This is a genomic window from Roseitalea sp. MMSF_3546 (assembly GCF_030732865.1).
GTDB lineage: Bacteria > Pseudomonadota > Alphaproteobacteria > Rhizobiales > Rhizobiaceae > Roseitalea.
On the sequence record NZ_JASHKB010000006.1, the window covers coordinates 113183 to 168161 of the forward strand.

56 protein-coding genes, 1 tRNA gene and 1 pseudogene (1 of these 58 only partly in view) are annotated in these 54979 nt (G+C 66.2%); 30 read left to right on the forward strand and 28 right to left on the reverse strand.

The genetic code is table 11. The features are described from left to right. On the reverse strand, positions 1-487 hold the 5' end (the start) of the coding sequence (locus tag RBB34_RS07090; protein WP_306118494.1) for a Gfo/Idh/MocA family oxidoreductase. The gene continues 488 nt to the left of window position 1, outside the view; the window shows 487 of its 975 coding nt (coding positions 1-487); its start codon is at positions 485-487; its stop codon lies off the left edge, out of view. A gap of 372 nt (positions 488-859) precedes the next feature. On the opposite strand from RBB34_RS07090, the gene RBB34_RS07095 reads away from it, so the two are divergent. From RBB34_RS07095 to RBB34_RS07115, 5 genes are all read left to right on the forward strand, one after another. Then, a tRNA-Met gene (locus tag RBB34_RS07095) sits at positions 860-936 on the forward strand. Positions 937-1148: 212 nt separating this feature from the next. Next, positions 1149-1472, forward strand: a complete 324-nt coding sequence (locus tag RBB34_RS07100; protein WP_306118495.1) for a hypothetical protein — start codon at positions 1149-1151, stop codon at positions 1470-1472. Between the two features lie 173 nt (positions 1473-1645). Then, entirely contained in the window at positions 1646-3046 is a 1401-nt protein-coding gene (locus tag RBB34_RS07105; RefSeq protein ID WP_306118496.1) for a multicopper oxidase family protein, read from the forward strand. A gap of 148 nt (positions 3047-3194) precedes the next feature. Beyond that, the gene (locus tag RBB34_RS07110; RefSeq protein WP_306118497.1) at positions 3195-3905 is read left to right on the forward strand and encodes a calcium-binding protein; all 711 of its coding nucleotides are present in this window, start codon (positions 3195-3197) and stop codon (positions 3903-3905) included. A gap of 103 nt (positions 3906-4008) precedes the next feature. Continuing rightward, on the forward strand, positions 4009-4395 hold the full coding sequence (locus RBB34_RS07115) for a DUF302 domain-containing protein (RefSeq protein ID WP_306118498.1): 387 nt from the start codon (positions 4009-4011) through the stop codon (positions 4393-4395). Between the two features lie 109 nt (positions 4396-4504). Here RBB34_RS07115 and RBB34_RS07120 read toward each other — a convergent pair whose 3' ends face one another. From RBB34_RS07120 to RBB34_RS07140, 5 genes are all read right to left on the reverse strand, one after another. Continuing rightward, positions 4505-4762, reverse strand: coding sequence for a DUF2933 domain-containing protein (locus tag RBB34_RS07120; protein ID WP_306118499.1), 258 nt, complete (start codon positions 4760-4762; stop codon positions 4505-4507). Between the two features lie 14 nt (positions 4763-4776). Further along, positions 4777-6741, reverse strand: coding sequence for a copper-translocating P-type ATPase (locus RBB34_RS07125; RefSeq protein WP_306118500.1), 1965 nt, complete (start codon positions 6739-6741; stop codon positions 4777-4779). Positions 6742-6870: 129 nt separating this feature from the next. After that, positions 6871-7068, reverse strand: coding sequence for a YHS domain-containing protein (locus RBB34_RS07130; protein ID WP_306118501.1), 198 nt, complete (start codon positions 7066-7068; stop codon positions 6871-6873). Next, entirely contained in the window at positions 7065-7277 is a 213-nt protein-coding gene (locus RBB34_RS07135) for a hypothetical protein (RefSeq protein ID WP_306118502.1), read from the reverse strand. Before RBB34_RS07135 ends, RBB34_RS07130 begins: the two co-directional genes overlap by 4 nt. A gap of 92 nt (positions 7278-7369) precedes the next feature. Further along, positions 7370-8089 carry a ferric reductase-like transmembrane domain-containing protein gene (locus RBB34_RS07140; protein WP_306118503.1) on the reverse strand — a complete coding sequence of 240 codons (720 nt, stop codon included), beginning with the start codon at positions 8087-8089 and terminating at the stop codon, positions 7370-7372. Between the two features lie 188 nt (positions 8090-8277). Here RBB34_RS07140 and RBB34_RS07145 point away from each other — a divergent pair, with 188 nt between their 5' ends. The 5 genes from RBB34_RS07145 (at position 8278) to RBB34_RS07165 (ending at position 11104) form a co-directional block, all read left to right on the forward strand. After that, positions 8278-8598: a DUF5676 family membrane protein gene (locus RBB34_RS07145; RefSeq protein WP_306118504.1), complete on the forward strand. Its 321-nt coding sequence runs from the start codon at positions 8278-8280 to the stop codon at positions 8596-8598. Continuing rightward, on the forward strand, positions 8595-9146 hold the full coding sequence (petA, locus tag RBB34_RS07150; RefSeq protein WP_306118505.1) for a ubiquinol-cytochrome c reductase iron-sulfur subunit: 552 nt from the start codon (positions 8595-8597) through the stop codon (positions 9144-9146). The genes RBB34_RS07145 and petA overlap by 4 nt, the downstream gene beginning before the upstream one ends. Before the next feature lie 210 nt (positions 9147-9356). Then, positions 9357-9704: a hypothetical protein gene (locus tag RBB34_RS07155; protein ID WP_306118506.1), complete on the forward strand. Its 348-nt coding sequence runs from the start codon at positions 9357-9359 to the stop codon at positions 9702-9704. Between the two features lie 65 nt (positions 9705-9769). Then, complete coding sequence (locus tag RBB34_RS07160; RefSeq protein WP_306118507.1) at positions 9770-10351, forward strand: RNA polymerase sigma factor; 582 nt, start codon at positions 9770-9772, stop codon at positions 10349-10351. Positions 10352-10414: 63 nt separating this feature from the next. Then, a complete protein-coding gene (locus RBB34_RS07165) occupies positions 10415-11104 on the forward strand; it encodes a sigma-70 family RNA polymerase sigma factor (protein ID WP_306118508.1) in 690 nt (229 codons plus the stop codon). A 101-nt stretch (positions 11105-11205) separates the two neighbouring features. On the opposite strand, the gene RBB34_RS07170 is transcribed toward RBB34_RS07165, so the two are convergent. The 8 genes from RBB34_RS07170 to RBB34_RS07205 all read right to left on the reverse strand — a co-directional run bounded on the left by RBB34_RS07170 (position 11206) and on the right by RBB34_RS07205 (position 21366). Next, positions 11206-11988 (reverse strand): SDR family NAD(P)-dependent oxidoreductase, encoded by a 783-nt coding sequence (locus RBB34_RS07170; RefSeq protein WP_306118509.1) that lies wholly within the window; start codon positions 11986-11988, stop codon positions 11206-11208. Continuing rightward, positions 11978-13009 (reverse strand): ABC transporter ATP-binding protein, encoded by a 1032-nt coding sequence (locus RBB34_RS07175; RefSeq protein ID WP_306118510.1) that lies wholly within the window; start codon positions 13007-13009, stop codon positions 11978-11980. Before RBB34_RS07175 ends, RBB34_RS07170 begins: the two co-directional genes overlap by 11 nt. Continuing rightward, positions 13006-14016 (reverse strand): ABC transporter ATP-binding protein, encoded by a 1011-nt coding sequence (locus tag RBB34_RS07180; RefSeq protein ID WP_306118556.1) that lies wholly within the window; start codon positions 14014-14016, stop codon positions 13006-13008. The genes RBB34_RS07175 and RBB34_RS07180 overlap by 4 nt, the downstream gene beginning before the upstream one ends. Continuing rightward, positions 14016-15017 carry an ABC transporter permease gene (locus tag RBB34_RS07185; RefSeq protein ID WP_306118511.1) on the reverse strand — a complete coding sequence of 334 codons (1002 nt, stop codon included), beginning with the start codon at positions 15015-15017 and terminating at the stop codon, positions 14016-14018. Before RBB34_RS07185 ends, RBB34_RS07180 begins: the two co-directional genes overlap by 1 nt. A 2-nt stretch (positions 15018-15019) precedes the next feature. Further along, entirely contained in the window at positions 15020-15862 is an 843-nt protein-coding gene (locus RBB34_RS07190; RefSeq protein ID WP_306118512.1) for an ABC transporter permease, read from the reverse strand. A 51-nt stretch (positions 15863-15913) separates the two neighbouring features. Then, positions 15914-17635: a hydantoinase B/oxoprolinase family protein gene (locus RBB34_RS07195; RefSeq protein ID WP_306118513.1), complete on the reverse strand. Its 1722-nt coding sequence runs from the start codon at positions 17633-17635 to the stop codon at positions 15914-15916. A gap of 4 nt (positions 17636-17639) precedes the next feature. Beyond that, complete coding sequence (locus RBB34_RS07200; RefSeq protein WP_306118514.1) at positions 17640-19658, reverse strand: hydantoinase/oxoprolinase family protein; 2019 nt, start codon at positions 19656-19658, stop codon at positions 17640-17642. Positions 19659-19770: 112 nt separating this feature from the next. After that, positions 19771-21366, reverse strand: coding sequence for an ABC transporter substrate-binding protein (locus RBB34_RS07205; RefSeq protein WP_306118515.1), 1596 nt, complete (start codon positions 21364-21366; stop codon positions 19771-19773). Positions 21367-21593: 227 nt separating this feature from the next. Between RBB34_RS07205 and RBB34_RS07210 the strand changes: the two genes are divergently transcribed. The 3 genes from RBB34_RS07210 (at position 21594) to RBB34_RS07220 (ending at position 23858) form a co-directional block, all read left to right on the forward strand. Continuing rightward, positions 21594-22772, forward strand: coding sequence for an Ldh family oxidoreductase (locus RBB34_RS07210; RefSeq protein ID WP_306118516.1), 1179 nt, complete (start codon positions 21594-21596; stop codon positions 22770-22772). A gap of 144 nt (positions 22773-22916) precedes the next feature. Next, positions 22917-23504 carry an XRE family transcriptional regulator gene (locus RBB34_RS07215; RefSeq protein ID WP_306118517.1) on the forward strand — a complete coding sequence of 196 codons (588 nt, stop codon included), beginning with the start codon at positions 22917-22919 and terminating at the stop codon, positions 23502-23504. Between the two features lie 48 nt (positions 23505-23552). Next, the gene (locus RBB34_RS07220; protein ID WP_306118518.1) at positions 23553-23858 is read left to right on the forward strand and encodes a hypothetical protein; all 306 of its coding nucleotides are present in this window, start codon (positions 23553-23555) and stop codon (positions 23856-23858) included. 40 nt (positions 23859-23898) lie between these two features. Here the strand turns inward: RBB34_RS07220 and RBB34_RS07225 are convergent, their stop codons facing one another. From RBB34_RS07225 to RBB34_RS07250, 6 genes are all read right to left on the reverse strand, one after another. Next, complete coding sequence (locus tag RBB34_RS07225) at positions 23899-25083, reverse strand: FAD-dependent oxidoreductase (protein WP_306118519.1); 1185 nt, start codon at positions 25081-25083, stop codon at positions 23899-23901. 62 nt (positions 25084-25145) lie between these two features. After that, complete coding sequence (locus RBB34_RS07230) at positions 25146-25853, reverse strand: SDR family oxidoreductase (protein ID WP_306118520.1); 708 nt, start codon at positions 25851-25853, stop codon at positions 25146-25148. 1 nt (position 25854) lies between these two features. Next, the gene (locus RBB34_RS07235; RefSeq protein WP_306118521.1) at positions 25855-26583 is read right to left on the reverse strand and encodes an SDR family oxidoreductase; all 729 of its coding nucleotides are present in this window, start codon (positions 26581-26583) and stop codon (positions 25855-25857) included. Beyond that, positions 26583-27638 (reverse strand): ABC transporter permease, encoded by a 1056-nt coding sequence (locus RBB34_RS07240; protein ID WP_306118522.1) that lies wholly within the window; start codon positions 27636-27638, stop codon positions 26583-26585. The genes RBB34_RS07235 and RBB34_RS07240 overlap by 1 nt, the downstream gene beginning before the upstream one ends. An 11-nt stretch (positions 27639-27649) precedes the next feature. Further along, positions 27650-28441, reverse strand: a complete 792-nt coding sequence (locus tag RBB34_RS07245; RefSeq protein ID WP_306118523.1) for an ATP-binding cassette domain-containing protein — start codon at positions 28439-28441, stop codon at positions 27650-27652. Between the two features lie 68 nt (positions 28442-28509). Continuing rightward, entirely contained in the window at positions 28510-29517 is a 1008-nt protein-coding gene (locus tag RBB34_RS07250) for a substrate-binding domain-containing protein (protein ID WP_306118524.1), read from the reverse strand. Between the two features lie 213 nt (positions 29518-29730). Between RBB34_RS07250 and RBB34_RS07255 the strand changes: the two genes are divergently transcribed. From RBB34_RS07255 to RBB34_RS07280, 6 genes are read left to right on the forward strand one after another with little or no spacing between them, the layout of a single operon-like run. After that, complete coding sequence (locus tag RBB34_RS07255) at positions 29731-31290, forward strand: alpha-amylase family glycosyl hydrolase (RefSeq protein WP_306118557.1); 1560 nt, start codon at positions 29731-29733, stop codon at positions 31288-31290. Further along, entirely contained in the window at positions 31287-32333 is a 1047-nt protein-coding gene (locus RBB34_RS07260; RefSeq protein ID WP_306118525.1) for a substrate-binding domain-containing protein, read from the forward strand. The genes RBB34_RS07255 and RBB34_RS07260 overlap by 4 nt, the downstream gene beginning before the upstream one ends. Then, complete coding sequence (locus RBB34_RS07265; protein ID WP_306118526.1) at positions 32330-33121, forward strand: 3-methyl-2-oxobutanoate hydroxymethyltransferase; 792 nt, start codon at positions 32330-32332, stop codon at positions 33119-33121. The genes RBB34_RS07260 and RBB34_RS07265 overlap by 4 nt, the downstream gene beginning before the upstream one ends. A 7-nt stretch (positions 33122-33128) precedes the next feature. Continuing rightward, positions 33129-34220, forward strand: coding sequence for a fatty acid desaturase family protein (locus RBB34_RS07270; protein ID WP_306118527.1), 1092 nt, complete (start codon positions 33129-33131; stop codon positions 34218-34220). 27 nt (positions 34221-34247) lie between these two features. Next, positions 34248-34562, forward strand: coding sequence for a MocE family 2Fe-2S type ferredoxin (locus RBB34_RS07275; RefSeq protein ID WP_306118528.1), 315 nt, complete (start codon positions 34248-34250; stop codon positions 34560-34562). Beyond that, a complete protein-coding gene (locus tag RBB34_RS07280; protein WP_306118529.1) occupies positions 34559-36673 on the forward strand; it encodes a TIM-barrel domain-containing protein in 2115 nt (704 codons plus the stop codon). Before RBB34_RS07275 ends, RBB34_RS07280 begins: the two co-directional genes overlap by 4 nt. 44 nt (positions 36674-36717) lie before the next feature. On the opposite strand, the gene lhgO is transcribed toward RBB34_RS07280, so the two are convergent. The 5 genes from lhgO to RBB34_RS07305 all read right to left on the reverse strand — a co-directional run bounded on the left by lhgO (position 36718) and on the right by RBB34_RS07305 (position 41931). Continuing rightward, a complete protein-coding gene (gene lhgO / locus RBB34_RS07285; RefSeq protein ID WP_306118530.1) occupies positions 36718-37923 on the reverse strand; it encodes an L-2-hydroxyglutarate oxidase in 1206 nt (401 codons plus the stop codon). Positions 37924-37948: 25 nt separating this feature from the next. After that, positions 37949-39208: a TRAP transporter large permease gene (locus RBB34_RS07290; RefSeq protein ID WP_306118531.1), complete on the reverse strand. Its 1260-nt coding sequence runs from the start codon at positions 39206-39208 to the stop codon at positions 37949-37951. Beyond that, on the reverse strand, positions 39208-39702 hold the full coding sequence (locus tag RBB34_RS07295; protein ID WP_306118532.1) for a TRAP transporter small permease: 495 nt from the start codon (positions 39700-39702) through the stop codon (positions 39208-39210). Before RBB34_RS07295 ends, RBB34_RS07290 begins: the two co-directional genes overlap by 1 nt. 63 nt (positions 39703-39765) lie before the next feature. Further along, positions 39766-40770 (reverse strand): TRAP transporter substrate-binding protein DctP, encoded by a 1005-nt coding sequence (gene dctP / locus RBB34_RS07300; RefSeq protein WP_306118533.1) that lies wholly within the window; start codon positions 40768-40770, stop codon positions 39766-39768. Between the two features lie 3 nt (positions 40771-40773). After that, entirely contained in the window at positions 40774-41931 is a 1158-nt protein-coding gene (locus RBB34_RS07305) for an amidohydrolase (protein WP_306118534.1), read from the reverse strand. 207 nt (positions 41932-42138) lie between these two features. Between RBB34_RS07305 and RBB34_RS07310 the strand changes: the two genes are divergently transcribed. Both RBB34_RS07310 and RBB34_RS07315 read left to right on the forward strand, forming a co-directional pair. Continuing rightward, a complete protein-coding gene (locus RBB34_RS07310) occupies positions 42139-42732 on the forward strand; it encodes a cupin domain-containing protein (RefSeq protein WP_306118535.1) in 594 nt (197 codons plus the stop codon). A gap of 36 nt (positions 42733-42768) precedes the next feature. Further along, on the forward strand, positions 42769-43683 hold the full coding sequence (locus tag RBB34_RS07315; RefSeq protein WP_306118536.1) for a LysR family transcriptional regulator: 915 nt from the start codon (positions 42769-42771) through the stop codon (positions 43681-43683). A gap of 44 nt (positions 43684-43727) precedes the next feature. On the opposite strand, the gene RBB34_RS07320 is transcribed toward RBB34_RS07315, so the two are convergent. After that, positions 43728-44519 carry an alpha/beta fold hydrolase gene (locus RBB34_RS07320; RefSeq protein ID WP_306118537.1) on the reverse strand — a complete coding sequence of 264 codons (792 nt, stop codon included), beginning with the start codon at positions 44517-44519 and terminating at the stop codon, positions 43728-43730. 1 nt (position 44520) lies between these two features. Next, positions 44521-45876, reverse strand: a complete 1356-nt coding sequence (locus RBB34_RS07325) for an aspartate aminotransferase family protein (protein WP_306118538.1) — start codon at positions 45874-45876, stop codon at positions 44521-44523. A 110-nt stretch (positions 45877-45986) separates the two neighbouring features. Between RBB34_RS07325 and RBB34_RS07330 the strand changes: the two genes are divergently transcribed. The 6 genes from RBB34_RS07330 to RBB34_RS07355 all read left to right on the forward strand — a co-directional run bounded on the left by RBB34_RS07330 (position 45987) and on the right by RBB34_RS07355 (position 51476). Beyond that, positions 45987-46553 (forward strand): cupin domain-containing protein, encoded by a 567-nt coding sequence (locus tag RBB34_RS07330; RefSeq protein WP_306118539.1) that lies wholly within the window; start codon positions 45987-45989, stop codon positions 46551-46553. A 123-nt stretch (positions 46554-46676) separates the two neighbouring features. After that, positions 46677-47687, forward strand: coding sequence for a TRAP transporter substrate-binding protein (locus RBB34_RS07335; RefSeq protein WP_306118540.1), 1011 nt, complete (start codon positions 46677-46679; stop codon positions 47685-47687). Positions 47688-47708: 21 nt separating this feature from the next. Next, positions 47709-48269, forward strand: coding sequence for a TRAP transporter small permease (locus tag RBB34_RS07340; RefSeq protein ID WP_306118541.1), 561 nt, complete (start codon positions 47709-47711; stop codon positions 48267-48269). Further along, the gene (locus RBB34_RS07345; protein ID WP_306118542.1) at positions 48266-49558 is read left to right on the forward strand and encodes a TRAP transporter large permease; all 1293 of its coding nucleotides are present in this window, start codon (positions 48266-48268) and stop codon (positions 49556-49558) included. The genes RBB34_RS07340 and RBB34_RS07345 overlap by 4 nt, the downstream gene beginning before the upstream one ends. Beyond that, the gene (locus tag RBB34_RS07350) at positions 49555-50280 is read left to right on the forward strand and encodes an RraA family protein (protein WP_306118543.1); all 726 of its coding nucleotides are present in this window, start codon (positions 49555-49557) and stop codon (positions 50278-50280) included. Before RBB34_RS07345 ends, RBB34_RS07350 begins: the two co-directional genes overlap by 4 nt. Then, positions 50277-51476: an amidohydrolase gene (locus RBB34_RS07355; RefSeq protein WP_306118544.1), complete on the forward strand. Its 1200-nt coding sequence runs from the start codon at positions 50277-50279 to the stop codon at positions 51474-51476. The genes RBB34_RS07350 and RBB34_RS07355 overlap by 4 nt, the downstream gene beginning before the upstream one ends. Here the strand turns inward: RBB34_RS07355 and RBB34_RS07360 are convergent, their stop codons facing one another. Further along, a complete protein-coding gene (locus RBB34_RS07360; RefSeq protein WP_306118545.1) occupies positions 51477-51902 on the reverse strand; it encodes an Lrp/AsnC family transcriptional regulator in 426 nt (141 codons plus the stop codon). It abuts the gene before it with no gap. 313 nt (positions 51903-52215) lie between these two features. Here RBB34_RS07360 and RBB34_RS07365 point away from each other — a divergent pair, with 313 nt between their 5' ends. The 3 genes and pseudogenes from RBB34_RS07365 to RBB34_RS07375 form a co-directional block, all read left to right on the forward strand. Continuing rightward, positions 52216-52920, forward strand: coding sequence for an alpha/beta hydrolase (locus RBB34_RS07365; protein WP_306118546.1), 705 nt, complete (start codon positions 52216-52218; stop codon positions 52918-52920). Further along, a complete protein-coding gene (locus tag RBB34_RS07370; RefSeq protein WP_306118547.1) occupies positions 52917-53624 on the forward strand; it encodes a proline dehydrogenase family protein in 708 nt (235 codons plus the stop codon). The genes RBB34_RS07365 and RBB34_RS07370 overlap by 4 nt, the downstream gene beginning before the upstream one ends. A gap of 71 nt (positions 53625-53695) precedes the next feature. Next, positions 53696-54830: pseudogene (locus RBB34_RS07375) on the forward strand (pyruvate ferredoxin oxidoreductase); the annotation flags it as partial. Positions 54831-54979 lie beyond the last annotated feature (149 nt).

Consider the following 54979-nt stretch of genomic DNA (forward strand, 5'->3'; position numbering starts at 1 on the left):
GCGCGTCGAACCGGTCGTAGAACTTGCCGAAACACAGCCGGTGGCTCTGGATGTGTCGCAATTCGCCGATCTCTCCGGCCGCAACGCAGTCGAGAAGCGCCCGGAACGCGTTGTGATAGCAAAGAATGTGGCCCGTCATCAGCACGCGGTCCGCCGCGCGCGCGGCATCGACCATCCGCGCCGCGTCCGCCGAGGTCAGCGCGATCGGCTTTTCGACGAAGACATGCTTGCCGGCGGCAAGCGCCGAAAGCGCCAGCGCGCAATTGTGCTCGGCCGGCAAGGCCAGTACGAGGGCATCGATCCTTGCATCGGCCAGCATGGCCTCGACGCCCATCACCTTCACGCCATGGGCCTGGCCGACCGCCCGCGCCGCCTGGGCATCGGCATCGCCGACGGCGGCCAGCGCACCCAGTTCGGCCAGGGTGCGCGCGTGATTGCGCCCCCACTGGCCGCATCCGATCAGGGCCGTGCCGGGACGGTGAGACAACAAGGGCTCCTTTGGCGTCGTCGGGTGCTGGAGGGGGCTTGCGGCGAGGCGCCGGCCCGACATGTGCAGCGCCCCGCAATGGCGCTCTGGTAGCGGCGCGGTGCCGCGATGACAAGGCTTGCGCGCAAGCGCGCGCCGTCAAATCGAGCAACCGCGCAAGCGGCCTTGTGTGTCGGGCGATGCCGGCAGACAACGCCCTCGGGCGGTGCCGGGCCGACGCGTACGGCCGTTGCGCGCGAGCCTGGCGCCTTGGCCGCCGGTCCGGGCCCGCCGCGGCACGTCACTCAGCTTGACAGGGCAAACGGGCGCCCCTTATATCCGCCGCGCTTGCGGCGGCATGTCCGCGGCAGTTGCGGCGGCCGTTTTTGCCTTGGCGGAGTAGCTCAGTCGGTTAGAGCAGTGGAATCATAATCCATGTGTCGGGGGTTCGAGTCCCTCCTCCGCTACCAAGATTTCCTCTAGATTGCAGGTGGTTAGATCGTTCGCGACAATGCAAAGTCTTTGTCATTGCCGTACGGATCTGGTGTCACGGGCGTTGCGGCCGAATCTCGCCACAATTGGCTGCTTCCTCTTGCGCGCCGCCAACGGGAAAGCCGCCGATTCCATGCGATATCCGATCCACCATGGGCGACCGGCCAGCCTTTTCCTGGCGGCACTGGCCGTGGCGATGCTGATCGTGGCCGGCGGCCCGTTCGCCCATGCCGGAGCTCTCCGGACCGGCGCGGCGGACTGTCACGGGACGCCCGTTCTGGGCGCAATCGGCGAAAGCGGGCATGCAGGCGATGCCGCTCCGCTCGATTGTGACACCGCATCCAAGTACGGCCAGTTGCACTGCGGTGCCGGCATCGTGCTGGCATCGTCCGCCAAGCCCGCAACGTTCGTGTCGATACCCATCGCACGACAGCCCCGGCCCGGCGCCTTGCCGGCCGGACGCATCGGAGCGGTCGAACCGCCGCCCCCCCGCCCTTTCTTCCAGACCGTCTGAGCCTGCGTGCGGCGCGGTGGTGTCCGCGTCGCGGGCAATCGATCACAAGCATCACGCTCAACGCCTTCGCGCAGTGCCGCAGCGCCGGACCGGCCGCCGCCCATCGCAGACGCCGGCACGCGCGACAACGAAGCGTTCCCGACAATCTCCTTCACCGTCCCCGAGGCCTCCCGATGACCATCACACGACGCAAACTCATGACCGCTGCCGGCGCCGGCGCGCTGGCCGCTATCCTTCCGTCGACCGCATACGCCCGCAACGACGGCGTGATCGAACTCGATGCCGGACCGTCCGGACAGCGCCTTTACGGCGCAGACGGCCCGCTTTCGGACCTGTGGACCTACAATGGCCGGGCCCCCGGCCCGCAAATCCGTGTCAGGCGCGGCGAGCGGGTGCGCGTGCGATTGACGAACAATCTCCAGGAGCCGACCTCGGTGCACTGGCATGGTATGCGCATCGACAACGCCATGGACGGCGTCGCCGGCCTGACCCAGAACGCGGTCCTGCCGGGCGAAACCTTCGACTACGACTTCGTCGCGCCCGATGCTGGCACATACTGGTATCACGCTCACAACAGGAGCTGGAACCAGGTAGCCCGCGGGCTCTACGGGCCGCTGATCGTCGACGAGGCGAACGGGCCGGTCTTCGATCCCGCGCGCGATCTGACGCTGGTGATCGACGACTGGCGACTGACGCGCGCGGGCGCATTCGACGTCGCGAGCCTTGGCGCGATGATGGACTGGAGCCATGCCGGCCGCCTCGGCAACTGGCTGACCGTCAATGGCGAGGCGACGCCGCAAATGACGCTGCGCGCGGGCGAAGCCCATCGGCTGCGTCTGATCAATGCGTCCAACGCCCGCATCCTGGAGATCGACCCGAACCGCTTCGGCGGCACGGTTCTGGCCTATGACGGCCAGGCGCTGCCCGAGCCGGTCACTGTGAACTATGCGCCATTGATGATCGGGCCGGCGCAGCGCGTCGATCTGCTGGTGATGCCCGAACCGGGCGGCGACTTCGCGCTCGAGGAACTGTCCGGCGATGCGCCCTTTGCCTTTGCGCGGTTCGCGGTCGACAGGGACGGTTCATCCAGCGCCTCGGTCCCGGCCCTGCCCGCGGCCGGCCTGCCCGAACCCGATCTGTCCGGCGCCCGCACGATCCGGGTCGAGATGACCGGCGGGGCGATGGGGCGGATGGGACGGGTGACCTACAATGGCGAGCTGCTCGGCCGCGGCGATGTTCGGCGCACCGGCCAGGTCTGGGCATTCAACGGCGTCGCAAACCTGCCCGAGCAACCGCTCGCAGCGATCCGGCGCGGCGAGACGGTCATCATCGAGACCGTCAACGATACCGCCTTTGTCCACGCCATGCATGTGCACGGACACCATTTCCGGGTGATCGAGCGTTCCGGCACCGATCTCGACGAGGGCCGGCCCTGGCGCGACACGTTCCTGATCGGCCCGCAACAGACGGTCAGGATTGCCTTCGTCGCCGACAATCCGGGCAAGTGGCTCTACCACTGCCACATGCTCGAACACGCCGCCGCCGGCATGAACACATGGTTCGAGGTGGCGTGAGCATAGGGCCGGCGCGCCTCGGGACCGCGCCAGGGGGCCGGCCGGCGATCGCTGTAAGGGGCGGCGCGCGCCTGCGTCTTGGTCCGTGGCGGCCGGCCGACACGCGGCCCGGCCCGATGACAACCAGGAACGAGGCGAGGAAGTAGCCATGAAACGCATATCGATGACGACGCTCGCACTGACCGTTGCGCTTGGCGCGGCGACCGCGTCGCAGGCATTGGCGCATGGCCCGGGTGCGGGCGGCCCGTGGGGCGGCCAGGCCATGGGCCCAAACATGATGGGTTCGGCCATGATGGGGCAAGGGCAGATGGGGCAAGGGCAGATGGGCCAGGGCCAAATGGCGCCCGGCGCGATGGGCGCTGGCCAGATGGGTCCCGGCATGATGGGTGCGATGATGCCGATGATGATGCGCATGCACAGTCCGATGATGGGCGGCGGCATGGGCATGATGGGCGGCCAAGCCATGATGGGTGGTATGGACATGATGGGGTCGATGGGCGCCATGATGGACGGTCTCGATGCCGACGCGGACGGAACCCTGACCGCCGAAGAGTTGCGCGCCGGCCTTGCCGCACGGCTCGAAGACCATGACGAAGATGGCGACGGCACGCTGTCGCTGTCCGAGTTCGAGGCGCTTCACGCGGCGATGGTCCGGCCGGCCATGGTCGACCGCTTCCAGGCGCTCGACGAGGATGGCGATGGGCGGGTGACGGGCGAGGAGATGACCGCGCCGGCAGATCGCTTCGCGCGCATGCAGAAGATGCGCGAGGCGATGCAGGCGCAAATGCCCGCCGGGGACCGTCCCGGCCAGCCCGGAACAATGATGGATGGTGACGGTTCCATGATGGACGACAACTGACCATCTTGTCTCCATCGAGCCGAGGCCGCGGCCGGTTGTCCGCCGCGGCCCGGCATCGTTCCGCCCGGCCGTGCTGCGCCGGGCTTTCTGCAAGGAGGTTTCCATGAACTACACCATCACCCGCACCATCGAGGGCGACGATTTCGACGCCGTCGATGCCAAGCTCCGCGCCGTTCTGGCCGGACGCGGCTTCGGCGTGCTGACCGAGATCGACGTCAAGGCGACGATGAAGAACAAGCTCGACCGGGACATGGCACCCTATCGGATCCTCGGCGCCTGCAATCCGGCAATGGCATGGGAGGCGATCGGCATCGAGCCGCGCGTCGGCGCCATGCTGCCCTGCAACGTCATATTGCGCCAGACCGATGCGGGCGTCGAAGTCAGCGCCGTCGATCCGGTCGCCTCGATGCAGGCCATCGACAACGAGAAGCTCGGGCAGGTCGCCGGCCAGGTGCGCGAGGAACTGTCCCGGGCGATCGACGCGCTTTGAGGCGTCGGGCCGCTTCCGCCGGTCGCGCGGCGTCCTGTCAGAACTTCAGCCCAGGGCCGCGCCTCCGATCGGGCCGGCCTTGCGCAGTGCCGCGCACCGGCGATTGCGATCAGCCATCCTCGTCGCGATCATGCCCGCCGTGATCATGCCCGCCGTGCCCCATCGTGCGGTGCATGAAGACATGCATGCCGCCGCACAGGGCCAGAAACAGAAGGAACGAGCCGACGCCGGCGGGGATGGCGCTGAGATAGGGATAGGCCAGCAGGGCGATCAGGCCGACAAGGATCGAGACCAGCGTCCACTGGCCGCTGCTCCATGTGCTGGCGGCGGCTTCGGGCTCGTCGCCTTGCGTTTTGCGTTGCTGCATCTTTGGGCTTCCTTTCATGGTGCGGCCGCCCCGTCGCCGTCGCGCTGGCGGTCGAGCTTGAGAAGCTGGGCGTTGACGGCGCAAATCACGGTGCTCGCCGACATGAAGATCGCGCCGACGGCCGGGCTCAGGATCAGTCCCCAGGGGAAGAAAACGCCTGCGGCGGCGGGAATGGCGAAGGCGTTGTAGCCGGTCGCCCAGGCGAGATTCTGGATCATCTTGCCGTAGGTCGCCCGCGCCAGGCCCAAAATGGCGGCGACGTCGCCCGGATCGGATCGTACCAGCACGATGTCGGCGGTCTCGATGGCAACGTCGGTGCCCGCGCCCACGGCAATGCCGACATTGGCCTGGGCGAGCGCCGGCGCGTCGTTGACCCCGTCGCCGGTCATGGCGACGATCAGCCCGCGATCCTGCACCTGTTTGACCGTCTCCGCCTTCTGCTGCGGCAGCACCTCGGCGATCACCTCGTCGAGGCCGATCTGCCGGCCGACCCAATCGGCCACCTGCCGGTTGTCGCCGGTCAGCATGATGCAGCGGATGCCGAGCTTCTGAAGGTCGGCGATGGCCTTCTTCGATTCCGGCCGGATGATGTCGGCGAGCGCGATCGCGCCGGCCAGTTCGTCGTCGACGAGCACGAAGACCACCGTCTTGCCCTCGCCGCTGAGGCTCTGATAGCGCGGATCGTCCAGCGCGAAGCCGTTCGCACGGAGATAGCCGGGACTGACCACCTTGACGGCGCGGCGCTTGACCATGCCCTCGGCGCCCTTGCCGGGGATGGCCCGGAAATCCTCGACCTCCCAGAGGTCGGCCGCAGCTCCGGCGATGCCCTTGGCGATGGGGTGCTCGGACCGGCTTTCGACCGCCGCGGCATAAGCGACGATCTCGGCTTCGGTGAAAGCCTCGCCATAGACGAGCGTATCGGTGATGCCGAATTCGCCCCTGGTCAGCGTGCCGGTCTTGTCGAAGATGATCGCCTGCGTGTTGCGCGCCTCCTCGAAGGCCGTGCGGTCGCGGATCAACAGCCCGTTGCCGGCGGCGATCGCCGTCGAACGGGCCACCACGAGCGGCACGGCAAGCCCGAGCGCATGCGGGCAGGCGATGACCATCACCGTCACGGCCCGCTCCATGGCGAAGGCGAAGCCCTGACCGGTCAGGAGCGTCCAGAACAGGACGGTGACGAGGCCGCCGCCGAGCGCGATGAAGGTCAGCCAGCGCGCGGCACTGTTGGCCAGGTCCTGGGTCTTCGACTTGCTCGCCTGGGCGTCCTCGACCAGCTTGATGACGTTTGACAGGAAGCTGTCCTCGCCGGTGTGCATGACGGTGACGGTGAGCGCGCCCTCGCCATTGATCGACCCGCCGATCACCTGCGCGTCGGGGCCCTTGCTGACCGGTTTGGATTCGCCCGTCAGCATGGCCTCGTTGAGCGCCGACTCGCCCTTGACGATCACCGCGTCGGCGGGAACCTTCTCGCCGGGCCGGACCAGCAGCGTCTCGCCGCCGGTGAGCTCGGAGACCGAGACATCGCGGATGCTGCCGTCGGCCTCGACCAGATGGGCGGTGTCGGGCATCAGCGCGGCGAGCTTTTCGAGCGCCTTGCCCGCGCCCATGACCGATTTCATCTCGATCCAGTGGCCGAGCAGCATGATGGCGATCAGCGTCGCCAGCTCCCAGAAGAAGGTCTCTTCCGAACCGATGACCACCATCGCCATCGAATAGGCATAGGCCGCCGTGATGGCGACGGCGATCAGCGTCATCATGCCGGCGCGGTTGGTGCGCAGTTCCGACCAGAAGCCGGTCAGGAACGGCCAGCCGCCATAGAAATAGACGGCGGTCGACAGCGCGGCGAGAAGATAGGCGTCACCGGCAAAGTCGAGCGCCTGCTCGAGCCCCAGCCAGCCCTGGATCATCGGCGCGAGCAGAAGGATCGGCACCGTCAGCACGGCCGTGACCCAGAAGCGCCTGCGATAGTCGGCGATCATGGCGCCATGGTCGTGGCCTCCATGACCTGCATGACCTGCATGACCTGCATGGCCGCCGTGGTCAGAACGGGCGGGCGTCTCGCCGGGCGCTGCGTGATCGTGGGGATGGTGGCCGGTCCTCTGGTCCATTCAGGCGTCCTGTCTCGGCTCGGATTGGCGGGCGTCGGCGCTGGCGGGCGCCGCATCGGCAAACGCTGCCGGCGCGCGAAGAAACCGGCCGTGGCAGTCCGCCGAGCAGAAGAAATACGCCCAGCCGCGATGGTCGGCGCTGGCCACCACCTGATCGATCGTCAGATCCCGGCCGCAGACGGGGTCGCGCACGGTCATGGCCCGCGCCCCTGCAATTCGCGCGTCGCGTCCGGCCGGGCGTTGCCGCCGCAGCACCCGGTTTCGCGGCCATCGGCAAGCGGCGTCCTGTCGGCCTGCTCCTCCGCATCGGTCGTGCTGCAGCAACAGCCGGCCTTGCCGCCGGCCTGCTCGATGGCGGCCTTCAGGCCTTGCGGCCGCCGCGCGCCCATACCTTGTCTGCTGTCCATGGCTGTGCCTCCTTGCGTGGCCATCGGGCCAATGGGTGCCCTTTGATGAAAAAGGACGCCATGGCTGCCGCGCCATTACAGCCGGGCGCGCCTCAGGCCGGGCGGCGCAGGTCGCGCGGGCGGGCGCTGGCCGCAACGAAGGCGGCGAGCCGCAGGATCACGACCGCGAGCACGAGCCCGACGAACGGCCATTGCAGCGCATTGGGCTCGGGCGTTGCGCGGTGAAAGCTCAGGAAATGGGCGAACAGGAAATAGCCGACATGGGCGACGCTGAGCCACCACAGCGGCACTGCGCCCATTTGCAGCACCTTCCATGTCTGCGCGCCCAGCCGCCGCACGGACGCATCGTTGGAGGTCAGCGCGAGCGGGACGGCGAGCATCAGCGCGACAAGGCCGATCGCATTGGCCAGTCCGAAACCGTGCTGCACCATCACATAGCGGCCGAGCTGGGGATGGAATTCGAAGCCGAACAGGCGCCACAGATCCCATGTCACCCAGCCGGCCAGGATGATGGCGAGGTGCACGATGGCAAGCAGCGTGGCATGGACGCCCAGTTCGCGCCGAAAGGCGATCAGCCGGCCCGCCGGGCGCCACAGTCTGGCCGTTGCGCCCATGGCCATGGCGAGCGCCAGCAACACGAAGGACGCATCGCCGAACGCCCGGTTCCAGCGATGCATCGGGCTCCACTGGGCATGGACGGCGGCAAAGCCGGCGACCAGCGCCGCCCCCAGCACGATCACGCCGAGGTTGCGTCCGAGCGGGCCTCTCCAGCGCCTTGCGAGACGCCCGCGGCCAGATGTGTCATCGCTCATCGAGGATACCCGATCATCCAGGGTTCAAGCTGCGTCAGGTCTCGCCCTTCCAGTTGCGGCAAGGTCAAGACCGTCCGGCGGGCTTGTGTAATGGCGCGCGCGTCACGGCGTCCTTGCGGGCACGATCGGCCACCTCCGGTCCGGCCGGCCGGACGCTGGCCGGAACGGATCCGAAGAGGAGCTTTGCCATGAACACTGTCCGCACCGTCACCGGGCAAGCCCGGCCCGCCACCGCGCCCGGCACGACAACCGGCCGCATTCCCGTGTTCGCCTTCGCCATGAGCCTGGGTCTGTTCCTGGCGATCACCTTCATCGTGTGCGTTGGCTTCGACCTCGTCGTGCCCGGTCAGGCTATGTATCGCACCTGGCTGGGCCTGATTCCCTGGTTCGACTGGCTGAGCTGGCCCGACTTTTTCTGGGGGCTTGCCGTCTCGTTCGGCTATGGCTGGTACATCGCACTGATCTTCGCGCCGCTCTACAACTGGTTCGCCGGGCGGGCGGCGCGATGAGCGACGCATCGCAGGACGAGCCCTGGCCGCCGCCGGTCGAGCGGCGCGACTTTCTCCATGTCGCCACAGCCATGATGGGCGCAGTCGGCGCCGCCGCCGCCCTTTGGCCGTTCATCGACGCGATGAGCCCGTCCGCCGACGTGCAGGCGCTGGCGCAGATCGAGGTCGACCTCGCGCCGATCGAGCCCGGCCAGCGCATCACCGTAATCTGGCGCAGCCAGCCGATCTTCATCGACCGCCGCACGCCCGAACGGATCGCCCAGGCCCGGGCCGATGACGGAGCCTTCGACCTCAAGGATCCGGCCACCGACGCCTCCCGCGTCCAGCGCGAGCCATGGCTGATCGTGGTGGGCGTGTGCACCCATCTGGGCTGCGTGCCGGACGGACAGAAACCCGGCGGCCTGCGCGGCGACTGGAATGGCTGGTTCTGCCCCTGCCACGGCTCGCACTACGACACCTCCGGCCGCATCCGCAAAGGCCCGGCGCCGCGCAATCTCGTCATTCCGCCCTATGCGTTCGTGGATGAGACGACCGTCAGGATCGGCTGACCGAACCGCTTGGATCGCCCGCCGCGACACCGGTGACGCGAGCCCTTCACGATCGGTCACAAGCGCGCAAGAAGCCGCAAAACGTCATGCAATTGACGAAGGTCAAGGCGACACATAGGACAATCGTCGAATCTGCCGCGAGCACTTCGGGAAGCGAGATCCATGCGCTTGTCGCGCAAACAGGCAGGAGCGGTGAGGGCGCCGGCGCGGTTGCGCGCCGCAGCAATGGTGCTGCTTGCCGCCGCCATCTTCGCCATGGCGCTCGACTATCCAAGGCCTGCCCTTGCCGTCGACACTGTCGTCGCCCACGCACAGGCCACGGCCGCCGATGGGCAAGCATTGTCGTGCCGGACCGACGCGGGCGAGATCGACAGTTCGGTTGCCGGCGACCCGTGCTGCCGCCTGGCGGGGACCTGCGCCGTCAACCTGCCGCCCGTGCCCGTCCATGTCGGCCTTGTTCTGGCTGCGAGCCGCCTGTCGATCATCCTTGGCGAGCGTGATCCGCCCGGTCCCGCCTACCGGCCATTCAAGCCGCCCCGTCTTCAGAGCCGAGCCTGAGAAAGCCGCCAGCGCCGCCCTTGCGCGCGCTGGCCGTCTTGCAAGCTTGTGTCTGGAGATTTCCCATGTCTGTCCATCATGCCGCCGAAACGGGATCGGGCGCGGTCCGCCCCGAGCCGGCCACGGCCGTTCATCACTGTCTCATCGAACATCGCAGGGATTATCTGCGCTATTTCCGAGGGCGTCTCAGCCGCCCGGAGGAGGCCGAAGACGCGTTCCAGGATTTCTGCGTGAAGGCGATCCGCGGCGCCGGCGCGCCCGACGACCTGCCCGGCGCTAGAGCCTGGCTGCGCTGCGTTCTGCGCTCGACGATCGTCGACCACTATCGTCGGCGCGCGGCCCAGAGGCGCGGCGAGGACGCCTATCGCCTCGAACCGCGCCAGATGCAGGTCGAGCCTGGTATTGACGACACGCCGGCCTGCCGGTGCGTCGCCGCCGCGCTCGCCGGCCTGCGCACGGACCAGGCGGACCTGATCCGGCGCCTGGACCTTGACGAGGAGCCCCGCACCGCCGTTGCCGAAGACCATGGCGTGACGGCCAATGCGCTGGGCGTGCGCCTTCACAGGGCGCGCCAGGCGCTCCGAGACGCCATCGCCGATGTCTGCACGACCTGCGGCGACGGCCGCTTCGCCGACTGCGATTGCTGAACCGCTTGTCGCCCGCCTGTAAGGCGTGCGCGCTGCCCGCGTCTGTTGGCGTGGAGGTGACCCATGACAGGCACTGTGCGCGTGTCCGAACTGGCGGACGACAGGGAAGACGCGGCCGAGAAACCGCCATGCACGGCGGTGCGGCGGGCGCTGGAGGAAAGCCATGGCCAGATTTCGAGCTTCCTGCAGCGCCGGCTTGGCAGCGCCGAGGATGCCGAGGAGGTGCTGCAGGCGTTCGTGCTGCGCGCGGTCGAGCGCGCCCATCAGCTCGAAGACGTCGCCTCCGTGCGCGGCTGGCTCAGCCGGATCCTGGCGACGAGCATCGCCGACCACCACCGGCGCGTCATGCGCCGGCGCCGGCGCGAGACGAGCGTCGATCCGCATGACCTTGCCGAAGTCTCCGTGGAGCCGGACGCCGAGATCGACGAGGCGATCTGCAATTGCCTCTACAAGCTCTTGCCGACGCTGAAGGGCGAATATGCCGAAGTGATCTGGCGGATCGACCTTCTGGAAGAGCCGCGCGAGCGCGTCGCCGCCGCGCTCGGCCTGACCCTCAACAATCTGTCGGTCCGTCTGCACCGCGGCCGGCAGGCGCTCAAGCGGCGCTTGCAGGAGATGTGCCTGACCTGTCCGGTCCACGGCTTCCTCGACTGCGATTGCGAAGCCGCCGAGCGCGCCCGCCGCCGGCAGCCGTCGGACGCTGCCGCCAGCCGCGGTCGGAATCCGGACGATCCAGAAGACGAGGCACGATGATTGCAATCAACCAGGCAATCGGCGTGGCCATTGGTTGCCACCTTCGCGGGATCCCGCCGGTTCGGCCCGATCGCGGACTTGCTCCTCGGGCGTGACGCCGATCACTGAAGATTGACGTACATGCCGCCATCGACGATGACGCTGGCGCCGGTGACGTAGCGGGCCATGTCGGAAGCAAGGAACGCCACGACGTCGCCGACGTCTTCGGGCTCGCCGTAGCGCCCAAGGGGGATACGCTTGCGGAAGTAGGCATCCCTTTCGGGATCGGACAGGCTTTCGCGGTTCATGTCGGTGAGGATCGCCCCCGGCATCACCGAGTTGCAGCGTATTCCGTGCGGCCCAAGCGCGATCGCGACCGACTGCATGAGCGAATGCACACCGGCCTTCGTCGGCGTGTAGTGCGACTGGAATTCGCCGCCGACCAGCGCCGAGATCGAAGAGGTCGCGATGATCGCGCCGCCATGGCCCTGCTCGACCATCCGGTTGGCGACGGCCTGGCTGACCAGGAATGCGCCTTCCATATTGACGCCGAACACCTTGCGCATGAGATCGACGGGCATGTCGAGAAAGCCGTGGAACGGGCAGATGCCCGCATTGGCGGCAAGGATGTCGACCTTGCCGAACCGTTCGACCGCCGCATCGACCAGAGCCGGGCCGGTCGCCGGATCCGTCACGTCGCCTTCAAGGGCGATCGCCGCGCGGCCGACACGCTCGATCTCGGCGACGACGGCGTGCGCCGCGCCGTCCCGGCCGTAGCCGGTGTCGGTCTCGCCCCAATAGTTGATCACCACATCGGCGCCCTGACGGGCCAGCGAGAGCGCGATGCCCGCGCCGATCCCGCGCGAGCCGCCCGTGACGATGGCGCATTTGTTCTCAAGAAGCATTCTTCTTACCTCCGGTTGTGGTCGGTTCAGGCAGGATGTCGTCGCGGATGCAGGCCTTGTAATGGTCCGGGCCGACTTCCCGGAGTTCCGGCACGGTTCGGGCGCATTCGGGCAATGCGTAGCGGCAGCGCGTGCGCAGCACGCAGCCGCTCGGCGGATCGATCGGGCTGGGCACGTCGCCCTCCAGCACGATCCGATCACGCTTCGCGTCGGGGTCGGGCACGGGCGCGGCGGACAAGAGCGCTTCGGTGTAGGGATGCTGCGGCGCCGAGTAGAGGCGCCGCCGCGGCGCGATTTCCATGATCCGGCCCAGATACATCACGATCACCCGGTCGCAGAAATGCTCGACCACGGCCAGATCGTGCGCGATGAACAGGATCGTCAGGCCAAGCCGCTCCTTCAGGTCCTGAAGCAGGTTCAGCACCTGGGCCTGCACGGACACGTCCAGCGCGGAGACCGGCTCGTCGGCGACGATCAGCGAGGGCGAGACCGCAAGCGCACGCGCGATCCCGATCCGCTGGCGCTGCCCGCCGGAGAATTCGTGCGGATAGCGGCCGGCGGCATCGGCCGGCAGGCCGACCAGATCGAGCAGCTCCGCCACCCGCTCAGCGCGTTCGCGGGCCGTGCCGACACGATGGATTTCCATGCCTTCGGCGATCAGCGTACCGATTCTTGCGCGTGGGTTGAGGCTGGCGAACGGATCCTGAAAGACCATCTGGATGCGGCGCCGGAACGCCAGCATCTGGCGCGCGCCCTTGTGGGCGATGTCGGTTCCGTCGAACAGGATCTGCCCTTCGGTCGGCTCGGTCAGGCGCATGATGGTGCGGCCGACCGTCGTCTTGCCGGACCCCGACTCGCCCACCAGGCCGACGACCTCACCCGGAGCGATCGAGAAGCTCACCTTTTCGACGGCGTGCACCTGCCGGACCGGTCGCCCGAACCCGGCCTTGACCGGAAAGCGCTTGGTCAGGTGGCGCACCTCCAGCAGCGGCGCGGCGGAATTGGCTGGCGGGCGGCTCATCGCACGCGCACCTCCCGCCAGCGAATGCACCGGGCCCGGTGCGATTCGCCCACATCGGCCAATGCGATCTCATCCTCGCGGCATGCGGGCTGAACCAGAGGACAGCGCGGCGCGAAACGGCAACCGGCCGGCACCGAAAGAGGGTCTGGCGGCGCACCGCCGATCGTCTTGAGCCGACCGTTCGCGGCGCTGCTTGCCGGCGAGCCGGGGATCGATTGCTGCAGGCCCAGAGTATAGGGATGGGCCGGCCGCGTGAAGATCTCGCGCACCGGAGCCTCCTCGACGATCTGGCCGGCATACATCACCGCCACGCGGTCGGCGATCTCGGCGACGACCCCCAGATCGTGCGTGATGAACAGCACCGACATCCCGATCTCGTCCTGCAACGACTTTATCAGTTCGAGGATCTGCGCCTGCACGGTCACATCGAGCGCCGTCGTCGGCTCGTCGGCGATCAGCAATGCCGGCTGGCACGACAGGGCGATGGCGATCATCACGCGCTGACGCATGCCGCCCGACATCTGGTGCGGATAGTCGTCGGCGCGGGACACCGGATCGGGAATGCCGACAAGCCGCAGCATCTCGATCGCCCGGGCGCGCGCCTGGCGACGCGTCAGGCCCTGATGCAGGCGCACAGCCTCGCCGATCTGGTCGCCAACGGTCCACACCGGATCGAGGCTCGTCATCGGTTCCTGAAACACCATGGCGATGTCGTTGCCCCGTATGGCCCGCATGCGTCGGTCGCTGAGCGATTGCAGGTCTACGCGGCTGCCGTCGCCCCGGCGCAGGCGGATCGTTCCGGCATCGATCCGCCCGCCGCCGCGTTCGACCAGACGCATGATCGACAGGCTGGTCACCGACTTGCCCGAACCCGATTCGCCAACGACGCCCAGGGTCTCGCCCGCCCCGAGCGTGAAGGAGACGTCATCGACGCTCCGAACCTCGCCGCGCGGGGTCGAAAAGGAGGTCTTGAGGCCTGTCACCTCGAGCAGCGGTTCGCTCATGATCAACTCCGCCGCACGCGCGGATCGACATAGCCGTAGGCGATGTCGACCAGCAGGTTGACGCCGATATAGATGAAGGCGCTGAGCATGATGAAGGCCTGAACCACGGCATAGTCCTGACGAAGAATCCCGTCGATCACGAGCGTTCCGACGCCGGGCCACACGAAGATGCGCTCGACCAGCACGCTGCCGCCCAGAAGCTGGGCGAGGATCAGCCCCCCGGCGGTCAATGTGGGCAGGAACGCGTTGGGCAGGATGTGCCGGAAGTGCACCGACAGGGGTGCGACACCCTTGCTGTGCAGAACCGTCACGAAAGGCTCGTGCGTCACGTCGAGCAGATTGGCGCGCAACAGCCGGATCAGAAATCCCATCGGCGCGAGCGCAAGGGCGAAGGCGGGAAGGGCCAGGTGACGCAGCGCGGCCCAGAAGCCGCCCACATCGCCGGCAAGCAGATAGTCGAGCGTGTAATAGCCGGTGACGGCCTCGCCCGGCGCGGGACCCCGCCCGACCGGGCCCGGAAACCAGCCGAGCTGCTCGAAAAAGAGCATCAGGAACAACAGCGACACCCAGAATGGCGGAATGCCGATGTTCACGAAGGCGAAGATGCGCAGGAACCGGTCGAGCCAGCGCGAGCGGGTGAAGCTGACCAGAACGGTCATCAGCACGGCACCGACGAACGCGAACAGGAAGGCGTACAAGGCCAGTTCGGCGCTGGCGGGAAAGCGCTCGGCGATGAGCGCGTAGACCGGCTGGCCGGTGCTGTAGGAAAAGCCCCAATCGCCGGACAGAAAGCCGACGAGGTAGTCGGCATATTGGGCATAGATGGGCTTGTCGAGGCCGAGCGCCCGTTCGACCTCGGCAATCACATCGTCGGACGCGAAGGGGCCCGCAATCAGCCGCGCGGGATTGGTCGGCACGGCGCGCAGGATGATGAAGGCGACGAGCGAGGCGCCCACGACGGTCAGCGCGGCAGAGGCGATGCGCTCGGAAAGAAAACGAACCATGCTCAGCCTGCCCCGACGGCGGATTTGGGGTCATAGATGTCGCGCAGCCGGTCGGCGATCAGATTGGCCGAGACGGCCAGCAGGAAGATGCCAAGGCCCGGGAAGAAGCCCAGCCACCACTGACCGGTGAGCGCGAAGGCAAGGCCTTCGGTGATCATCGTGCCCCATTCGGGCACCGGCGGCTGGACGCCGAGCCCCACAAAGCCCAGCGCGGCCAGGGTCAGGATCGAAAAGCTGAACACGGACGATGCCTGGATCAGGATGGTCGACGTGGTCTGCGGCAGGATGTGCCGGCGGATCAGACGGAAGCTTGAGGCCCCCAGCGCGCGTGCCGAGTCGACATACATAAGCGTGCGGATGCGCAACACCTCGCTGCGCAGCAGTCGGAAATACCAGGGGATCGAGGCCAGCACCACGCCGATCACGGCCGAGCTGATCCCCGGGCCCAGACCGATCGCGACGGCCATAGCGAAGATCAACGGCGGAAAGGCAAGGATCGCATCCATGATCCGCGAGACGAGCGTGTCGAAGAGCCCGCCCCAAAGGCCCGCAAGCAGCCCCAGAAAGCCGCCGATCAGCGTTCCCAGAACGGTGACCGCCAGCGCGACCAGCATTGAAACCTGGGCGCCTCGGATGAAGCGCGCCAGCACGTCGCGGCCGACATCGTCGGTCCCCATCGGATGGGCAAGGCTCGGCGGGGCGAGGGAATCGAGCACGTCGACCTGCAACGGGTCGACCGGCCAGAGCAGCCAGCCGAACGCCGCCATGGCTGCGATCAGCGTGAACACGGCCACGCCCGCAAAGAGCTCGGCATCGCGCGCGATGATCGTCAGCGCCTGTTTCACGGCGTCCGGCCTGTCGGGTGGATGCGATCTGTCATCGGGACCAGGCGCGCGTCAGTCGAATGCATGGGGATAATGGGTGCGGGCGAACGCATCGGAAACGTAGCCGTCGTCGAGATCGGAGCGAACGCGCTCGACGGGGCGTTCGGACGGCGCGCCATAGCCGCCACCGCCCCCGGTCATCAACCGGACGACACCATCCTTGGGCACCAGGAACCGCGTCGCCTTGGCGACGCGGTGTTCGGTGCCGTCCGGCATGATGACGATCGCATTGTTGGGCCGCCCTTGCCGGCCGCCCTCGAGCCCCCAGGGCGCGTTCTTGCTGCGCTCGAAGATCGACGTGATGTAGGTGTCCTCGAGCATCCGGAACTCGAAATCGATTCCGGCACCGCCGCGATGCCGCCCGGCGCCGCCCGAATCCGTCGCCAGGGCCATGCGCTCGACCAGCCAGGGGTTGCGCTGTTCCCAGACCTCGACAGGCGTGAACCGGGTGGCCGACTCCGAGATGTGCAGCATCGTGCCGCCATCGCCGTCGTGCCAGGCGCCCTGCCCCATCGGGTGTGGCGCGCCATCGGCCCACGCCTCGCCGGTCGCCTCGCGGGTGCCCCACCATACGACCGAGCCGATGCAGCCGCCGCTCTGCGCCGGCACCGCTTCGGGCAATGCCTTGGCGATGGCGTTGTAGATCACCTCGATCGCCTGCAGCGCCGGCCAGGCATAAAGAAAGCTTGGAGCGGGCGGCAGCGGATCGAACATCGAGCCGGGCCGCGTGACGACCTCGATGGGACGGAAATGGCCTTCATGGGGCGCTTCGCCATAACCGGCCAGCATCGTGATCGCCACGCGACTTGCTGAAATCGTGGAAGGGAGCGGTGAGTTGACAGGCCCCTGCCGCGCCTCGGGCGCGGCCGAAAAATCGATCCGGACGTCGGACCCGGAGATCTCGAGCGCCACCTCGAACGGGATCGAGGCGTCGGAAATGCCGTCATCGTCCATTTCGCCATGGCCGACATAGCGGCCATCGGGGATCTTGTCGAAATAGCTGCGCACGACGGCTTCGCCGTGGTCGAACATGTTTTCCACCGCGCTGCGGCAGGTCTCGAGGCCGAACCGCTCGACCACCTCACGGAAACCGCGCGCGCCGACGCGGCAGCCGGTCACCTGGGCATCGAGATCTCCGCGCACCATGTCGGGCACGCGGGAATTGGCGAGCACCATGCGGAAGATGTCGTCGTTGAGTTCGCCGCGCTTGTAGATCTTCACGCCCGGGAAGATCGTGCCTTCCTGAAAGACGTCGGTCGTGTCGGTGCAGTACGGGTCCTTGGCCGCGATATCCAGCCAATGACCCTTGATCGCGGTGTAGCCGATCAGTTCATCATCGTCATGGAAGACGGGCATGATGATCGCCACGTCCTGCGGGTGCGAGCCCGTTCCGAATGGCCAGTTGTAGATGAGCGCGTCGCCCGGTTCGAGCGCTTCCGGCCCGCCGGCGTTGCGGACCGCTTCGGCGATGCAGAAGTTGAGCGTTCCCATGAACAGCGGCAGGCTCGGCGCCTGGGCGAGCAGCCGTACCTTGTCGTCATAGATGGCGACCGCGAAGTCGAGCACCTCGTAGATGATGGGCGAGAACGCGGTGCGCACCAGCGCCCGCTTCATCTGGTTGGCGGCCGAATTGAGCGCGTGTCGGACGACTTCGGTGGTGATCGGGTCGACCTCGCCGGCAGCACCCCTGTCGAAGCGTCCTGCCTTGTGGACGACCGGTTCCTTGAGGGTCATGAGCTCAATCCCTTTCGAGAATCATCTCGCCGATGGCGCCGATGCGCGCCGTCCATCCGGCGTCCAGATAGGTCGTCGTCGTCGCCTCGATGACAATCGCCGGACCCGCCACCGGCTCGGCAATGGCCTCGCGTTCGACGATCCGGAACGGTACGCGCCGCTTGAGGGAGAACGAGTGGGCCTCGAGCGGTTCGCGGGGTGTGCTCGCGACCGGTTGTGGACGCTCGCCGATGTCACGGCGGGGCAAAGGCAGGGTCGTGCTTGCGCGCACCGAGACCAGTTCGACGCTCTCGTTCATGGTCTTGCCGAAGGTCTGGGTATACTCGTCGACGAACCGGGCACGAATGGCTTCGATCGGTTCGGCGATCGCCATTCCATCGAGTTCCACCTCGACGGTGAGCCAGTGCTCCTGCCCCTTGTAGCGCAGATCGAGGTTGACCGTGCGTATCGCGTCCGTCGCGTGAGCGGTATTGCGGGCCTCGATCGTTTCGAACAGTTCGCCGACGACCGCGTCGATCGCCGGCACGCTGGCCGGCACGAAATCCATGATGCGTGTCAGCGCGGCCGATTGCACCATGTCCGCGCCCAGCAGGCCCCAGGCGGAGAAATTGCCCGCGAACGGCGGCACGACGATGCGGCGCATGGCCAGTTCGTCGGCCAGAAGGCACGCCATGAGCGGCCCCGCCCCGCCAAAGGGCAGCAGGGTCATGCCGCGCGGGTCGAGGCCCTGATCGACCGAGATCTCGCGGATGGCGTTCGCCATGGCCGCGCTCGATATGCGCATGATGCCCGACGCGGTGTGCTCGATGTCCTTGCCGATCGCCTCGGCGACGGGGGCGATCGCCGCTTCCGCCTTGCCCAGATCGAGATGGATCCCCGAAGCGAGATCGCCGGGCCCGAGCATGCCCAGATATGCCGCCGCATCGGTCGTGGTCGGCACGACGCCGCCCTTGCCATAGGCGGCCGGCCCCGGGCTTGCACCGGCGCTTTTCGGACCGACACGCATCAGCTTGCCGACATCGACATGGGCGATCGAGCCGCCGCCGGAGCCGATGGACCGGACATCGACCCAGGACGTCTGTATCGGCATGTTGTCGATCATGCCTTCATAGAGCACCTGCGGCTGGCCGTTCAGGATCAGCGCGGTGTCGAAGCTCGTGCCGCCCACATCGGCCGTGATCAGCGTGTCGATATCGAGCGCCTTGGCGATTTCGCCGGCGCCCTGGGCTCCGCCGACCGGGCCGGACATGATCGTCTCGAAGGGTCGGTCCTCGGCTTCGGCAAAACTCATCGAGCCGCTGCCCGACCGGGTGATCAGGCACGTCCCCGCAAAACCGAGCGCCTGCAGCCGTCCTTCGAGACGGCGCAGATAGCTCGACATGCGCGCCCGGACGAACGCATCGATGGCCGTGGTGCTGGTGCGCTCATATTCGCGATATTCGCGCGAGATGCGGTGCGACAGCGAGATGCCGCCCTTAAAGCCGGCCTCGCGCATCAGCCGCTCGACTTCCAGTTCATGAGCCGGATTGGCGTAGGCGTTGATCAGACTGACCGCCACGCTGTCGACGCCCTCTTCCATGAACGTCCGTGCGGCGGCCTCGACGGACCGGGGATCGACAGGCGTCCGCTCGCTGCCATCGGCCATGATCCGGCCGCCCACCTCGAGGCGCAGCCGGCGCGGCACGAGCGGCCGTGTCTGGCGCCAGAACAGATTGTACATCTCGGCACGATCGCCGCGCCGGATCTCCAGGACATCGCGAAAGCCCTCGGTCGCGATCAGGCCGATCTTGGCGCCGCGCCGTTCCAGCAGCGCATTGAGCCCCACCGTTGTCCCGTGCAGGAAAAAACGCGCATCGCCGATCACCGACCGGGGGACATGTCGCGTGATCGCATCGATGACGCCCTCTTCGGGCGCGTCGGGCACGGTGGGCACCTTTCCGACGAAGGACCGACCCTGCGCTTCATCGAAATAGACAAGATCGGTGAAGGTGCCGCCAATATCGACCCCGATGCGGGTTGCCATGGTCTGCCTTTCGCTTGGTCTTGTTCGAGCCTTGCCGGGCGCGCGCGATGACGCCCGGAGGACGGGAAGGCGCGGACGGCAGGGAGGAAGCCGCCCGCGCCGACCTCGGGCCTCAGTCGGCGGCCCAGTCGCGGAACTCGGGGATGGGTCCGTAGGTGTAGGAGATCACGGCATCGCTGAGCACGATCACGGGCTGGTCCTCGAAGAACAGGATCTTCGGATAGGCCGCGCGCCACAGCTTGACCGCCTCGTCCATGATGCGCTGGCGCTCCTCGGGATCGGTGGTGCGTCGCAATTCGGCCGTCAGTTCGTCGACCTCGGGAATGCACACCTCGGTCAGATTGTGCACGACGTCGCACAGAACGTCATAGCCCCACAGATAACCGACCTCGAACACGCCGGGGCCGTTGAGCCGCATCAGCGACTGCACCTTGTGGCCCTGCGACAGCTCCTGGAATTCGGCCGCGGGTGCGACCTTGATCGACAGGTTGATGCCGATCTCGCGCCAGGTGCTCTGCAGGATGGTCGCGAGCTGCTGCTGGGTCGGGTCGCCCTCCCGGATCATCACCTCGACATCGACGGGAAGCTCGAGGCCGCTTTCCTCCATCAGCGCCTTGGCACGCTCCAGGTCGAACGGCACGGGCTGGCTGATCTCGGGGTTGAAGCCGGGCAGGCTCGGCATGATCGGCCCGTAGTAAAGGGTGCCATAGCCGAACGCCACGCGGTCGAGAATGTCCTGATAGGGCACGGCGTGATGGACCGCTTCGCGGACCTTGACGTTGGTCCAGGGCTCCTTGGAATTGGGCAGGATCATCTGCTGTGCGAAAGGCGCGCTGAACGGCAGGACGCGGATGCCTTCGCTGTCCTCGAGCGTGCGCGCGGCGCGCTTGGAAAGGCCCATCGTGATGTCGGCCTGCGCCGTGCGGGCCTGAAGCAGCAACGTCGGCGCCGCGCTGATCCAGTTGACGCGGATCCGGTCCGAGGCCGGCGCCTTCCCGCCATAGGCCTCGTTCGCCACCAGATCGGCGCTCTGGTTGGGCGTATAGGCTTCCAGCTTGAACGGGCCCGAGGCGGTCACGTTGGAGGACATGAACTCATTTGGCTGGCCGGCCGCGACCCCGCCATTGGCCTCGACGACGGCCGGATCGACGATCGAACTGGCCGGGGTCGCCCAGACGATCGGCATGCTGGCATTAGGTTTGTTCAGCGTGATGACGACCGTGTAGTCGTCCGGCGTCTCGATCGACTCGATAATGACCGGGTCGAGGAAGCCGTCAGTGATGAAATAGGCGCCGCAGCCGCCCATCGTCAGGACCCGCTCGAAAGAGTACTTGAAGGCGGCCGCATCGACCGGCGCACCGCTTTCGAACGCAAAGCCTTCCTTCAGCGCGAGCGTGTAGACCAGCCCGTCCTCGCTCACCTCATAGCTGTCGACCAGGTAGGGCTCGACGGTGCCGTAGTCGATTTCTTTGACGCCGTGACGCCCGTCCGTGACGGCATACCGGAACGGCCGAACGTAGAAGTTCTGGATGTAGGCGATCTCCTCGATGCCGCACGCCCATGCCGGGTCGAGCGTGCTGGGCGCAACCGCCGCATTGATCATGAGGGCATCGTTCTGGGCGAGTGCCGCCGGAACCGAACCGGCGAGCATGCAGGCAGCCAGCAACCCACCGACAAACGGGTGCCGGCTCATTTCAAGCGATCTCATGGGATTCTCCTCCTTCAATCGATGCCTCAGCGGTGACCGCGCCATGGCGCGCAGCCGCCCGATCCTCCTTCTCGGCGTCGTTGCCAGACTGGCCGAGAGGAAATTTATTTTCTTATAGTGCATGACAGTGGCGGCCTGTCAATCCTTGGACGCCGCCCGGTTGGCGGAAAAATGCACGATTACCGGGAACTGCACAGGGGGCTTCTCTTCCAGTGCGTTGTATATGAATGATTTTTTCGCCCAATCGGCGCTTCGGGTTTGTGCGCAACGCCGGGCATTCGCCCTCTCCTGGCTTGACAATTGTTTCTTATAGGAATTTATGTCGATCCATAAGAAAGCGACGACCAAGGCCCACCGAAGACGGGATCGAGATGCAGCAAGCGGACACCCTTGCATGGACCGGCGACCGGATCGCGTTCGACGCGTTGGTCGAACGGCTGACGGCGATCCTCGTCAGCCACGGCGCAAGCCGTCATGTGGCCGCCATCATCGCGCGCAACTGCGCGATGTGCGAACGCGACGGATGCACGAGCCACGGCGTCTTCCGCATGGCCGGCTATGCGTCCTCGCTCGGCTGCCGATGGGTCGACGGCCACGCGGTCCCAGCCATCGAGGACGCGGCTCCGGCATATTGTCGTGTCGATGCGCGAAACGGATTTGCGCAGCCCGCGCTCGAGGCGGCCCGCGAACTCTCCGTCGAAAAGGCGCGCCGCACCGGCCTCGCCGCCATCGCCATCCGCGGCTCGCACCATCTCAGCGCGCTGTGGCCGGATGTCGAACCCTTCGCTCGTGCCGGGCTGATCGCGTTGAGCGTTGTCAACAGCTTTCGCTGCACCGTGCCGCACGGCGGCGGCAGCGCGCTGTTCGGCACGAACCCGGTCGCGTTCGCCGTGCCGCGATCCGGCGATGATCCACTGGTCTTCGACATGGCGACCAGTGCGATCCCCAACGGCGACGTGCAGATCGCCGCAAGGACCGGGGAGCGGTTGCCCGAGGGCGTTGCGGTCGACGCCAGCGGTGTGCCGACCACGGACCCCGACGCCGTGCTCGACGGCGGCGCCTTGCTGACGTTCGGCGGACACAAGGGCTCGGCGCTGTCGATGATGGTCGAATTGCTCGCGGCCGGCCTGACCGGCGGGCATTTCTCGCACGAATTCGACTGGTCCGGCCATGACGGCGCGCAGACGCCGCACACCGGCCAGTTCGTGCTCCTGATAGACCCGCAGCATGCGGGCGGGCGGCGGTTCGGCGAGCGGGTCGAGACATTGATCAAGGATATGCGGTCCGCAGGCGTGCAGCGGCTTCCCGGAGATCGGCGCTACCGCAACCGGCGACGTGCCGAGCGGGAAGGCATCCACATCGGCGCGGAAGAACGCGCCAGACTCGACGCGCTTCTGGCACGCTGACAACGACATCGAGACACCGGCGCCCCTGGACCGAGACAGGATTCGACTTCCATGAAAGAGCAAAGCCGGGCACGTTCGATCGAACACACCAGCGACAGGGGACACCCGCTGCGGGACCTCGTCGATCAACACAATGGAGACACAGTGCCGGTCAATCGCTCGCTTACGCTTTCGACGACGGTGCGCCAATTGCGTCTGGCTGCGGGGCTGACGTTGAACCAGCTTGCCAAGCGCAGCGCGCTGGCGCCATCGACCCTGTCGAAGATCGAAAATGGCCAGATGTCGCCGACCTACGATTCGATCGTCAGCCTTGCATCCGGCCTCGGCGTCGATGTCGGGGAATTGTTCGAGGGCAAGTCCGTGCCGGCGATCAGCGGCCGACGGGCGATCACGCGGCGCGGCGAAGGCATCAAGCACAGCACCGGCCACTATGATTACGAGATGCTGTGTACGGACCTTGCGAACAAGAAGTTCGTCCCGCTGCTCAGCGAGATCAAGGCGAATTCGACCCAGTCGTTCAGCGCCATGATCAGCCACGCCGGCGAGGAGTTCTTCTACGTGCTGTCCGGCGAGGTGACGCTGCACACCGAGCACTATGCCCCGGCGCGCCTGGGTCCCGGCGACAGTTGCTATTTCGACAGCATGATGGGTCATGCGCTGGTGTCGACCGGCGACGAACCGGCGACGGTCCTTTGGATCTGCTCGCAGGTCACCGGCGCGCTGGCCGAGTGAGAGCCCATCCAGACCGAACCGACGTCCCCACAACGAACGGAGGCCACCATGCGGCGCATGCTCGTATTCTTCTCGCTCAAGCCGGAAACCGACCCGAAAACCTATGAGGAATGGGCGCGCACGGTCGACATTCCCCAGGTCAATGCCTTCGACAGCGTGGCCTCGTTCACGGTGCACCGCTGCGCATCCACCATTGGCGACAAGCCGTCCCCGCACGACTATGTCGAGATCCTCGACGTCTCCGATCCCGACGCGTTCGACCGCGATCTGGTCAGCGACACGATGAAGGCGCTCGCGAAGGACTTCGCGCAATATGCCGAGCCGCCGGCATTCGTCTGGACCGAACCGCTCTGAACGGCGCATAGGGACGCATCGCTGCTGCGGCGAGAACGTCTCATCGGCGCAGCAGCGTCTTCAGGCCGACCGCCGGATCGGCCAATTGCGCGGGATCGACCCTGATGTCGCGCTCGATCAGACGTTCGCCCAGCTTGACATCCCGCGCGACCGAATTGCCTTCGCCGACGCCGCTGACCGATATCGGCGCTCCGTGCTCATCGTGCTGGAACAGCAGCAAACCGTTCGCCCCGGCGGCACGGCGCGTGTAGGGCCAGCCCGCTCGGTAAAGGCCAGCCACCTGAAGCGTGAGTTCGTACTGATCGGACCAGAACCAGGGAACCGTGCCATAAGGGGTCAGATCGCCGAGCATGGCGCGCGCGGCGTGCGCGCCCTGGTCCTGCGCGGCCCGCCAGCTTTCGAGCCGTACGATCGCGCCACGCCACGCAAAGGCGCAGCAGTCGCCGGCGGCGAAGACGTTCCGGGCGGACGTCCTGAAATGCGCGTCGACGGCAATGCCGTTGTCGATATCGAGCCCTGCCGTTTCGGCGAGGTCGGTCGCCGGCACGGCTCCGACGGCGCAGACGACCAAGTCAAAGGTCTGGCACGCGCCATCGCCGGTGCGGATTTCGTGCGATGATGCACCGGTCACATCGGCGTTCTTGACGATCCGCACCCCCGCCTCGATGTGGCGCGCTTCCAGTATCGCTGCGATCGGCTCGGGCACCGCGCGGCCCATCAGCGCATCGCCGGCCTCGTACACGGTCACCTCGGCGCCGCGGATTCGCGCCGTGGCGGCCAGTTCCATCCCCAGAACGCCGCCGCCGACGATGGCCAGGCGCGCACCCGGCACGATCGCATCGGCGATCCTGCGCGCATCGTCGAGCGTGCGCAGCGTCAAGGCGCTTTCGAAACCCGGCAGGGTCCGCGCCGTCGCGCCCGTCGCCAGCAGCAACCGGTCGTACCGCGCCATGCTGTCGTCGTCGAACCGCACGGCCCTTTCCACCGGATCGAGGGCGACCGCCCGCGCGCCAAGCATGAGTTCGATGCCGGCTTCGGTCAGCGTTTCCGGTGGGACGATCGGCTTGACCTCGGGCGGAAACGTCTTGGACAGGGGCGGCCGTTCGTAGGGCGCGTGCCGTTCGTCGCCGAACAGGCAGACCCGTCCAGCGAAACCGGCCTCGCGCAGCGTCAGGGCGGCGCGCACGCCGCATTCGCCCGCACCGATGATGACGAAGGTTTCCATGTCGTTCCGAGCCTGGGACCTCGAAGATATCACGCCCTGTTTGCGTGCCGTCACTTGTCTGTCTAACGCTTGCGCAGGAAGCCGCCGTCGACGATCAGTTCCGTTCCCGTGACGAAGCTTGCCTCGTCCGACAACAGGAACATGATCGCTTCGGCGATCTCCCCCGGTTGCGCCATGCGGCCAAGCAGATGCGCCGCACCGGCGGCCGCGCGGATCGCTTCGCCGTCGGGCAACTCGGCCAGAGCACGGTCGGTGAACGGCGTGTCGACCCAGCCCGGGCTGACCGCGTTGACGCGCACGCCGCGTTCGGCGAACTCGCCGCTCGCCGCCCGCATCAGTCCCAGAACCGCGCCCTTCGAGGTGTGATAGGCGACATAGCCATCGGTGCCGATATGCGCGGACACCGACGAGGTCAGGACAATTGATGCGCCATCGGCGAGGCGGGGCGAAGCATGTTTCATCGCGAGCATGGTGCCGCGCACATTGACAGCCATGACGTGCCGCCAGGTCTCCCACGGCAGGTCCTCGACACGACCTCGGGCGTTTGTTCCCGCGATGCAGACAAGCCCGGCGAGCGGGCCGATCGCCTCGAACGCGCGCGCGATGGCCTCCTCGTCGGCCAGGTCGAGCGCGTGGCTGAGATCGGCTTCCGCGACCGGGTTCAGATCGAGCGCGGCGGCCCGCAGACCGGCTGCCTGAACGCACCGAACGGTGGCAATGCCGATGCCGCCTGCCGCTCCGGTGATCGCGATGGTGCCGTTGCGCGTCATCTCAGTGCTTCCGCATGAAACCGCCATCGACGAACAGCGTCTGGCCGGTGACGAACGAGGCCTTGTCGGAAGCAAGCCAACGCACCGCCCGCGCCACTTCCTCCGGTTCGGCCATGCGGCCGAGAAGGTGGGCGTCGCGGGCCGCCGCGTGCAGCGCGTCGGGATCGTCGGTCTCGGCGAGCGCCTTGTCGGTGAAGCCGGCATTGACCCAGCCCGGCGCGACGGCGTTGACCCTGATGCCCCGTGTCGCCGCCTCCTGGGCGAGCGCGACGGTGAAGCTCTCCACGGCCGCCTTCGTCGTCACATAGGCCGGGTAGTCGACCGTGGCGACATGGCCCGAGACCGAGGCCATGTTGACGACCGCCTTGCCCGCTCCGCGCTCGAGCAGAGGCAGGCCGAACTTGGCGGTCAGGAACATGCCGCCGACATTGATGTCCATCATGCGATCCCAGTCGGCGACGGCCATCTCGGCGACCGGCGATCGGTGGTTGATGCCGGCGACGTTGATCAACGCGTCGACAGCGCCGAACCGGTCGGCGATCGCCGAAAAGGCGGTCTCGACCGAACCGGGATCGGCCAGGTCGCAGGCGAGACCGAGACCGGCTGCGCCGCCCGGAGGCCGGGCCTCGCTGCGATCGATGAGCGCGAGGTCGAACCCGGCCTCGGCCATGACGCGCGACGTCGCCGTGCCGATCCCGCCGGCGGCCCCGGTGATGACGGCGACCGGCATCAGCGGACCCTTGCGCCGGAGAATCTGTGCGCGACCATGGTCAGGATGATGACGAGGCCGAACAGGAAGTCCGTCCAGAACCCGGCGAAGCCCGCGCCGACAGCGCCGGACGGAATGAGCGTGACCGTAAGCGCGCCGAAGAAGGCACCGAAGATCGTGCCGACACCGCCCCAGGTGGGCGTGCCGCCGACGAACAGCGCCGCCAGGGCAATCAGCAGATAAGCTTTGCCCGATGTCGGAAACCACACCATGTTGGCCATCTGCACGAGGACCGCGCCGGTGATCGCCGCGGCAATTCCCGAAAAGATGAAGACCCCGACGCGGATGCGTTCGACATTGATGCCCATCTGCCGGGCGCTCTCGGAATTGTCGCCAACGAGTTGCACGCGCACCCCGAACCGGTGATATTTGAACAGCACGTAGCAGAAGACCGTCCAGGCCAGCGCCCAGACGAAGTGGTTCGGGATCTGCAGGCCGGTATCGAACAGCTCCCATTTGCCGACCAGCAAGCGGTTGCCGAACGTGCCCACGGCGTCGGGCGCGGAAATGGTGCGCCCTTGCGCCAGAAGGTTGACCAGCCCGAGAATGAAGAAGTTCAGCCCCAGCGTCGCCACCAGCGAGGAGATCTTGCCGTAGACGACGATAGCGCCGATGCCGAGCCCGATCAGTGCGCCGAACCCGAGCGTGACCAGAAAGGCCGCCAGGACGGGCACCTCGAGAACGACCAGATACATGAATACGCCGCCCGCCGCACCGACAACCGAGGGAAAGGCCAGATCGAGTTCCCCCGACACGATGACGAACACCAGCGATGTGGTCAGGAAGATCGTCGCCGGGACGGTAAAGAGGAACGCGTTGTAATAGACCGGATTGAGGAACAGAACCGGGTTGTTCACGGCGAAGACGGCCCAGACGAGCACCAGCGCCAGAAAGGCGTTCAGCGCACGGCCGTTGCGCCGGTAAAAGCGGAACCAGTGCGATTGTTCCTTGCGCCTGTCGACGGCGCTTGCAATGGCCTCCACGGGCTTTGCGGCGGCGGGCGTTGCATCGCTCATTGTCTGTCTCCTTACGCCGCGTTCACGAGCGTATCCGTGTCGGCTTTGCCGGTCTCGGCGAGCTGGTGCATCATCTCGATGAGGTGATCGGCGCCGGTGAACGCCGTCTTCTCGCCCTCGAAGGCTTCACGGCCGCGATCGATGACGAAGAAGCGGTCGGCGATCTCCCAGACATGGTAGATGTTGTGGCCGATGAAGACGACGGTTCGCCCCGACGCCTTGACCGCTTCGACGAAGCGGAAGACCTTCTGCGTTTCGGTCAGCGACAGCGCCGTGGTCGGCTCGTCGAGCACGATCACGTCGGCCTGGTTGTAGAGCGCCCGGGCGATGGCCACGCCCTGGCGCTCGCCGCCGGACAGATGGCCGACCGTGCTTTCGGGATTGAAGACCTTGGAGGTGAAGCCGATCTCGCGCATCAGGCGGTTGGCTTCGTCGATCTGCCGCTGCACGCGGATCAGGCCGACCGCGTTGGTGATCTCGCGGCCCATGAAGATGTTGGTGACGATGGAGTGCTGCGGGGCGAGCGCGCGATCCTGGAACACCGTCTCGATGCCGGCATCGCGCGCGGCAAGCGGCGTCCACGGCTTGCGCGCGTTCCCCTTGACGATGATCTCGCCCTCGTCTGGATCGTGCACGCCGGCCAGCGTCTTGACCAGCGTCGACTTGCCGGCGCCATTGTCGCCAAGCAGCCCCAGAACCTCGCCCTTGCGGACCGTCATCGACACGCCCGACAACGCTTCCACATTGCCGAACCGCTTGACGATGTTGCGCAGTTCGACGATCGGCGCGTCCTGTCCGCTCATGATGCAATCCTCGTGTTCCGACGCGATGAGAAAGGGCGGGCCCGAAAGCCCGCCCCGTCCGGGAGGTGTCAGCGGATGCCCTGTTCGGCGAGCGGCGCAACGTCCTGGTAGTTGTCCACGGTGACGAAGCCGGCCCCGGTGTCGACGTTGAGCGGGCCGAGCTTGTAGACGAGCTGCTGGCACAGCGACAGAACCGGCATGTAGCCCTGCAGATATGGCTGCTGGTCGGAGGTGACCAGCACGTAACCGCCATCGAAGGCACGCATGACGCCCTGGCCGAGGTCGAAGCCGACGCCGATGATCTCGTCGGGCGCCTTGCCGACCGCTTCCATGAAGACCGGCGCCGCCGAGAGCCAGGGGCCGCCCGGATAGCCGATCAGCTTGACCTCCGGGTTCGACAGCAGCGTCGATGTCAGCGTGGGCAATTGCAGCATCTGGTCGGCGGAGGCGCCCTCGGCCTCCTGCAGCTTGATCACCTCGATGCCGGCATCCTCGAGCGCGTCGACAAGGCCCAGCTCGCGTTGTGCCCGGTTCTCGCTCTCCCAGCGGCTCATCACGATCGCCTTGTCGCCCGGGCCGATCCTGTCGCCGGCAAGACGCAGGGTCTCGGCGCCCAGAGCCTGACCCTGATTGTAGAGCGTCGCTCCGACATAGCCGGAACCGAACCGGGCGCGGATCTCCGGAACGTCCACATTCATGTACATCATGGGTATTCCGGCTTCGTCGGCCTGCTCGGCAAGCGACATGAGCGCGTCATCGCCCGGATGGCCCATCATCGCGATCCCGTCGGGCGCCTGGCTGATCGCCTCCCTAAGCTGCTGAACCATCCGGTCGAAGTCCCAGTCCGAGTAGACGATCTGGACTTCGGCTCCGGTGTCCTCGGCCGCCTGCATGGCGCCGCGGTCGATGATCGAGTTGAAGGCACCGCCTGCCGGGCCACCCGAGAACAGTCGGATGGTCTGGCCCGAACACCATTTGTCCCCATCCTGGGCCACCGTCGGCGTGACCGCCATGGCAAGCGCCGACACGGCCGCGCACAGCATCCCGGCGGCCCGGACCTTTGCGAAACGTCGCATGGATTTCCTCCCTCTGACTCACAGCCCGTGTGATCGGGCGCAGCCCAAAAACGTTTTTGGACTAGCGTCATGATTTGCACAAGACGTCGATCCGTCAACCCACTTTCTTGGGCAAATCCGCAGATTTTTGCGCCGAGGGCGGTTTGACCTTGACGAAATGACAAAAACGATTTTGATTTTGGGCCAGCAAGTACGGAGACGCGTGTGACGAACATGATCGCCCAGGCTGACCGATGGTGGCGCGGCGCGTGCCTGTACGAGGTATATCTGCGAAGCTTTGCCGATTCCAATGGCGATGGCGAGGGCGACCTGCCCGGGCTGCGCGACCGGCTCGACTATGTCGCGGCACTGGGTGTCGACGGCATCTGGATCACGCCGTTCTTCCCCTCGCCGATGTACGATTCGGGCTATGACGTGGCCGACTATCGCAGCGTCGATCCCCGGTTCGGCACGCTTGACGACTTCCGGGCCGTTACGGCGCGCGCCCATGAACTCGGCCTGCGCGTGATCATCGATCAGGTCTATTCGCACACCTCCCACCTGCACCCCTGGTTCGTCGAAAGCGCATCAAACGCCGACAATCCGAAGGCGGACTGGTATGTCTGGGCCGACCCGAAACCGGACGGCAGCCTGCCCAACAACTGGCTGGCCCGCTTCGGCGGTGTCGCCTGGGAGTGGAACGCGAACCGGCGGCAGTACTATCTGCACAACTTCCTGGTCGAACAGCCGGACCTGAACCTTCACAACCGGCAGGTCCAGGACGAGATTCTCGACACGATGCGCTTCTGGGTCGATCAGGGCGTGGACGGCTTCCGGCTCGACGTCGCCAATTTCTACATGCACGATCCGCTTCTGCGCGACAATCCGCCGGCAGATGGCGGCGAGCGGCCGGCCAACCCCTATTACATGCAGAAACATGTCCATGACCGCTCGCGGCCCGAAAACCTGGCGTTTCTTGAGCGGATGCGGGCGGCCACGGGCGAGCACATGCTGCTGGCCGAGATCAGCTGCGACAACCAGGCCGAGCGCATGGCCGAGTACACCGGGCCCGGCCGGCTTCACACCGCCTACAGTTTCGAACTGCTCGGCCCGGTCCTCGACGGCACGCACATCGCCCGAACCGTCGCCACGGCCGGCGCCGGTCAAAGCTGGCCCACATGGGCCTTTTCCAACCATGACGTCGCGCGGGTCGCCACGCGCTGGAATGCGGTCGGCAACCGGAACCGGGTGAACATGTTGCAGGCGCTGCTGCTGAGCCTTCGCGGAACGGTCATCGTCTATCAGGGCGAGGAACTGGGCCTTGCGCACGGCAATGTTCCGCGCGAGGCGCTGCGCGATCCGGAGGCGGTGCGCTTCTGGCCGCATGGCCGGGGCCGCGATGGCGCACGCACGCCGATGGCGTGGGACGATACGCCGATGCTGGGCTTTTCGAAGGCGCCTGGGTGGTTGCCCGCCGAACCGGATCATGCAGAGCAAAGCATTGCGCGGCAGAGCGAGGATCCCGGTTCGAGCCTTTCGCATTGCCGGTCCCTGATTGCCCTGCGCAAGGCGACGCCGGCGCTGCGGCTGGGAGACTTCGAGGTCATCGAGGCGGACGAGACCGGCCTGAGCTTCTGGCGCGTTCACGAGGGCGCGCGCATCCTTTGCAGCTTCAACTTCACGGGGCAGAGCCGCGCCGTCCCCCAGCACGGCCGCAGCCGCGTGCTTGCCGGCGCGTTCGAGGGCGACGGGCTCGCCGCGGACGGCTACGTGATCGCGGAGGCCGCTGCATGAACGAGTCCGTTCCGCGCCGGGCTTCGATCCGCGACGTTGCCGCCCATGTCGGCATGTCGGTGTCGACCGTGAGCAGGGCCTTGAACGGCTACGCCGATGTCAGCCGCAAGACCCGCGACAAGGTGCGGCAGGCCGCCGATGCTCTGGGTTACCGCGCCAGTTTCGCCGCCGCGACGCTACGCTCGCGCCAGACCGAGACCGTCACGTTCATGGTCTCCAAGCCGTGGACGAAGTTCGTCGACCCCTTCTTTCTCGGCCTGCTCGACGGCGTCGAGATGGTGCTTCAGGCGCAGGGCTACGATCTTCAGGTCGTCATGGCGCGCGAGTATGACAAGGAACTCGAGATCATCCGCCGCGCGGTCGAGCGCAACCGGTGCGACGGCCTCATCTTCAGCCGGACCCGTCCCCGGGACGAACGGATCGACTACCTTCAGGCACGCGGCTTTCCGTTCGTGACCATCGGGCAGACCAACCGCAACGATCACGACTGGATCGATCGCGATCATGCGATCATCGCCCGTACGGCCATCGGACGCCTTGCCCGGCTCGGGCACAGGCGCATCGCCTATCTTTCCACGCCCTACCGCTATACCTATTCGCACCATGCGCGCGCCGGCTATCGCCAGGGGCTCGAGGAAGCGGGCCTGCCGCACGATCCGACGCTGGAAATGGAGTGTTTCCTGTCGCGCCGGACCGGCGGCGAGGCGCTGACCGAGCTGGTCACGACCGGCGCCGCCCCGACGGCGATCTTCTGCGGCAACGACATGATCGCCATCTCCGCCATGGACGCCATGCGACGTCTTGGCCTGGTGCCGGGTCGGGATATCGCCGTGATCGGCTGCGACGACATGCCGGTGGCCGCACTGACCGACCCGCCGCTGACCACCTTCAGCCAGGACCTGGATGCGCTCGGCATGCGGATGGGCCGGATGATCCTTGCCAAGCTGGGCGGCGAGAGCGCTCCCCTGCAGAGCTTCATCGACAGCAAGCTGATCATCCGCGAGAGCGACATGCCGCCCATGCCGGAGGGCGCCGGGCAATGAAGCTGGAAGTGCATGACCTGGTCGCCGCAAAAGGCAAGCGGCAGCTTACCGAGCTCAATGTCGCCTCGCCCGAGCATGCCGCGGCCGCCGAAGCGGCCGGCATCGAGATCATCGTGTCGGGGCGCGCCCGCCTGCGCCGGGCGCTGCGCGACGCCGCGCCCCACACGCATTTCTGCTTCGGGCTCATCTATGGCGACCATGTCAATGCCGACCAGGCCAAGCGCGCCGCCTTCGACGCCCTCGCCGACGGCGCCGATTCGATCTATTGCGCCATGCACTTCGACGTCGTCGAGGCGATGGCCCGCGAGGGCATCCCCATCGTCGGACATGTCGGCCTGGTGCCGCAGAAAGCCCGATGGACGGGCCTGCGTGCGGTCGGCAAGTCGGCCGAGGAAGCCATCGGAATCGTCGAGGACGTGCGCCGCTACGAAAGCGCGGGCGCCTTTGCCGTCGAGATGGAGGTGGTGCCGCCGCCGGTCGCCGAGGCGATCTGCCGGTCGACGCCGCTGATCGTCATCTCGATGGGCTCGGGGGCCGGGTGCGACGCGCAATACCTGTTCGCCTCGGACGTCCTTGGCGAGACGGCCAGGCGCATACCGCGCCACGCGCGCAGCTACCGCGACTTCCGGGCCGAATGTGATCGCCTGCACGGCGAGCGGATCGCCGCCTTCACCGAATTCCGGCGCGATGTCGCATCCGGCGCCTTTCCGGGCGAAGACGAAACCGTGGCAATGGCGCCGGGCCAGTGGGAACGTTTCGCCGAAGCGCTCGCCGAACGCACGACGTGAGATCACAATGGCACTTCTCGACCTGATCAAGTTTCCGACCGAGCGCGATTACAGCCTGACCGGCCCGGAGGCGCAAAGGGCGATCGACAACGGTCTGGCCGGCGCCGAGTGGTATCGCACGCCGATCGACCGCAAGACGATGAAGGCCCTGATGCGCCGCAGCGACGGCCCGGCCCTGCGCGACACCGCGCTGTGGTTCGCCCTGCTGGCGCTGACGGCCGCCGGCGGCGTGGCGTTCTGGGGCTCGTGGTGGGCGGTGCCCTTCTTCCTCGCCTATGGCGTGCTGTACGGCTCGGCCGCCGATTCGCGCTGGCACGAATGCGGCCATCGCACCGCCTTCAAGACCGTCTGGATGAACGATGTGGTCTACCAGATCGCCAGCTTCATGATGATGCGCAATCCGGTGGTCTGGCGATGGTCGCACACGCGCCACCATACCGACACGATCATCGTCGGCCGCGACCCGGAGATAAGCGGCATGCGGCCGCCGCAACTGATCGTCATCGGGCTCAACCTGTTCGGCCTTGTCAGCGCGCCACAGAGCTTCGCCGCGCTTGCCCGCAACGCGATGGGCCGGTTGTCCCCGGAGGAGGCCGACTTCGTGCCCGAGAGCGAACGGCCGAAAGCGTACTGGATCGCGCGGGCGCATATGGCGATCTACGCGGCCACGCTGGCCGCCTGCCTGGCGATGGGGTCGATCCTGCCGGCCATGCTGATCGGCCTGCCGCGCCTTTACGGCACATGGCTGCTGCTCGTTCTCGGCCTGCCGCAGCATCTCGGCCTGGCCGAAGACGTGCTGGATCATCGCCTGAACGCGCGCACCGTCCTGATGAACCCGGTGCTGCGTTTCCTCTACTGGAACATGAACTACCACATGGAGCACCACATGTACCCCATGGTGCCCTATCACGCGCTGCCGCGCCTGCACGAAGCGGTCAAGCACGATTGCCCGCCACCCTCGCCCTCGCTCTACGCCGCCTGGCGCGAGATCGTTCCCTGCGTGCTGCGGCAACTGCGCGATCCGCACCATTTCATCCGCCCGCAACTGCCTGAAGGCGCAGGCGCGGCACGCCAGTCGCCGCCGCTTGCCGCCGAATAGTAACCGACCGACACAGTGGAGACGACGATGCCCGCAATCGACGCGTGCGCGCTGGACGACATCGAGGAAGAGGACCTCATACGGTTCGACCATGGCGGCAAGACCTATGCCATCTATCGCATGTTCGGCGAGGAGGTGTTCTGCACCGACGGCCTGTGCACCCATGAACAGGTGCATCTGGAGGACGGGCTCGTGATGGATTACGTCATCGAATGCCCGCGCCACAATGGCCGCTTCGACATCCGCACCGGTGCCGCCAAGGGCGCCCCGGCCTGCATCGATCTGGCCACCTACCCCGCCCGCGTCGAAGCCGGCCGCGTGATCGTCGAGCTGCCCGCGTGAGCGCGCAGACCGCCGGCCGCGCGGCGGCCCGTACGCCGTTCTGGCAGGACGGCGGTGCGATCATGGGCCGCTTCGGCGGCGAGACGCTGCGCATCGAGCCGTGGGGACCGGACGCGATGCGGGTCCGCGCCAGGCCGGGCCTTGAGGTTGTCGAGCCCCATGTCAGCGCGCTGCTCGAGCCTGCGGCCGCGACCGAGGCGAGCGTCGCCATCGCGCCGGACCGCGCGGCCCTGACCAATGGCCGCCTCCGCGCCGAGCTGACGGTCGTCGAACGCTACGGCGCCGACGTGAAGAAGGAGATCGTGCTGCGCTTTTGGCGCGCCGACACCGGCGAGGAACTGCTTTCGGAGACGCGCCCGCACTTCGCCGGCCCCAGAACGCGCAACTTCAAGGCGCTCGCCTCCGGCTCGTGGAAGCTCGAGGCCCATTTCAAGGCCCATGACGGCGAGCATTTGTGGGGTCTCGGCCAGCCCCAGCACGGCCGGATGGATCTCAAGGGCACCTCGACGACGCTGCTGCAGCAGAACACCCACACGGTCATCCCCTTTGTCGTCTCCTCGCGCGGCTACGGCTTCCTGTGGAACAACCCGGCCGTCGGACGGGCCGAATTCGCCACCAACATCACCCGCTGGACGGCCGAAGCGACGAGCGGGCTCGACTACTGGGTTGTCGCCGGTGACAGCCCGGCCGGGATCGTGCGCGCCTATCACGACGCCACCGGCCATTCGCCGGACATCCCCGACTGGGCGCTCGGCTTCTGGCAGTGCAAGCTGCGCTATCGCAACCAGGACGAACTGCTCGAGGTGGCGCGCGAATACAAGCGGCGCGGCCTACCCCTGGCCTGCATCGTCATCGACTTCTTCCACTGGACGCGCCAGGGCGAATGGCAATTCGATCCGACCGACTGGCCCGATCCGAAGGCCATGGTGGACGAACTGCGCGCCATGGGGGTCGAGACCATGGTCTCGATCTGGCCGACCGTTTCGGCGGCCTCCAATCACTACCGCACCATGACCGAGCAAGGCTACCTGCTGACCACCGAGCGCGGCGTGCCGGCGGTGATCCCGTTCCCGGACAAGGATCCGTTCGGGCCGGGCTTCTTCACCTATTACGACGCGTTCAATCCCACAGCGCGCGACTTCCACTGGGACCTGGTCAAGCGCAACTATCTCGACAACGGCATCGATCATTTCTGGCTCGATGCGTGCGAACCGGAGATGCGCCCGGCCCATCCGGAGAATGTGCGCACCGCGCTCGGCAATGGCGCCGAGATGCTGTGCGCCTATCCGCACTTGCACGAGGCGCGCTACCGCGAGGGGCTTGACGCCGAGGGCCGCAACGGCGTGCTCCTGTGCCGGTCGGCCTGGGCGGGATCGCAGCGCCATGGCGTCATTCTCTGGTCCGGCGATGTCTGGTCGGACTGGGACTGGTTCCGCGCGCAAGTGCCGGCCGGTCTGCATGCGGGCATGGCCGGCATGGGCTGGTGGACCACCGACATCGGTGGCTTCTATGACGGCCATGGCGGCGCGGACGGGTTCCGCGAACTGCTCGTGCGCTGGTTCGAATTCGGCGTGTTTTCGCCGATCTGCCGCCTGCACGGCTTCCGCGTGCCCGATGGCGTGCCGGTGCCGGCCAGGGGCGAGAAGGTCAGCTACGGCCAGGACACATTCAACATCTTCACCGACACGGGCGGCGCCAACGAAATCTGGTCCTACGGCGAGCGGGTCGAGACGGTCCTCGTCGAACTGCTGCGCGTGCGCGAGGCGCTGCGGCCCTACCTGGCCGATTGCTTTGCCCGCTACGCGCGGACCGGCGATCCGGTGATGGCACCGACCTTCTACCATTTCGCCGATGCCGCCAGCGATGATGGCGCGCGCTACATGCTCGGGCCCGACCTTCTGGTCGCGCCCGTCCTCGAACCGGGCGCGACCGAAATGACGGTCGTCCTGCCCGAAGGCGAAGCCTGGCTGCACGTCTGGACCGGCGCCGAACATGAAGTCGGCTCGACCGTCACCGTGCCCTGCCCCTGGGGTCAGTGCCCGGTGTTCGTGCGCAAGGCGGCAGCGGCCCGGTTCGGCGAGGCTTTTCCAGTGCTGCGGCAATCGCAATAGCTCGAGCGGTCCCTGACCGGTTTGTCGCCTATGGTGACCGGGCTTCAGAACAGGTCCGGGGGCAGGCTCTTGACGATATGCTCGCCGATCGGGATCGCGGCCGTCGCTGCCGGCGATGGCGCGTTGCACACATGCAGGCTCCGACGCGTTTGCCGCAGAAGAAAGTCATGGACGAGTGTGCCGTCGTGCATGACCGCCTGGGCGCGAATGCCCGGCGGGTGGGGCAGCATGTCGTCCAGTTCGAGCGACGGCGCGTATTTCCGGCAGAGCGCAAGGTAGCGCGACCGGCTCCATGAACTGGCCAGTTCCGAGATACCGGCGCGCCAATTGCCGGCCAGTGTGCGCCAGAACCCTGCAAATCGGACCATGTCGCCAAGGTCCGATCCATTGAACGCCCATGGGCCGTAGCCTTCACGTGCCAGCGACAGGACCGCATTGGGCCCGATCGTGACATGGCCACCGATCATCGGCGTCAGATGCACGCCCAGAAACGGTAGATCCGGATCGGGCACCGGATAGATCAGATGGTCGACGATCCGGTCGTGCCGCGACGCAAGGCGGAAGTATTCGCCACGAAACGGGACGATGGCGAAGTCCGCGTCGAGGCCGGCCATCCCGGCGATGCGGTCGGCCTGAAGGCCCGCGCAGGCGACCAGGCAGGAAGCACGGATCGAGCCCTTGTCCGTTTCGGCGACGATTTCACCGGGCGTCTCCAAAATGCCCGTCAATCGGGTACCGGTAATCAACCGGCCACCGGACGCCTCGATGTCGCGCGCCATGGCCTGCGCGACCTCTCGATAGTCCACGATGCCGGACTCGGCGACGCGCAGTGCGCCGAGCCCCGCGACATTGGGCTCGAGTTCGCAGAGCCCGGCCCCGTCAATGCGCTTGACCGACAGGCCGTTCCGCCGGCATCGATCCTCAAGGGCCGTCAGGCGCTCCAACTCGACGCGCGAGGTGGCGACGATGAGCTTGCCGGGGCGTCGCGTCGCAATGCCATGGCGTTGGGCGAACGCGAAGGTGGCCTCCGACCCGGCGCGGCAGAACCTGGCTTTGAGGCTGCCTGGCGCATAGTAGACGCCGGCATGAATGACGCCGCTGTTGTGGCCCGTCTGGTGCTTGGCCAGTTCTGGTTCCTTGTCGACGAGCACGACCTTGCGCCCGGGGAAGCGGCGACCGAGCTGCATGGCGGTCGAAAGGCCGACGATACCGCCGCCGACAACGATGAAATCCGTCTCGCTGTCCGTCATGTTCTGCACCGCGCCATACCGGGTGTCAGAGGAAGATCAGAGGCACGGCGGGAACCATCGTGATGAGGACCAGAACGCCCAGCAGGATGATCAGCATCGGCCAGAGGCTCCCTATGATGTCCGAGACGCGTACATCACCGACCATGCCCAATATGTAAAGCACCAGACCGACCGGCGGCGTCAGCAGACCGATCGTCAGGTTCAGGATCACGATCGCACCGAAATGGACCGGATCGACGCCGAACTGCTGCGCTATCGGAAACAGGACCGGAACCGTCACCAGCAAGGCCGATGTCGGCTCGAGGAACATGCCGACGAGCAGGAGGGCCAGGTTCACCATCAACAGGAACACGAACGGGTTCTCGGTGATCGTCTTGAGGATGGCCGCCACGTCCGAGGGCACGCCCTCGCGCGCCAGCACATAGCCGTAGAGCGCGCCGACGGCGGCGATGAACATCACCCGACCCAGGGTGGAAATCGTGGCCGAAAGGGCACGCCAGATTCCGGCGAGCGACAGCCAGCGCAGGCCGACGCCCATGACCAGCAGGTAAAGGGAGGTGACGGCCGACGCTTCGGTGGGCGTGAACGTGCCGGTCAGGATACCGCCGAGCAGGATGACCGGCGCCACCAGGATCGGCGCGGCGGCCACCATGGCCTTCACGCGGCTATCGGGATTGAGGTCGCTGGTCTCGCGCAGGTCGACCCGGCGGACGTGGAAGAAGATGTAGACCGACAGTCCGGCAAAGATCAGCAGCGCCGGCACGATCCCCGCCAGGAACATCGAAAACACCGAGGTGCTGGTCAGCACGGCATAGAGCACTGCTGGTATCGAGGGCGGCATCACCGGGCCGATCGTGGCCGATGCCGCCGTGATGGCCGCCGCGAAACCGGGTCTGTATCCGCTCCTTCGCATTGCCGGGATGACGACCGATCCGAGTGCCGACGCATCGGCGATCGCCGAGCCGCTCATCCAGGAAAAGACCAGGCTTGCGTTGACGTTGGCATAGGCGATGGAGCCACGGACGCGGCCGGTCGCCGCCAGCAGCGCGGCGATCAGCCGATCGGCGAGGCGCGCCTCATTGGCGATGAAACCGACAAGGATGAACATCGGCACGGCAAGCAGGGGGAAGCTGTCGAGCAGGCCCGCGGTGCGCTGGATCACGATGCCGAAATTCAGGCGCGGTTCACTGGCGATGTAAACGAGCGAGGGTGCCAGCATCGCAAGCGCCACCGGCAAGCGCAGCAGCATGAGGACGAGCGGCAGGAGCACCAGATAGGAGAGCATCAGATCAGGTCTCGCCGCTCGACGTCGGCGGGGCCCTTCAGCCTGCGGACGAACTGGATCAGAAGAACGACGACGAATGCTGCGTAGCTGCCCCACACCACCCCGTAGAACCAGATCATCGGCAGCCCCAGCGCGGACGATCGCGGTCGCAGGTTCTTGAGCAGCCAGGGATAGCTCTGCCAAACGATCACCACGAGGACGGTCGCGGCGGCGAGATAGCCGAGCAGATCGAGCCAGCGGGACAGACGCGGCATCGCCTCGTGGTTGATCACCTCGACGCGAACATGACTGTCGTCGGCGAAGGCGAGGATGGCCGCCAGAAAGACGGCCCAGACATAGCTGTACCGGGCCAACTCGTCGAACCAGAAGACCGAACTGTCGAACACCGACCGCAGCCCGACCTGGGCAAGCAGGAGGAAAAGGATCATCACCAGAAGACCGACAGCGACCACCCGGATCGCTGTCAGTGTCGTGCTGGCCAGTCTCTCGATCATCGCCGCCCCCGCTGGCCGGTTTCTAGGAACACGCCCGACTGGCGACGGAGACCCGGCCGGTCCTCATTCGATCTTGCCCATGTCGCGCAGCAGGTTTTCGTAAGTATCGCTCCAGGGGTACTTTCCGCTATAGAACGCGCGCGTGTTCGCCGCGAGCGCTTCGCGATCGACATCCTCGACGATCTCGACCATGCCGGTTTCCCGCCACTCGGCAAAGGCCGCTTCGTCGGCTTCCTCAACGCAGGCCCGCACCCGCCGGGCGCCGTCGGCCACGGCCTCATCGAGCGCGGTCTGCTGTTCCGGCGTCAGCGAGTTCCACAGTCCGGAGTTGATGAACACCGGGCTCGCCGTGATCAGGTGCGCGGTCTTGTTGTAGTACTGGCTGACCTCGTCGAAGGATTCCGCCGCCATCGTGCCGGCAGGTGCCTCGGCGACATCGGCGATGCCCTGCTGCAGGCCGAGATAGAGCTCGGCATAGGCGACCGTCACCGCGTTGGCGCCCAGCGATTCGGCGCCAGCGATCGAAGCGGCGGTGTCGGGAACGCGCATCCGCACGCCCTCGAAATCATCCGGTCCGGTGATCCTGGCGTTGCCGAAGACATTGCGCGTGCCGTAAAGCCACGGAAGGCCGATGACGCGCACGTCGGCGACCTGTTCGAGTTCGGCGAGCAGATCGACGGCCGTGTCGGTCTTGTAGATGTCGAACACCTCTTCGACGCTGTCATAGAGGTAATAGCCTTCGAACGCCGCAAGGTCATCGAGCCACATGGCCAGCATCGAGGACGGCGCCAGGCTCATGTCGAGTTCGCCCGTCGAGACCTGGCGTGTCATTTCGTTTTCGGACCCGAGCTGGGCCGAATGCACGACATTGACGTCGAGCCCGGCTGCGGCCAGCCGTTCGTCCTCTTCGAGCGGCGCGGCGCCGCATTCCACCATCGGTGTCGTCGGCGAAAAGATCAGGCCAATCGTGATCTCGACCGGATCCTGCGCCATGGCAAGGGATGTGCTTGCGCACAGGACTGCGACGGCCGAGGCCGTGCGGGCCATCGTTTGGCAGTTGACATTCATGGTTTACCTCCCGTTCAGGTGTGGCTGATCGCCATTGTCAAAATCGGTCCGCGCGATGCGCACGAACGCCTCGATCCCGAACGCAATGGCATCGTCCGAGAAGTCGTATTCGGGATGGTGGAGCGGATGGCTGTCGCCATTGCCCAGAAAGAAGAAGACCGAGGGCACGCGCCGACTGAAGAAGCCGAAATCCTCGCCGGCCGTGCCGGGCGGAAAAGCGGTCCTGAGCGTCGGGAAGGCCGGCCGCAGGAGGCTGGCCAGACGACGCGCTTCCCTTGCGTCATTATGCACAGGCGGCATCGCCAGTTCGTAGCGAAGATCGCACCTTGCGCCGTGCGCATGCGCCGCCGCGTCGACGATGTCCGTCATCCGGGTCTCGACGAGACGGCGCACGTCGTCGCGGTAAGCGCGCACCGATCCGGACAGGCGCGCGCTGTGCGGTATCACATTGTTGGTCGATCCGGCATGGAACTCGCAGACGGAGACGACCGCCATGTCGAGCGGGTCGACGGTGCGTGAGACGATCGTCTGCAGCCCGGTAACGATCTGGTTGCCGACGATGATCGGATCGACAACCTTGTGCGGCTGGCCGCCATGGCCGCCACGGCCCCGCACGATGATCTCGAACGTATCGAAGGCGGACATGGCCGCGCCATCGCTGATGCCGATTTCACCGATCGGCAGCCCGGGCCAGTTGTGGAGCGCGAACATGCGCTCGATCGGCCAGTCGTCGAGCAGCCCGTCTTCGATCAGACGCCTTGCGCCACAAAGGCCGTTCTCCTCGGCCGGCTGAAAGACCAGCACGATGCGGTTGGGAAAATCGCGGTTCTCGCAAAGGTGGCCGGCAACCCCGAGCAGGATCGCGGTGTGCCCGTCATGCCCGCAGGCATGCATCCTGCCGGTGGCGCGGGACCGGTACGGCACGTCGGACAACTCGTCCATGTGCAGGGCGTCGATATCGGCGCGCAGGCCGATCATCGGTCCGCCGCCTCGACCCTCGATCAGGGCAATCGCGCCGGTTCCACAGGGCGGCACGACGACCTGGTCGCAACCAAGACGCTCGAGCCTGTCGACGATGAAGCGAGTCGTCTCGAACTCCTCGAAACCCGTCTCGGGATTTGCGTGTATCGTCCGGCGCCAATCGGCGGCCTTGCGAGCCAATGCATCGATCGCATTCGAAGGTGCCGGAAATGTGCTATCGTGTGAGCCCAAGGGGCGCCCTCCTTGCCTTTAGCGTATACACTAATTGATTTTAGTGAGTCCACTAATTTCGCGCTCGTGCTTGCATTTTTGCGGCGACTGGGCGCATCAGTGCTGCCGACCGCGGCGAGGCACGGTCGAAACGGGTGGGACGGCACGAGCGGATCGATGGCTGAGGCACGGAACATATTGGCGGCCGCGCGCCAGAGCGAGGACGAATTCAACATCGGCGAGCGCCTGCGGCTGCTGCGGACGCAGCATGGACTGTCTCAGACCGAACTCGCGCAGCGCAGCGGCATCAGCAACGTCACGATCTCGCAGATCGAGCGCAACAAGATGGCACCGTCGATCGCGGTGCTGCACAACATCGTCAAGGCGTTTCCGGTTTCGCTTGCCGAGTTCTTCGACGGCCAGAGCGAAGACAGCGGCAAGGTCTTCTTCCGGAGGGAGGAACTGACGATCCTTCTGAACGGCACCGTGCGCATGCGGCAGGTCGGCCATCGCGGCATCCTGCGCAGCCTTCAGCTCATCCATGTCGAGTATGATCCGGGCGCGGACAGCGGCCCGGAGATGCTCAGCCATGCGGGCGAGGAAGGCGGTGTCATCATCTCCGGCCGGCTCGAAGTCACGGTCGGCGACAAGACCGAAGTGCTCGAGGCCGGCGATGCATATCTGTTTCCCAGCACCGTTCCGCACCGTTTCCGAAATGTCGGCGACACGCCCTGCGTCATCGTCTGCAGTGCCGTGCCGCCCTCGGTCTGAACGAATGCGTCCGAATGCTCTCGACGGAGTATCGCGGTGAAGTTCCGGCAGATCGAGGCGTTCTACTGGCTCGTCCAACTGCGCAGCTACAAGCGCGTCGCCGACCAGCTCAATATCACCCAGCCGGCCGTCACCGCCCGGATCACGACGCTGGAGGACTCGCTTGGCTTCCACCTGATCGACCGGTCCGCACCGCAATTCGCGCTGACCGGCCGGGGCACCGAGCTTTACGGCTATGCCGAAGCCTTCGTGAAGCTGCGCGACCAGATGAACGCCAGCATGCGAGCGACGCAAAGGCGCCGTTTTGCGATCGGTGTCGTCGGCATCATAGCGCTGACCTGGGGGCCACTGCTGCGCGAGGCGGTTGCCGAGCAGTTCCCCGAACTCATCGTCGATTTCCACTACGCGTTCAGCGATTCCGAGATGCGCGAACGGGTTCGGGCCGGCCTGCTCGACCTGGCGTTCGTGGCCTCCGATGCGCAACTCGTGCCGAAAGGTTCCGACTTCGCCGTCGTCTACGACATCGGTTGGGTGGGTCGTTCCGACATCTGCGCGGCGGCGGGCAAGCCGCTCACTTCGGATGAACTGGGCCAGCTTCCCCTGATCTATGGGCCGAAGACCTCGCTCATGTTCGATTTCGCCCGCGAATCCAGCGGCGACGTCTCCTCCGGACCGAACGCGCGCCACAACTCGTTGTCTTTGTCGACCAGCCTCGATCTGGCCCGGCTCGGCTATGGCGTCGCGGCGGTTCCGCTCGCCGCCGCCGAAGACGACATCGCCGCCGGACGCCTGCTCGAACTGGCGACGACCGAGCCTCGCAAGCAGATCGCCGTCCACTGCATCTTCACCAATCGGCATCGCGCCAAACAGTGCGCCGCCATTCTGACGATCGCACGTGCCTGCGCCGATGCCTGGTGCGCGGCACATCCCTGCCATGCGCGCCTGATCTGAGATCGCCCCGACCAGGAATTGGTCCCCGGCGGTGCGCGATGCCGTCACTCCAGTGCGCCGAGAAAGTCATTGGCCACGCGGTGAAACGCTTCGGGCATCTCCAGAAACCCCAGATGGCCCGACGGCAGCACTTCGAGCCAGGCGTCCGCGATGCTGTCCGCCAGTTGTCGAGACATGTGCGGCGGCGTGCAATGGTCGTCGGCACCGGCGATCACCAGCGTGGGGCATGCGATTCGGTCGAGCCTGTCGAGCGTGTCATGGGCAACGATCATGTCGATCCGCGCCAGCGCGATGTCCATATCGAGCGGTCCGCGCGAGGCAGCCTCGATCCACGCCTCCACCGCCTCCGGATGATCTCGCGTGAAGGCCGGCGAGAACAGGAAAAGGCTGTTTGCCTCGGTGGTCGCCCGCAGGCCGCTGTCGCGCAGCATCGTGCGGCGAACCTCGAACTGTCGGTCGTAATAGGCGTCCGAGCGGGCCAGCGAATTGGCCAGCACGATCGCCGAGACCGTATCGCCGTGGTCGATGGCCATCTCCTGGGCGATCGCGCCGCCAGTCGACGAGCCGAGGACAGCGACCGGGCCGATGTCGAGCGAGCGCACAAGCCCTGCCATATCGCGCGCGTGCTGCGCGATCGTCATGCCCTCGCGCACGTGATCGGACCGGCCGGTGCCGCGATGATCGGGCAGGATCACGCTATGGGACCGGGCGAACAGATCCACCTGGGGCCCCCAACTGCGACCGATACCCGCAAGCCCGGCGAGCATGAGCAGTGGCGGTCCGTCCCCGAGCACCTCGTAGTGGATCGATACGCCATCATTGTCATGAACGGGCATTTCAAACGCCCTCCGACGCGGTGGCGAGCGCGATTTCGAGGCAGTCGGCGATGAAGTCCATATCCTCGAGCGTCGCGCACATGGGCGGCGTGATGCGCAGCACGTTGCCGGCAAACCCGGCCCGCCCGACGAGACATCCCATCTGCCGCAGTGCTTCGAGCGCCAGGTCCGTCTCCGCGCGCGCGGGTTCCTTGGTGGCGCGATCGCGAACCAGTTCGACGCCGATCATCAGTCCGCGCCCGCGAATGTCGCCGATCAGCGCCTGCTTCCCGGCAAGATTGTCCAGCCGTTCCAGCAGCCGCGCACCGCAGGCGCGGGCATTGTCCACCATTGACGCCGCATCGATCTCTTCCAGTACCGCCAGCCCCGCCGCGCACGCCAGCGGGCTGCCGCCATAGGTGTTGTAGGTCATCTTCTGGCCCAGCACCTCGGCGATCTCCCGGCGCGTGACGAGAGCGCCGATCGGAAAGCCGTTGCCGATGCCCTTGGCCATGGTGACGATGTCCGGCGTGACCCCGTGCGCCTCGAAACCCCAGTAGGCGTCGCCCGTGCGACCGAAACCGGTCTGCACCTCGTCGGCGATGTAGAGCCCGCCGGCCTGGCGGACATGCGTCGCCGCGGCGGACAGGAATCCCGGAGGCGGCTCGACCACGCCGCCGACACCCTGGATCGTTTCGGCAAAGAACGCCGCGATCCGGCCCGGCGTCGCCTCGGCAATGTGCGTGGCGATCTGCTCGGCACAATGCTCGCCCGCGCCGGGCTCGTCATGGGCCCACGGCCCCCGATAGGCATAGATCCATCCCGCGCGCGAAATGCCCGGATCGGCCGGCAACGGATAGCGCCAGCTCTGGTGCGCGATCAGCGGCACGATCCCCGACAGGGTTCCGTGAAACGCATTGCGCAGGCCGATCACGTCGTAATTGCCGGTGAACAGCCTTGCCGCCATGATCGCCATGTCATTGGCTTCCGAGCCGGAGTTGAACAGGATCACGGTGTCGAGCGGATCGGGAAAGCGGGCCGCGAGTTCGCGCGCATAGGCGCTGACGGTCGGATTGAGGTAGTGCATCGAGTTGTGCATGATCCGCCCGGCCTGCTCGGCCACCGCGGACAGAAGGCGCGGATTGGCGTGTCCGATGCTGGTCGTCAGCACACCGCCGAAGGCGTCGAGATAACGCCGGCCTGTCTCGTCGTAGACATACTGGCCATGCCCCGAGACAAGCATCAGCGGTTCGCGGTACATGTGCCCGATGTGCGGCGACAGATGGCTGCGGCGATCGGCATGGACCGCCTCGCGGGGCGGCCCAGCATAGGCTGGCGGCTGCACATCCACATCGGGTAGGCTCGGCATTTCGGACATCGGACGCTCCGCTGGCGGGATTGGCAATAATAGTTTCCATTTTGCGGATAACTGAGACGGGGAACGTGGTCAACGTGGCAAATCGGTTGCAAGAAGGCGGGCAAGCGAATGTGCCCGTTGCGGACGATGCGAAAGCGGACTTCGGAACGCAGATGAGACAGATGCGCGAGCGCGCCGGCCTGACGCAGCGTGAACTGGCCCGCAGGATCGGTGCGAGCCATACCGCCGTCGCCAAGATCGAGCGCGGCGATGTGAGCCCCACCTATGCGATGATGCAAAGGATCGCCGCGGCGTTCAATCTGAACCTGATCGAGTTCCTGGACGGTCATTCGACCGAAGACGACAAGGTCTTCTTCGCCCAAGCCGACCTGACAACCCTCATCTCGGGGCCGATCACAGTCAAGCAGATCGGCCGCAACCTGCGCAAGCACGCCCTGCAGATGATGATCGACCGGTACGAACCCGGCGCCGATTCGGGCCTCCCGCTGCTCAGCCATGCCGGGGAGGAGGCCGGCGTCATCGTTCAGGGTTGTCTTGAGGTCACAGTCGGCGACCGCGTCCGGACGTTGACCGCGGGCGAAGCCTATTTCTTCGAGAGCCGCATCCCGCATCGCTTTCGCAATCCGGGCGACGAGGTCTGTCTCGTTATCGCCGCCGGCACGCCGCCGAGCTTCTAGATCGCAATAGATTTCTCTGATCGGCGGCCAAGAAACTTTGAAGCGTCCGACTGGCAATAATAGTTGACATTCCGCCTGCCGGGCAGTCACGCTTGCGGCGTCCAGAAAGGGAGGCCGCAACCAATGTCCCCGTCCAGAAAATCACCGCTCGCCGCCGGCGCGGCCACGCTGTTGATCGCCGCAACCGCATTTGCGGGCAGCGCCGCCGCCGAGACCTGGCGCATGGCGACAAAGGTTCCCGCCGACAGTCCGGAGGGTCGCATCTACCAGCGTTTCGCCGAAAAGGTCGAAGAGTTTTCGAACGGCGAGATGGAGATCCGGATCTTCCCGAGCGAACAGCTTGGCGCCAGTGACGCGGTTCTCGAGCAGCTCAAGCAGGGCACGGTGCACATCTACGCCGAGGGGACGACGCTGCTGATCAAGTTCGTGCCGGATATCGCCTGGGAAAGCGCGCCCTTCCTGTTCGACGACCGCGCCCATTGGGAGCGGTTCAACAAGACCGATCTGGCGCAAGGCTGGTACCGGCAGGCCGCCGAGGAATCGGGTGTCATGGTCCTGGGTGACCCGACGGCGATCCTGCGTGGGCCGTACCGGGTCATGGTGTCGAAGGTCGACGTGCAGAGCTTTGAAGATTTGCAGGGCCTCAAGCTGCGACTGTCGCCCAACAAGCTGGCGCTTGCCATGTGGACGCACATGGGCGCCGACATCCGGACGCTGGCCTTCACCGAGGTCTACCAGGCGATCGACACGGGCATCGTCGAGGCCGTCAACAGCCCCATCAGCCTGGTCGAAAGCATGCGCTTCTACGAGGTGGCGCCGCATATCGCAAAGCACAGCGAGTATGAGCAGGCGATCGGACTGATGACGAATCGCCAAGCCTTCGAGGGCTTGGAGCCGGACCTCCAGCAGGCGTTGCTGCGCGCGCAGGCCGAGGCGGGCGCATACAGCTATGAACTGCTCAACCAGATCACCGACGAATCGATCGCACGCATGAAAGCGGCCGGTGCCACGTTCACCGTGCTCGATCGCCAGCCGTTCATCGACAGCATGGCCGAATTCTATGCCGAAATGGCCGAAAGGGGCGAACTGCCGGAAGGCTTCCTCCGAGCGGTCGAAGCGACCCGGGAGCCTTGATCGACGACCAGGACGACCACGGTGAACTCCAGCAACATGTTGCACAAGAGCATTGCAACGCTCGGCACGGCGCTTGCCACGCTCGCAACCGTGCACCGCGGCCTGGCCAATATCTGCCTGGCCGGGATGCTTTGCACGACGGCGCTGATCATCGTCCTGCGACCTTTCGGGATGTCCATCTACTGGCTCTGGCCATGGTCGATGCAGCTCTTCGTCTGGATGACGTTTTTCGGCTTCTTCGCCGTCTACCACAGAGGGTCGGACATCGAGGTGGACTTTATAGTTCGACGGCTTGGCCGCCGTGCCTTGATCGCGAGCTGGTACTTCGCCCGACTGACCGTGCTGTTCGTGATGGTCGTCATGCTTATCGAAATGCCCAAGGTCATTGCGCTTCAGCGCGGCGTAATCGACGGGGTGGTCACGCCCTGGGGCACCGAGCTTGAACGCTACACGCTGTCGGTGCCGTTGATGACGAGTTGCATGCTGATCGCCGCGACCGCGGTCGTCGACATGCTCAAGTCCGCGCTCGGTCTCGAGGACCCCCATCGCCTTCCCAGCGAAGCCACGGGAGCGGACCGGTGAGTGGCGCCGTTGTCTTTGCGGGCTTCATCATTCTGGTGATCCTGCGCGTGCCGATCTCGATGGCGATCGGAGCGTCCGTGATCGCGGCTTTCGCATGGGCCGGCTTCGCGAGTGATCTCTACATCGTGCCCCAGCAGGTGCTCGACGGCGTCAACAAGTCTTCTCTGCTCGCGGTGCCATTCTTCATCATGGCCGGCAACCTGATGAATGCCGCCGGCATGACTGACAGGATCTTCGCATTTGCCTCGGCGCTGGTCGGCCATTTCCGCGCCGGGCTCGCACAGGTCAACGTGCTTTCGTCGATGATCTTCGCCGGCGTATCAGGGGCCGCCGTGGCCGATGCCGCAGGGCTCGGCGCGATCGAGATCAAGGCCATGCGCGAACGCGGCTACAAGCCTGAATTTGCGGCCGCCGTGACGGCATGCTCGGCGTGCGTCGGACCACTCATTCCGCCCTCGGTCGGTTTGCTTGTCTACGCCTTTCTCGCCCAGCAAAGCGTCGAGCGAATGTTCCTGGCCGGACTTGTCCCCGGCATTCTGGTCGGCCTTTCGCTGATGGTCTTCAATCGCGTGCTGGCGGTGCGCGGAGACTTTCCGGTCGAGAAGCGCGCCACGCCGGCGGCCGTCGTGCGGACGGGACGGGACGGCCTGCTGGCGCTCGTGGCGCCCGCCATCATCCTCGGCGGCATCCTTTTCGGCCTGACAACGGCAACCGAGGCCGGCGTTCTGGCGTGCATGTACGGCCTTTTCGTCGGGTTTTTGTACCGGACGCTGACGCCGAAGGTGATCTGGCGCGTTCTGACCGACACCATGATGATGACCTCCGTGATCATGATCATCATCGGATTCTCGATTGCCATGGGCTGGCTGCTCGCGGTGCAGCAGGTGCCCCAGGCAATTGGCGAAACGCTTTTCTCGCTGACCGACAATCCCAATGTGTTTCTGGGCCTGCTGCTCGTGTTCATCCTGCTGATCGGCATGGTCGTCGAGGGCATCCCGGCCAAGCTCTTGCTCGTGCCGATGCTGCTTCCGATCATCGATGCATACGGTATCGATCGCGTCCATTTCGGGATCATACTGCAGCTCGGCTTGCTGATCGGCATCGTCACGCCGCCCATGGGCATCGGGCTCTACATCATGGTCGAGGTGGGCAAGGTACCCTTCGAGAAGGTCATGTTTGCCTGCATTCCGTTCCTCGTTCCCTTGTTCGCGGCCTGGATCCTGATCACGTTCGTGCCGGAACTTACCACATGGCTGCCCGACCTCGTGCTCGGCGAGGACAGCTCATGAGGTTCAATCTGCGCGCTATGCCGCCTCCCCTTCCATCGGCTCTGATCGAGCGCGCGGTCAACGTTGAGACGGCGACACTTGGACATATGAGCTTCATCGGCTTTCCAGACGGCGCCATAGCCGCGATCTCGCCGATGCGGACGGCGGGGACTGCCGTGACGCTGGCCCTGCCCGGCCCCGACTCGGCGGTGCTTCACCATGCGTGCGGGTTCGTTCGCGCCGGGGACGTCGTCGTGATCGACCGGCTCGGCGACCGGCGCCACGCCTGCGTCGGCGGCGGCGTGGCGCGGGCGCTCAAACAGCGCGGCTGCGCCGGTGTCGTCATTGACGGCCCGGCAACCGACCTGGACGAGATCCGCGCCGAAGGGCTCGGCGTCTGGTGCCGCGGCACCGCGGCGACCACGACGACCGCACTTGCCTTCGGCGGGTATCTGAATGTGGACATTTGTTGCGGCGGTGCCGTCGTCCATCCGGGCGACCTGATCATCGCCGATATGTCCGGCGTCGCCGTGGTGCCCGCCGCCGAATCGGCCCAGACGGTGGCCCAAGCTCTTGAACGACAAGACCGCGCGGACGCGACCATGATCGCGCTTTCCGAAGGAAGGGCGCTTGGCGAACTTTCGGGCGCAACGGCACGCCTGAGGGCGATGCCTGCCCCGGCCCCGGCCCCGACGGTCATGCCAGCCGAAGCGAGCAATTCCGGGCGAGGGCCCCGACAATGACCGGTTTCGATCCAACGCTCGCCGATATCGCCGAGATGGCCATTTCGTGGCGACGGGACTTTCATGCTCATCCCGAAGTCGGCTTCAAGGAGGTGCGGACCGCCGCAAGGATCGCCGAACTGGTCCGTTCCTTCGGCGTGGACGAGATCGAGACTGGTATAGCGGGGACGGGGGTCGCCGCCCGAATCAGGGGAAGGTTCCAAGGTGATGGCCCTCGCATCGGATTGCGGGCCGACATGGACGCTCTGCCGATCGCCGAGAACGGGAACGCGCCCTACCGCTCTACCATGATTGGCCAGATGCACGCCTGCGGCCATGACGGGCATATGGCGATGCTGTTGGGCGCGACGCGCTATCTGTGCGAAACACGCGACTTTGCCGGCGAGATCGTCGTGATCTTCCAGCCGGCCGAGGAATCAGGTCACTGTGGAGCGCGTGAAATGATCCGGGCGGGCGTGCTGGAGCGCTTTCCGGTCGATGAGATCTATGCGCTGCACACCCTGCCCGGACGCCCGGTTGGCGAAATCTCGCTGCGGCCGGGCCCCGTCATGTCCGCGTTCGACAGTTTCGACATCGAGATTGAGGGGCGCGGCGCCCATGCATCAAAGCCGCAGCAATCGCGTGACCCTATCGTGACCGGCGCCCATCTGATCACAGCACTGCAAACCCTGGTCTCCCGGTCGGTCGACCCGCTCGAGATGGCCGTCGTGTCGGTTTGCGAACTCGGCGCTGGCACGGTCAACAACGCCATTCCGGAAACTGCCAGGCTGAGCGGCTCGGTGAGAACATACAAGAAGGTTGTGCAGGATGTCGTCGAGGAACGCATGCGGGACATTGCGCGCGGCTTCGAGATATCCTTCGGCGTCCACATCGATGTCCGCTATAGCCGGGTGCAGCCGCCAACCGTAAACGCTGCGGCACAGGTCCAAAAGGCGACGCGCGCGCTTGAAGAACGGGGTATCACGGTCAACCTCGCACTGCCGCCGTCGAGCGGAGCGGAGGATTTCGCATTCTTCCTTCAGGAGCGGCCTGGCGCTTTCCTGCGCATCGGCAATGGCGACAGCGCCGCGCTGCACAATCCAGCGTTCGACTTCAATGATCGTGCCCTCGCCGCCGGCATCGGGGCGCTCGTGGCGATTGCCGAGGCGTCAGGTGATGCCGGCCCAAGCGCCGTCAGGTCGGCCGACCCACGATGATCATCGCTGCGATCGGGACACCCCGCCGGCCTGGATCGGGAACCCCTTGAACGCTTTGACCTCGTTGAGCATTAGGCTGCTGTTCATCTCCTTGATCCCGGGCAGCCGTCGCAGAACCTTCGCCGACAGCATCGCATAGCTCTCCAGATCCGCCGTCACGATCTGCAGAAGAAAGTCGGCCGCCCCGGTGATCGAGTAGCAGGCGACGATTTCCGGCACATCCTGCAAGGCCCGGCCGAACGCCTCCGCCTCGTCGTCCGAATGGGCACCGATCTTGACCGACACGAAGGCGATCAGGCCCAGGGCCGAGGGGCTCAGCGATGCCCGATAGCCGAGAATGATCTCGTCTTCCTCCAGCCGTTTGACCCGGCGCCAGCACGGCGAACAAGACATGCCGACCCGCTGAGAGAGCTCCGCATTGCTCAAACGACCATCCTTCTACAGTTCAACAAGGATGCGGCGGTCCGGTTCTTCGATGATGGACATAGCAAGATTCTACCTCGATCAGAGTGTTTTTAGGGACAGTTTACCGATCTGGCGTCTATCCGGGGTGCAAAAGGCATGATCTGCCGCACCGGTCATGTCAAACTGCCTGGAGGGAGAGAGCTTGCAGAAGGGGAGGAAGTCGAAAATGAAGACCCGCAGCATTCCTGTTGCCGGAAACACGACGCTGTGCGTCCGCGACGTCGGCGAGGGGCGTCCGCTCCTGTTCGTGCCGGGCTGAACCTTCGGGCACGACGTGTTCGGAGCCCAGCAAGCCGGCCTGTCGGACACCCATCGCGTCATCACCGACGATCCCCGCGGGACCGGGCGATCCCCCGCCACGTCGATGGGCTACACCTATGCCCAGCACGGCGACGATCTCGCCGCATTGATCGAGGCTCTCGACCTGCGTGACGTGATCGTCGTGGCATGGTCCTATGGCTCGACCACCGCCTACGCCTATCTGTGCGCGCCCGGCCATGATCGCGTCGGCGGCCTCGCCATCCTCGACGAGTCGCCCAAACCGATGCGCGATGCCGAGATCGGTTGGGGCGAAGGCAGCGCTGCGGAACTGTCGGCCTATCTGGGGATGCTGCTTGCAGGTCATGCCGAGTTCATGTCCGGCTATGCGCCGACGATGATCTCGCGCGAGACAACGCCAGAAGAGATGGACGGCATTCTCGCATCGAGCCAGTCGACAGAGCCTCAGGTCGCCTGGGCACTGTTCGCCGACGGCGCGCTCGCCGACTGGCGCGAGGAGGCAAGGGCCATCTCCAGGGCACGCCCCTACTGGAACGTCGTCAGTGAAGGCCACAAGGACGCGGCATCGGCGTGGCTTTCCGAGAATGCCCCCGCAGGCAGGCTGTCGGCCTCCCCAAGCCACATGATGTTCTGGGAGTTCCCCGACCGGTTCAATCAGGACCTGCGCGAGTTCGCGGCCGGAGGACGGAACGGCTCTTGATCGCACCATCCGGGCATCCCGATTTCGACGCCCACGCCGTGGTATGTTTTCTCCACGATGCCAAGACGAGCGCCAGAGCCATCGTGGCTCTGCATCGGGTCGATCCGACGGGCACGTATCCGAGCGTCGGCGGATGCCGGATGCGGGACTACGCAACCACCGAGGAGGCGCTCGGGGATACGAGCGTCACGCAGGTGACGATCGCCCTTCACGACACGCTTCAGGGGGCCGGCCTGCCCGTGGCGCTGACACTGCAAGCCTACCGGCGAAGGACATGGGACGACATGGTTCGCCAGGTCGAGCGCGGCAGCCGGATCCGGCTGGTCAAGGGGGCCTTCGCCGCGGGACCGGACCTTGCGTTCCAGACGCAACGCGAGATCAAGAGCAACTCCCGGCATCTGATTGATCTCATGCTGTCGCCCGAAGCCCGCGAACGCGGCTTCTATCCCGTGGTGGCCACCCACGACACGGCCCTGCACGAGCACGCCATCGCCGCCGTGCGCCGGAACGGTTGGGAGCAGGGAACCTACGAGTTCGAGATGTTGCTGGGCGTCCGCGAGGACGTCGCCCGCGACCTTGCGGCGAGAGGAGAGCGGGTCCGGCTCTATGTGCCCTTCGGCCGCGACTGGTGGCCGCATGCGGTGCGTCGAATCGGCGAGAACCCGCGCAATGCGGTCCTGCTCGCCCGCTCGCTCGTGACCTGATCGCCGGAGAACCCGATGACAAACGGTCGCCAGCACCTTCCGCAATACGCCCTTGATGACCGCTATGCGTGGTGTTCCTGACAGGCACCCAGGCGCTGGTACGGATCGTCCTCGATCAGGCAGCCGTGACCGCGTCGCCGGCCTGAACACGGCCGGTTTCATCTCGGGCTATCGCGGATCGCCCCTGGGCGGTCTGGACAAGGAGCTCTGGTCGCAGAAGCGCAGGCTAGGCTGGACGATGCGAACATCTGCTTCCTTCCCGCCATCAACGAGGACCTCGGAGCCACCGCCCTGCTGGGCGCACAGCAGGCGGCGCTGGACCCGCGCAGCAGCGTCGAGGGCGTGTTCGGCCTGTGGTGCGGCAAGGGCCCGGGCGTCGACCGGTCCGGCGACGCGCTTCGACACGGCAACGCCTATGGCTCGCATCCGAAGGGTGGTGTGCTGGTGGTCGCGGGCGACGACCATGGATGCGTGTCCTCGTCGATGCCGCACCAGTCGGACGTGGCGTTCATGTCCTGGTTCATGCCCACGCTGAACCCGGCTTCGGTCGCCGAGTACCCGGCCTTCGGTCAATGGGGCTACGCGCTCAGCCGCTTCGCCGGCGTCTGGTCCGGGTTCAAGGCGATATGGGAAACCGTCCAGTCGGGCGCATCGGTGGAGCCGGAGCCGGATCGTCTGTTCACCACGCCTGCCTTCGATGCACCGGCCGGAGGGCTTCACGTTCGCCTGGCGGACCTTCCGTCGACCGAGATCGAGACGCGGATCGCGCACAAGCTGCGCGCCGTGCAGGCCTTCGCCGAGGCCAACCCGATCGACCGTACCCTTTATGGCCTTTCGGACGCGCCGTTCGGCATCGTCACGACCAGTAAGGCGCACGGCGACACGATGGAAGCGCTGCGCCTGCTCGGGGTGACCGAAGCGATGTGCCGCGCGCGCGGGATCGACCTTTACAAGGTGGGCATGGTCTGGCCGCTGGCACGGCGCGACGCGCTGCGCTTCGTACAGGGCAAGCGCGAGGTGCTGGTGATCGAGGAAAAGCGCGGCGTCATCGAAAGCCAGCTCAAGGAGGCCTTCTACGATCTGCCCGGCGCCACCCCCAAGCGCATGGTGGGCAAGCATGACGAGACGATGGCGCCACTCGTTCCCTGGACGGGGGAACTGTCGCCGCTGTCCCTCGTGCCGATCCTCGCCGCCCGGCTGGCTCCCTTCGTGCCCGATTGTCAATCGGCGTCCAATTTTGACCCCGGATCGGCGTCCAATTTTGACCCCTCCGGCATGCGCTGATTGGCGGGCTGCCACACGCGCAGGTGGTGGAGGCGAGAGGGCCTGGAAGCGCGCAGCCTTCATGTAGCGGA

Coding starts and splice junctions, on each gene's coding strand:
- RBB34_RS07355 (WP_306118544.1), top strand. CDS start 50,277: ATGACCGGTTTCGATCCAACGCTCGCCGATATCGCCGAGATGGCCATT.
- RBB34_RS07245 (WP_306118523.1), bottom strand. CDS start 28,441: ATGAGCGGACAGGACGCGCCGATCGTCGAACTGCGCAACATCGTCAAG.
- RBB34_RS07310 (WP_306118535.1), top strand. CDS start 42,139: ATGGCTGAGGCACGGAACATATTGGCGGCCGCGCGCCAGAGCGAGGAC.
- RBB34_RS07185 (WP_306118511.1), bottom strand. CDS start 15,017: ATGGTTCGTTTTCTTTCCGAGCGCATCGCCTCTGCCGCGCTGACCGTC.
- RBB34_RS07125 (WP_306118500.1), bottom strand. CDS start 6,741: ATGATCGCCGACTATCGCAGGCGCTTCTGGGTCACGGCCGTGCTGACG.
- RBB34_RS07225 (WP_306118519.1), bottom strand. CDS start 25,083: ATGGAAACCTTCGTCATCATCGGTGCGGGCGAATGCGGCGTGCGCGCC.
- RBB34_RS07235 (WP_306118521.1), bottom strand. CDS start 26,583: ATGCCGGTCGCCGTCATCACCGGGGCCGCCGGCGGGATCGGCACGGCG.
- RBB34_RS07145 (WP_306118504.1), top strand. CDS start 8,278: ATGAACACTGTCCGCACCGTCACCGGGCAAGCCCGGCCCGCCACCGCG.
- RBB34_RS07275 (WP_306118528.1), top strand. CDS start 34,248: ATGCCCGCAATCGACGCGTGCGCGCTGGACGACATCGAGGAAGAGGAC.
- RBB34_RS07170 (WP_306118509.1), bottom strand. CDS start 11,988: ATGCTTCTTGAGAACAAATGCGCCATCGTCACGGGCGGCTCGCGCGGG.
- RBB34_RS07120 (WP_306118499.1), bottom strand. CDS start 4,762: ATGCAGCAACGCAAAACGCAAGGCGACGAGCCCGAAGCCGCCGCCAGC.
- lhgO (WP_306118530.1), bottom strand. CDS start 37,923: ATGACGGACAGCGAGACGGATTTCATCGTTGTCGGCGGCGGTATCGTC.
- RBB34_RS07220 (WP_306118518.1), top strand. CDS start 23,553: ATGCGGCGCATGCTCGTATTCTTCTCGCTCAAGCCGGAAACCGACCCG.
- RBB34_RS07295 (WP_306118532.1), bottom strand. CDS start 39,702: ATGATCGAGAGACTGGCCAGCACGACACTGACAGCGATCCGGGTGGTC.
- RBB34_RS07250 (WP_306118524.1), bottom strand. CDS start 29,517: ATGCGACGTTTCGCAAAGGTCCGGGCCGCCGGGATGCTGTGCGCGGCC.
- RBB34_RS07230 (WP_306118520.1), bottom strand. CDS start 25,853: ATGACGCGCAACGGCACCATCGCGATCACCGGAGCGGCAGGCGGCATC.
- RBB34_RS07205 (WP_306118515.1), bottom strand. CDS start 21,366: ATGAGATCGCTTGAAATGAGCCGGCACCCGTTTGTCGGTGGGTTGCTG.
- RBB34_RS07115 (WP_306118498.1), top strand. CDS start 4,009: ATGAACTACACCATCACCCGCACCATCGAGGGCGACGATTTCGACGCC.
- RBB34_RS07110 (WP_306118497.1), top strand. CDS start 3,195: ATGAAACGCATATCGATGACGACGCTCGCACTGACCGTTGCGCTTGGC.
- RBB34_RS07130 (WP_306118501.1), bottom strand. CDS start 7,068: ATGACCGTGCGCGACCCCGTCTGCGGCCGGGATCTGACGATCGATCAG.
- RBB34_RS07265 (WP_306118526.1), top strand. CDS start 32,330: ATGAAGCTGGAAGTGCATGACCTGGTCGCCGCAAAAGGCAAGCGGCAG.
- RBB34_RS07325 (WP_306118538.1), bottom strand. CDS start 45,876: ATGTCCGAAATGCCGAGCCTACCCGATGTGGATGTGCAGCCGCCAGCC.
- RBB34_RS07105 (WP_306118496.1), top strand. CDS start 1,646: ATGACCATCACACGACGCAAACTCATGACCGCTGCCGGCGCCGGCGCG.
- petA (WP_306118505.1), top strand. CDS start 8,595: ATGAGCGACGCATCGCAGGACGAGCCCTGGCCGCCGCCGGTCGAGCGG.
- RBB34_RS07350 (WP_306118543.1), top strand. CDS start 49,555: ATGAGGTTCAATCTGCGCGCTATGCCGCCTCCCCTTCCATCGGCTCTG.
- RBB34_RS07210 (WP_306118516.1), top strand. CDS start 21,594: ATGATTTTTTCGCCCAATCGGCGCTTCGGGTTTGTGCGCAACGCCGGG.
- RBB34_RS07260 (WP_306118525.1), top strand. CDS start 31,287: ATGAACGAGTCCGTTCCGCGCCGGGCTTCGATCCGCGACGTTGCCGCC.
- RBB34_RS07160 (WP_306118507.1), top strand. CDS start 9,770: ATGTCTGTCCATCATGCCGCCGAAACGGGATCGGGCGCGGTCCGCCCC.
- RBB34_RS07335 (WP_306118540.1), top strand. CDS start 46,677: ATGTCCCCGTCCAGAAAATCACCGCTCGCCGCCGGCGCGGCCACGCTG.
- RBB34_RS07140 (WP_306118503.1), bottom strand. CDS start 8,089: ATGAGCGATGACACATCTGGCCGCGGGCGTCTCGCAAGGCGCTGGAGA.
- RBB34_RS07255 (WP_306118557.1), top strand. CDS start 29,731: ATGATCGCCCAGGCTGACCGATGGTGGCGCGGCGCGTGCCTGTACGAG.
- dctP (WP_306118533.1), bottom strand. CDS start 40,770: ATGAATGTCAACTGCCAAACGATGGCCCGCACGGCCTCGGCCGTCGCA.
- RBB34_RS07290 (WP_306118531.1), bottom strand. CDS start 39,208: ATGCTCTCCTATCTGGTGCTCCTGCCGCTCGTCCTCATGCTGCTGCGC.
- RBB34_RS07195 (WP_306118513.1), bottom strand. CDS start 17,635: ATGACCCTCAAGGAACCGGTCGTCCACAAGGCAGGACGCTTCGACAGG.
- RBB34_RS07175 (WP_306118510.1), bottom strand. CDS start 13,009: ATGAGCCGCCCGCCAGCCAATTCCGCCGCGCCGCTGCTGGAGGTGCGC.
- RBB34_RS07200 (WP_306118514.1), bottom strand. CDS start 19,658: ATGGCAACCCGCATCGGGGTCGATATTGGCGGCACCTTCACCGATCTT.
- RBB34_RS07320 (WP_306118537.1), bottom strand. CDS start 44,519: ATGCCCGTTCATGACAATGATGGCGTATCGATCCACTACGAGGTGCTC.
- RBB34_RS07270 (WP_306118527.1), top strand. CDS start 33,129: ATGGCACTTCTCGACCTGATCAAGTTTCCGACCGAGCGCGATTACAGC.
- RBB34_RS07165 (WP_306118508.1), top strand. CDS start 10,415: ATGACAGGCACTGTGCGCGTGTCCGAACTGGCGGACGACAGGGAAGAC.
- RBB34_RS07240 (WP_306118522.1), bottom strand. CDS start 27,638: ATGAGCGATGCAACGCCCGCCGCCGCAAAGCCCGTGGAGGCCATTGCA.
- RBB34_RS07135 (WP_306118502.1), bottom strand. CDS start 7,277: ATGGACAGCAGACAAGGTATGGGCGCGCGGCGGCCGCAAGGCCTGAAG.